The 57,671-nt window shown below is 70.9% G+C and carries 45 protein-coding genes (1 of these 45 running past the window's edge); 21 read left to right on the top strand and 24 right to left on the bottom strand.

Translation table 11 applies throughout. The features are described from left to right. The 3 genes from AB0I98_RS00225 to AB0I98_RS00215 all read right to left on the bottom strand — a co-directional run. Positions 1-304, bottom strand: the 5' portion of a protein-coding gene (locus AB0I98_RS00225) for a CBS domain-containing protein (RefSeq protein WP_362932888.1). 128 nt of this gene lie to the left of the window's left edge; the window shows 304 of its 432 coding nt (coding positions 1-304); the start codon lies at positions 302-304; its stop codon lies off the left edge, out of view. 108 nt (positions 305-412) lie between these two features. Then, positions 413-787, bottom strand: coding sequence for a DUF2795 domain-containing protein (locus AB0I98_RS00220; RefSeq protein ID WP_362932885.1), 375 nt, complete (start codon positions 785-787; stop codon positions 413-415). Positions 788-850: 63 nt separating this feature from the next. Beyond that, positions 851-2,647 carry a thiamine pyrophosphate-requiring protein gene (locus AB0I98_RS00215; RefSeq protein WP_362932882.1) on the bottom strand — a complete coding sequence of 599 codons (1,797 nt, stop codon included), beginning with the start codon at positions 2,645-2,647 and terminating at the stop codon, positions 851-853. Positions 2,648-2,891: 244 nt separating this feature from the next. On the opposite strand from AB0I98_RS00215, the gene AB0I98_RS00210 reads away from it, so the two are divergent. Further along, complete coding sequence (locus tag AB0I98_RS00210) at positions 2,892-3,686, top strand: RNA polymerase sigma factor SigF (RefSeq protein WP_362932879.1); 795 nt, start codon at positions 2,892-2,894, stop codon at positions 3,684-3,686. A 66-nt stretch (positions 3,687-3,752) separates the two neighbouring features. On the opposite strand, the gene AB0I98_RS00205 is transcribed toward AB0I98_RS00210, so the two are convergent. Next, positions 3,753-4,871, bottom strand: a complete 1,119-nt coding sequence (locus AB0I98_RS00205) for a GAF domain-containing protein (RefSeq protein WP_362932876.1) — start codon at positions 4,869-4,871, stop codon at positions 3,753-3,755. 128 nt (positions 4,872-4,999) lie between these two features. Here AB0I98_RS00205 and AB0I98_RS00200 point away from each other — a divergent pair, with 128 nt between their 5' ends. From AB0I98_RS00200 to AB0I98_RS00185, 4 genes are all read left to right on the top strand, one after another. Further along, a complete protein-coding gene (locus AB0I98_RS00200) occupies positions 5,000-5,707 on the top strand; it encodes an ANTAR domain-containing protein (RefSeq protein ID WP_362932873.1) in 708 nt (235 codons plus the stop codon). 272 nt (positions 5,708-5,979) lie between these two features. Then, positions 5,980-6,846, top strand: coding sequence for a hypothetical protein (locus AB0I98_RS00195; RefSeq protein ID WP_362932870.1), 867 nt, complete (start codon positions 5,980-5,982; stop codon positions 6,844-6,846). 149 nt (positions 6,847-6,995) lie between these two features. After that, a complete protein-coding gene (locus AB0I98_RS00190) occupies positions 6,996-8,243 on the top strand; it encodes an aminotransferase class I/II-fold pyridoxal phosphate-dependent enzyme (RefSeq protein ID WP_362932867.1) in 1,248 nt (415 codons plus the stop codon). Next, positions 8,240-9,292, top strand: a complete 1,053-nt coding sequence (locus tag AB0I98_RS00185) for an MBL fold metallo-hydrolase (protein ID WP_362932864.1) — start codon at positions 8,240-8,242, stop codon at positions 9,290-9,292. The genes AB0I98_RS00190 and AB0I98_RS00185 overlap by 4 nt, the downstream gene beginning before the upstream one ends. A gap of 76 nt (positions 9,293-9,368) precedes the next feature. Here AB0I98_RS00185 and AB0I98_RS00180 read toward each other — a convergent pair whose 3' ends face one another. Both AB0I98_RS00180 and AB0I98_RS00175 read right to left on the bottom strand, forming a co-directional pair. Next, positions 9,369-9,986, bottom strand: coding sequence for a VTT domain-containing protein (locus tag AB0I98_RS00180; protein WP_362932861.1), 618 nt, complete (start codon positions 9,984-9,986; stop codon positions 9,369-9,371). Continuing rightward, positions 9,986-10,759: an MBL fold metallo-hydrolase gene (locus tag AB0I98_RS00175; RefSeq protein WP_362932858.1), complete on the bottom strand. Its 774-nt coding sequence runs from the start codon at positions 10,757-10,759 to the stop codon at positions 9,986-9,988. Before AB0I98_RS00175 ends, AB0I98_RS00180 begins: the two co-directional genes overlap by 1 nt. Before the next feature lie 85 nt (positions 10,760-10,844). Here AB0I98_RS00175 and AB0I98_RS00170 point away from each other — a divergent pair, with 85 nt between their 5' ends. The 6 genes from AB0I98_RS00170 to dnaK all read left to right on the top strand — a co-directional run bounded on the left by AB0I98_RS00170 (position 10,845) and on the right by dnaK (position 19,140). Beyond that, a complete protein-coding gene (locus tag AB0I98_RS00170; protein ID WP_328352895.1) occupies positions 10,845-11,246 on the top strand; it encodes a hypothetical protein in 402 nt (133 codons plus the stop codon). 144 nt (positions 11,247-11,390) lie between these two features. After that, the gene (locus AB0I98_RS00165) at positions 11,391-13,466 is read left to right on the top strand and encodes an alkaline phosphatase family protein (protein ID WP_362932855.1); all 2,076 of its coding nucleotides are present in this window, start codon (positions 11,391-11,393) and stop codon (positions 13,464-13,466) included. 81 nt (positions 13,467-13,547) lie between these two features. After that, on the top strand, positions 13,548-14,609 hold the full coding sequence (locus tag AB0I98_RS00160; protein WP_210572185.1) for a MoxR family ATPase: 1,062 nt from the start codon (positions 13,548-13,550) through the stop codon (positions 14,607-14,609). Between the two features lie 148 nt (positions 14,610-14,757). Further along, positions 14,758-16,560, top strand: coding sequence for a hypothetical protein (locus tag AB0I98_RS00155; protein ID WP_362932852.1), 1,803 nt, complete (start codon positions 14,758-14,760; stop codon positions 16,558-16,560). A gap of 64 nt (positions 16,561-16,624) precedes the next feature. After that, positions 16,625-17,053, top strand: a complete 429-nt coding sequence (locus tag AB0I98_RS00150) for an OsmC family protein (protein WP_328352882.1) — start codon at positions 16,625-16,627, stop codon at positions 17,051-17,053. Positions 17,054-17,277: 224 nt separating this feature from the next. Further along, a complete protein-coding gene (gene dnaK, locus AB0I98_RS00145) occupies positions 17,278-19,140 on the top strand; it encodes a molecular chaperone DnaK (RefSeq protein WP_362932850.1) in 1,863 nt (620 codons plus the stop codon). Between the two features lie 11 nt (positions 19,141-19,151). Here the strand turns inward: dnaK and narJ are convergent, their stop codons facing one another. From narJ to AB0I98_RS00120, 5 genes are all read right to left on the bottom strand, one after another. Then, positions 19,152-19,634, bottom strand: a complete 483-nt coding sequence (narJ, locus tag AB0I98_RS00140; RefSeq protein ID WP_362932848.1) for a nitrate reductase molybdenum cofactor assembly chaperone — start codon at positions 19,632-19,634, stop codon at positions 19,152-19,154. Next, on the bottom strand, positions 19,634-21,115 hold the full coding sequence (locus AB0I98_RS00135; RefSeq protein ID WP_362932845.1) for a 4Fe-4S dicluster domain-containing protein: 1,482 nt from the start codon (positions 21,113-21,115) through the stop codon (positions 19,634-19,636). Before AB0I98_RS00135 ends, narJ begins: the two co-directional genes overlap by 1 nt. Further along, positions 21,115-24,594: a nitrate reductase subunit alpha gene (locus tag AB0I98_RS00130; protein WP_362932843.1), complete on the bottom strand. Its 3,480-nt coding sequence runs from the start codon at positions 24,592-24,594 to the stop codon at positions 21,115-21,117. Before AB0I98_RS00130 ends, AB0I98_RS00135 begins: the two co-directional genes overlap by 1 nt. A 76-nt stretch (positions 24,595-24,670) precedes the next feature. Further along, positions 24,671-25,486 (bottom strand): SAM-dependent methyltransferase, encoded by an 816-nt coding sequence (locus AB0I98_RS00125; RefSeq protein ID WP_362932840.1) that lies wholly within the window; start codon positions 25,484-25,486, stop codon positions 24,671-24,673. Positions 25,487-25,522: 36 nt separating this feature from the next. Beyond that, a complete protein-coding gene (locus AB0I98_RS00120; protein WP_362932837.1) occupies positions 25,523-26,386 on the bottom strand; it encodes a helix-turn-helix transcriptional regulator in 864 nt (287 codons plus the stop codon). 255 nt (positions 26,387-26,641) lie between these two features. Between AB0I98_RS00120 and AB0I98_RS00115 the strand changes: the two genes are divergently transcribed. Further along, a complete protein-coding gene (locus AB0I98_RS00115; RefSeq protein ID WP_362932834.1) occupies positions 26,642-27,070 on the top strand; it encodes a hypothetical protein in 429 nt (142 codons plus the stop codon). 42 nt (positions 27,071-27,112) lie between these two features. On the opposite strand, the gene AB0I98_RS00110 is transcribed toward AB0I98_RS00115, so the two are convergent. Both AB0I98_RS00110 and AB0I98_RS00105 read right to left on the bottom strand, forming a co-directional pair. Continuing rightward, entirely contained in the window at positions 27,113-28,987 is a 1,875-nt protein-coding gene (locus tag AB0I98_RS00110; protein ID WP_362932831.1) for a rhamnogalacturonan lyase, read from the bottom strand. Positions 28,988-29,025: 38 nt separating this feature from the next. Further along, positions 29,026-29,994 carry a YafY family protein gene (locus AB0I98_RS00105; protein ID WP_362932828.1) on the bottom strand — a complete coding sequence of 323 codons (969 nt, stop codon included), beginning with the start codon at positions 29,992-29,994 and terminating at the stop codon, positions 29,026-29,028. A gap of 39 nt (positions 29,995-30,033) precedes the next feature. Between AB0I98_RS00105 and AB0I98_RS00100 the strand changes: the two genes are divergently transcribed. Together AB0I98_RS00100 and AB0I98_RS00095 are read left to right on the top strand one after the other, a co-directional pair. Then, a complete protein-coding gene (locus AB0I98_RS00100; RefSeq protein WP_362932825.1) occupies positions 30,034-30,525 on the top strand; it encodes a hypothetical protein in 492 nt (163 codons plus the stop codon). 229 nt (positions 30,526-30,754) lie between these two features. Beyond that, positions 30,755-30,880 carry a hypothetical protein gene (locus tag AB0I98_RS00095; RefSeq protein WP_362932822.1) on the top strand — a complete coding sequence of 42 codons (126 nt, stop codon included), beginning with the start codon at positions 30,755-30,757 and terminating at the stop codon, positions 30,878-30,880. Here AB0I98_RS00095 and AB0I98_RS00090 read toward each other — a convergent pair. Both AB0I98_RS00090 and AB0I98_RS00085 read right to left on the bottom strand, forming a co-directional pair. Continuing rightward, positions 30,858-31,607 carry a class I SAM-dependent methyltransferase gene (locus AB0I98_RS00090; protein WP_362932819.1) on the bottom strand — a complete coding sequence of 250 codons (750 nt, stop codon included), beginning with the start codon at positions 31,605-31,607 and terminating at the stop codon, positions 30,858-30,860. The genes AB0I98_RS00095 and AB0I98_RS00090 overlap by 23 nt on opposite strands. A 4-nt stretch (positions 31,608-31,611) precedes the next feature. After that, a complete protein-coding gene (locus tag AB0I98_RS00085) occupies positions 31,612-31,914 on the bottom strand; it encodes a 4a-hydroxytetrahydrobiopterin dehydratase (protein WP_362932817.1) in 303 nt (100 codons plus the stop codon). A 131-nt stretch (positions 31,915-32,045) separates the two neighbouring features. Between AB0I98_RS00085 and AB0I98_RS00080 the strand changes: the two genes are divergently transcribed. Beyond that, positions 32,046-32,864, top strand: a complete 819-nt coding sequence (locus tag AB0I98_RS00080) for a helix-turn-helix transcriptional regulator (protein ID WP_362932814.1) — start codon at positions 32,046-32,048, stop codon at positions 32,862-32,864. Here AB0I98_RS00080 and AB0I98_RS00075 read toward each other — a convergent pair. After that, positions 32,843-35,494: a cellulose binding domain-containing protein gene (locus tag AB0I98_RS00075; protein ID WP_362932811.1), complete on the bottom strand. Its 2,652-nt coding sequence runs from the start codon at positions 35,492-35,494 to the stop codon at positions 32,843-32,845. The two genes, AB0I98_RS00080 and AB0I98_RS00075, sit on opposite strands and share 22 nt — an antisense overlap. 276 nt (positions 35,495-35,770) lie before the next feature. Beyond that, a complete protein-coding gene (locus tag AB0I98_RS00070) occupies positions 35,771-38,686 on the bottom strand; it encodes a glycoside hydrolase family 48 protein (RefSeq protein ID WP_362932808.1) in 2,916 nt (971 codons plus the stop codon). Between the two features lie 465 nt (positions 38,687-39,151). On the opposite strand from AB0I98_RS00070, the gene AB0I98_RS00065 reads away from it, so the two are divergent. Beyond that, positions 39,152-40,861, top strand: coding sequence for a glycoside hydrolase family 6 protein (locus AB0I98_RS00065; RefSeq protein ID WP_362932805.1), 1,710 nt, complete (start codon positions 39,152-39,154; stop codon positions 40,859-40,861). Positions 40,862-41,266: 405 nt separating this feature from the next. On the opposite strand, the gene AB0I98_RS00060 is transcribed toward AB0I98_RS00065, so the two are convergent. Then, entirely contained in the window at positions 41,267-41,689 is a 423-nt protein-coding gene (locus tag AB0I98_RS00060) for a hypothetical protein (protein ID WP_362932802.1), read from the bottom strand. Between the two features lie 138 nt (positions 41,690-41,827). Here AB0I98_RS00060 and AB0I98_RS00055 point away from each other — a divergent pair, with 138 nt between their 5' ends. Beyond that, positions 41,828-42,721 (top strand): class I SAM-dependent methyltransferase, encoded by an 894-nt coding sequence (locus tag AB0I98_RS00055; protein WP_362932799.1) that lies wholly within the window; start codon positions 41,828-41,830, stop codon positions 42,719-42,721. A 12-nt stretch (positions 42,722-42,733) separates the two neighbouring features. On the opposite strand, the gene AB0I98_RS00050 is transcribed toward AB0I98_RS00055, so the two are convergent. After that, the gene (locus AB0I98_RS00050) at positions 42,734-44,083 is read right to left on the bottom strand and encodes a glycosyltransferase family 39 protein (RefSeq protein WP_362932796.1); all 1,350 of its coding nucleotides are present in this window, start codon (positions 44,081-44,083) and stop codon (positions 42,734-42,736) included. A 249-nt stretch (positions 44,084-44,332) separates the two neighbouring features. On the opposite strand from AB0I98_RS00050, the gene AB0I98_RS00045 reads away from it, so the two are divergent. Beyond that, a complete protein-coding gene (locus AB0I98_RS00045) occupies positions 44,333-47,686 on the top strand; it encodes a hypothetical protein (protein ID WP_362932793.1) in 3,354 nt (1,117 codons plus the stop codon). Between the two features lie 59 nt (positions 47,687-47,745). Then, complete coding sequence (locus tag AB0I98_RS00040; RefSeq protein WP_362933742.1) at positions 47,746-48,447, top strand: SDR family oxidoreductase; 702 nt, start codon at positions 47,746-47,748, stop codon at positions 48,445-48,447. Positions 48,448-48,475: 28 nt separating this feature from the next. Here the strand turns inward: AB0I98_RS00040 and AB0I98_RS00035 are convergent, their stop codons facing one another. The 3 genes from AB0I98_RS00035 to AB0I98_RS00025 form a co-directional block, all read right to left on the bottom strand. After that, a complete protein-coding gene (locus AB0I98_RS00035) occupies positions 48,476-49,312 on the bottom strand; it encodes an aldo/keto reductase (RefSeq protein WP_362932790.1) in 837 nt (278 codons plus the stop codon). A gap of 108 nt (positions 49,313-49,420) precedes the next feature. Next, positions 49,421-51,247 carry an AMP-dependent synthetase/ligase gene (locus tag AB0I98_RS00030; protein WP_362932787.1) on the bottom strand — a complete coding sequence of 609 codons (1,827 nt, stop codon included), beginning with the start codon at positions 51,245-51,247 and terminating at the stop codon, positions 49,421-49,423. Between the two features lie 357 nt (positions 51,248-51,604). Further along, a complete protein-coding gene (locus AB0I98_RS00025; RefSeq protein WP_362932784.1) occupies positions 51,605-52,483 on the bottom strand; it encodes a LysR substrate-binding domain-containing protein in 879 nt (292 codons plus the stop codon). Between the two features lie 169 nt (positions 52,484-52,652). Here AB0I98_RS00025 and AB0I98_RS00020 point away from each other — a divergent pair, with 169 nt between their 5' ends. Next, a complete protein-coding gene (locus AB0I98_RS00020; RefSeq protein WP_362933739.1) occupies positions 52,653-53,657 on the top strand; it encodes a bile acid:sodium symporter family protein in 1,005 nt (334 codons plus the stop codon). Here the strand turns inward: AB0I98_RS00020 and AB0I98_RS00015 are convergent. Next, a complete protein-coding gene (locus AB0I98_RS00015) occupies positions 53,593-54,810 on the bottom strand; it encodes a DUF4185 domain-containing protein (protein WP_362932781.1) in 1,218 nt (405 codons plus the stop codon). The genes AB0I98_RS00020 and AB0I98_RS00015 overlap by 65 nt on opposite strands. 9 nt (positions 54,811-54,819) lie before the next feature. Further along, the gene (locus AB0I98_RS00010; protein WP_362932778.1) at positions 54,820-56,718 is read right to left on the bottom strand and encodes a sialidase family protein; all 1,899 of its coding nucleotides are present in this window, start codon (positions 56,716-56,718) and stop codon (positions 54,820-54,822) included. Between the two features lie 342 nt (positions 56,719-57,060). On the opposite strand from AB0I98_RS00010, the gene AB0I98_RS00005 reads away from it, so the two are divergent. After that, positions 57,061-57,498 carry a MarR family winged helix-turn-helix transcriptional regulator gene (locus AB0I98_RS00005; RefSeq protein WP_362932775.1) on the top strand — a complete coding sequence of 146 codons (438 nt, stop codon included), beginning with the start codon at positions 57,061-57,063 and terminating at the stop codon, positions 57,496-57,498. Positions 57,499-57,671: the final 173 nt, after the last annotated feature.

The following is a 57,671-nucleotide window of genomic DNA, read 5'->3' as shown; positions in this document are numbered from 1 at the left end:
GCCGGCGTACCGCGTGCTCGCGCATCAGGGTGATCGCGTCGGACACCGGGTCGTCGGGCGCGACCATGACCGGATCGGGCGTGCACACGGTCTGGGCGCTCACCGTCAGCGGATCGGCGCCCTCCGCGACGGCGCGCACCGCGATGTCACGGTCGGTGAGCATCCCGACGACCCGTGAACCGTCGGCCACCAGCACGTCGCCGATGTCCTGTGCGCGCATCAGCTGCGCCGCTTCGACGAGCGAGGCGTCCGGGCGGACCGCGACCACGCCCGGCGTCATGACGTCCCTCACGAACTCAGCCATCACTGTGGCCCTTTCCTCCGTTCCCCGGCCGACGGCAGCACCACGACCGGGCCGTATGGCGCCGTCCGCAGTACCCCGGGCCGGGGTGGCTATGCGTACTCCTGCCGCTCAGCTCCGGGTCAGGGCCTCGGCGAGTTCCTGGACGTTGGCGTAGCGCGCCGAACGCGGCAGCCGTTCCACCGCCTCGGCGAGGGTGTCCGGCGCGTACCGCCGGCGCAGCTCGCGGGCGAGTTCGCGCGGGGCCGCCGGGAAGGCGCCACGGCCGAGCACTTTGGCCAGCTCCAGCCGGACCGCGGCCAGGGAGGCCCGGGTGCGCCCCGGCGTCACGGGCCCGCCCGCGACCTCCGGGTCGTCCTCGGCCGTGGGCTCGGGGTCGTGCCACTCCTCCGACCTCGTGGGGTGCCCCGACCTCAGCAGACCCTGCAGTTCATGCTTCATCTCGTCGTCACGATGGACGCTCAGCCGGTCACTGCCTCGCTGCATGACTCCCTCCAGATCTTCGGGGGTGAGGCTCCGCGTACCCGAAGAGCGGCGGGCGACACGCGGCTACTTCTTGTCCCGCCCGGGCAGGAACTCCTGCACCTTCGCCTTGAAGCCTTGCTTGATCATCGAGCCCCGGTCCGCGTCGCCCTTCAGGATCGACGCGGCCGTCGCCTCCATCTGGTCCCAGGTGGCGTGCGGGGGGATCGGCGGCACGGCCGGGTCGGTCAGGAACTCGATCACCGCGGGCCCGTCCGCCTCCAGCCCGGCCCGCCAGCCCGCCTCGACGTCCTCCGGCTTCTCCACCCGGATACCCGTCAGACCCAGAGAACGGGCGAAGGCGGCGTACTGCACGTCCGGGATCTCCTGCGAGGGCAGGAAGGACGGCGCTCCCTCCATGGCCCGCATCTCCCAGGTGACCTGGTTGAGGTCATGGTTGTTCCAGACGCCGACGACCAGCCGCTTGTCCTCCCAGCGGTCGGCGTACTTCGCCGCCGTGATCAGCTCCGACAGCCCGTTCATCTGCATCGCCCCGTCCCCGACCAGCGCGATCGCGGGCCGGTCCGGGTGGGCGAACTTCGCGCCGATCGCATACGGCACCCCGCAGCCCATCGTCGCGAGCGTGCCGGACAGCGAGGCGCGCATGCCGGGCCGCATGGTGATGTGCCGCGCGTACCAGTTGGCCGCCGAGCCCGAGTCGGAGCTGATGATCGCGTTGCCGGGCAGCAGCGGGTCCAGCGCCCGCGCCACGTATTCCGGGTTGATCGGGTCGGCCGACAGCCCGGCCCGCCGCTCCATCACGTCCCGCCAGCGCGCCACATTCGCGCACACCGTGTCGTACCACTCACGCCCGCGCTGCTCCGTCCCCAACAGCGGGATCAGCTGCTGAAGGGTCGCCTTCGCGTCGCCGACGAGATTCACCTCGTACGGATAGCGCATCCCGACCATGTGCGGATCGATGTCGATCTGCACACCCCGCGCCTTGCCGAAGTCCGGCAGGAACTGCGTGTACGGGAAGGACGACCCGATGGTCAGCAGGGTGTCGCAGTCCCGCATCAGCTCGTACGACGGCCGGGTGCCCAGCAGCCCGATCGCGCCGGTGACATACGGGAGTTCATCGCTGAGCGCGTCCTTGCCGAGCAGCGCCTTGGCCACACCGGCACCGAGCAGTTCGGCGATGCGCTCCACCTCGGGCTGGGCGCCGGACGCGCCCTGGCCGACCAGGATCGCCACCTTGTCACCGGAGTTGAGGATCTCGGCCGCCCGCGCGAGGGACTCCTCGGAGGGGATCGCCGTCCAGGAGCTGCGGTCCAGGCTGGAGGGCACCATCTTGAACTCGTGCGTGGGCGGCGAGTAGTCGAGCTCCTGCACATCGCCGGGGATGATGATCGCCGTGGGGGAGCGGCGCGCGTACGCGGTGCGGATCGCCCGGTCCAGTACGTTCGGCAGCTGCTCGGGGACGGTGACCGTCTCCACGAAGTCCGAGGCGACGTCCTTGAACAGGGTGTGCAGGTCCACCTCCTGCTGATAGGAGCCGCCCATCGCCGTGCGGTGCGTCTGCCCGACGATCGCCAGCACCGGAACGTGGTCGAGCTTGGCGTCGTACAGGCCGTTGAGCAGATGGATCGCGCCGGGGCCCGAGGTGGCCGCGCACACGCCGACCCGGCCGCTGAACTTCGCGTAGCCGACCGCCTGGAACGCGGACATCTCCTCGTGCCGGGACTGGATGAAACGGGGCCGGTCCTCTGCGCGGCCCCAGGCGGCGAGCAGCCCGTTGATGCCGTCGCCGGGATAGCCGAAGACGTGCTCCACACCCCATTCGCGCAGGCGTGCGAGGACGTGGTCGGAGACCTTGGTGCTCATACGGACCTCCCGGACTCGGGATCGACAGCAGCAGCACTGCCCGAGTCACCCGCCGGGTCAGCGGAAAACCTGCGCCGTGTTTGCGGCCGGGGCAGAAGGGCAGGCGAAATACCAGTGCTTCGGACAGGAGGCACGTCCGTGGAAGCGGCGCTCTCGCCGCCACGGCCGCGTCTGTCCGACGTGCGGCCGCGCTCCCACGGTGACCGTCCAAGCCAAAGCGCAATCAAGGGAGTTGTGGCGCATCATGCCCACTCAAGTGAGCGCGAAGCACCACCCGCACGACGACGCACCCGACACGGCGGAGGCCTTCCGCAAGCTGGCCACGCTGCCGCCGGGACCGCAGCGCGACACGCTCCGTGACGAGACCGTCGAGGCCTGGCTGCCCATGGCCGACCGGCTCGCCGGACGCTTCCGCAGCCGCGGCGAGAGTTTCGACGATCTACGTCAGGTCGCGGCGCTCGGCCTGGTCAAGGCCGTCGACCGGTACGACCCCGCACGCGGCAACGCCTTCGAGAGCTATGCCGTACCGACCATCACCGGGGAGATCAAGCGGCACTTCCGCGACCACATGTGGACGCTGCATGTGCCGCGCCGGGTCCAGGATCTGCGCAACCGGGTCCGGTTCGCCTGCCAGGACCTGTCGCAGACCGTGTCCGGCCAGCGGCCCACCGTGGCCGAGATCGCCGAGCACGCGAACATGAGCGAAGAGGACGTGCTGGTGGGCCTGGAGGCCCTGGAGAGCTTCACGGCCCTGTCCCTGGACGCGGAGCTGCCCGGCAGCGAGGACGGGTACTCCCTGGGCGACGCCCTCGGCACGTCCGACCCGGCGCTGGACACGGTCGTGGACCGTGAGGCCGTACGGCATCGGCTGGCGGCGCTGCCGGAGCGGGAGCGGGCCATTCTGTACATGCGGTTCTTCGGGGACATGACGCAGAGCCGGATCGCTGAGCGGCTCGGGATCTCGCAGATGCATGTGTCTCGGTTGATCAGCCGGTGTTGCACGCGGGTGCGGGATCAGGTGCTACAGGACGCCGCGTAGCGCTCCGCTGGAGGCCGGTTCGTCACTGCGGGTCCGCTGTGGCTGGTCGCGCAGTTCCCCGCGCCCCTAGGGGGTGTTCGTGAGCCGGAGTGCTATGTGCTGGGACATCATGTCCATCGCTTGCGCCTCGGCCATCGAGAAAGCCAGGCGGGCTCCGCAGCGCAGCAGCGTGAGGACGCCGTGCACCTTGCCGTCGGCTGTCAGGGGCACGCACAGCAGTGAGGTGACGTTCGCCTGTACGAGGACCGGGGCGCCGGACGCGTCCCGGCCCAGGGCTTCCGGATCCTCGGGGCGTACCTGGAGTGCCGGGGCGCCGCCCCGCGCCGCCTCGGCGATCAGGGGAGAATCGGCCGGATCCAATGCCATCAGCGCGTCCGCCTCCTTCTCCGATGGGGCGAACACCGTCGTACGGGACAGGCGGGCGGAGCCCGCGTCGGCTATCACCCAGTCGGCGAACCGGCCATGCAGTACCTGACCCGCCTGGTGCAGGACTTTGCCGGGCGGGGACGTGAGCAAGGCCGTCGTCATGGCGTCCAGCAGGTCCATCAGGGATGCGTGCCGGGTGGCCTCGGCGAGGTCGGGGACTTGGCCCGTGGTGGTGGTGTCCGATTCTGGTGAGGCCGGCACGCCGAGTCCGCCGGGCTGCATGAGGACCAGCACCGTGGGGCGTGGCTCGCCCGTCGGGCGTACGGCGGTCAGGGTCGCGTGTACCGGCTCGGCCGGGCGGCGTTGGAGGTGGACGGTGAGGCTGCGGTCGCCTTCGCCGCGGGCCACGGCCGCGGCCTGGGAGCGGAATGCCGCCCGGTCGGCGTGGACGAGGAAGCCCGTCAGGGGCCGGCCCGTCGCAAAGCCGGCGCGGACGCCGGTGAAGGCGGTCGCCGCGAAGTTCAGCCGGCGCACCACGGTCTCCCGGTCCACCAGCGCGACCGGCAGCGGCAGCCGCTGGAACACCGTCCCCAGCAGCTGCTGTTCCTGGCGGTCGGCAGCGGCCGGGCGGGAGCCGCCGACGGTGGACAGCCGCTGGTACCACGGCCACAACTGGTCGGCCACATGGTCGAGTTCGAAGATCGCCGCATCCAGTACGGTGGGCAGGTCGCCGCCCGAAGCAGACCGCGCCGCCTTCAGCTCCGCGACGCGGCGCACGAAATCCGCGAGTTCTTCACCGAACTCCTCCGTCTGGGTCATGCGACGAACCTAGCGCGCGGTACGGCTTACCGGACCGTCGGAGTCCGACGGGCGCAACGCTCCGGCTTTCTCCCGCTGTTTCCCGGCCAAGTCGACGGGGCAGCCGAGGGGAAGAGGAGGACTGCACAATGCCGGACACCCAGGACACCGGCCGCTGGGGCGCGGAGTCCACGCTACCCGGCCGACGGCTGTCCGAACTGGTCGAGCAGGCCGCCCGCTGCACCGCCTACTGCTGCGGAGCGAGCGGCACCGTCATCGAGGGCAGCCCCGAACGACCGGCGGCGGTCACCCATCCCGACCTGGCCGCGCTCGTCGCGGTGCAGATGCGCTCCGGGGAGGGGCCCATCCCCGCCGCCGTCGAACGCGGGGCACCCGTCGACTCGACGGATCTGCTGCGCGAGGAGCGGTGGCCGCAGTACCGGGCCCTGGCGCTGGACTCGGGGGTGCGATCCAGTGTGACGCTTCCCTTCCGCCGGGCCGGGCTGACGGTGACCCTGAGCCTCTACAGCTTCCGCCCGGGGACTCTCGAGGACGCCTCGCACGGGCCCGCCCGGGCGCTCGGTGACTTCGCCGCGGCGTGTCTGGTGCGCGACCGGTCCTACAGCGCCGCGCTCACCGAACTCGACCAACTCGGCACGGCCCTGCGGTCCCGGCCCGTCGTCGATCAGGCGTGCGGGATCATCATGCATGTCCTGGGGTGCGACGCGGACGCCGCGTTCGGCATCCTGCGGCGTATCTCCCAGGCCACGAACCGGAAGCTCGTCGACGTCGCGTCGGCGGTCGTGGAGCGGCGGGGCCGGGGGTTGGAGGGGGAGCTGGCGGCGCTGCGGAACTAGGTGCTCCGGTCGGGGGGGCTATTGGCCGTCTGTCGTCTGCGGGCCCGTTGTGGCTGGTCGCGCCCACGCGGCGGAGCCGCAAATTGATACAGCCCCGCGCCCCTTCGGGGCGCTGACCCGGCGCTCAACGGCAAACCTCTCATCACCCGGTCGGGCTAGCTCGTCCCGCGAATGGGGTCCTGCCGCGCGCGGTGTGTGGGTGGGCGGGCTGTGATGGCGGTGGGGGCACGATCATCGCGCCCCCGGAGCCGTCGGCCGAAGGAGTGCACCCCATGCGCCGCACCGTCCGTGCCCTGTCCGTTGCCGCTCTGGCCGGGATGCTGCCGGTCATCGCCGCCGCGGCCGTCTTCGCGGATCCGGCCGCTGAGGTCAGTCCGGGACAGGTGGGCCCGGGGGGCAGCATCACCGTGTCGGTCTCCTGTGACCCTCTGGAGGGTCCCGCACCCGCCTCCGTCGAGGCCGTATCGCCGGCCTTCGAAGAGGGCACCGTCCAGTTGCGCAGGGTCGTCGGCAACGAGGACGACGTGTCCGGGCCCGCCTACTCCGGCACCGCCCGTATCGCTCCGGCCGAGGAACTGGAGGACGACGAGGGTGTCGGCACCGACAGCGCGTGGACGGTCGACGGCACCTGCCCGGCCGCTGCCGGTGGGGAGGGCGCGCCGTGGAGCGCCACGTTCACGGTGGCACGCGGTGGCAGCAACGGCCCGTGCGCCGACCCGCTCGACCCGACGTGCGCCACCAGCAAGCCCTGCGTCGATCCGCTGGACACGTCGTGCGCCACGAGCAAGCCCTGCCCGGTGCCGACCGCGACCCCCTGCCCCACGAGCAAGCCCTGCCCGGCGCCGACCGCCACGTCCTGCCACACCAGCAAGCCCTGCCCCGAGCCGACCCCCACCGCCTGCCACACCGGTCAGCCGTGTCCCTCGCCGTCGGAGCCGTGTCACACGAGCAAGCCCTGTCCCGACCCGCACGACACGTCCTGCGGCGGTGCGGTGATCGAGCACGGCGTGCATGCCGGTGACGGCGGCGCCTTCAACGACTCGGTGCCCGCCCTGGTGGCCGGCGGAGTGCTGATCGTGGGCGCGTTCGGCGGTGCCGTGTACCGGCTGTGGCGCAAGGCGCCCGCCGAGGACGGCTGACGCGCCTCACCACCCCCCTGTGACCGGCACAACTCGAGCGATCCCCCATGGCTCACCGGCACCCTGGGTACTGAGAGCCCAGGGACGACAACCGCACCGGCCCACGGACGACAACCGAACCAGGGACATCGAACCGGACGGGAGGGACCATGCCGCGGACGGACCCGGAAGGTCACGGCCCCGTCCGCTACGGGCCGCCGATCCCGGACGACGGGCTGCCCGTGCTGCCCGAGCTCTCCGACGTACTCGCCGAGGCCGCGACCCGCGCGGTCAGCGAGCCGGTCGGCGGCGGCCCCGCGCTGCTGGACGCCGCGTGCGGCTACTGGGAGCGGCGGGGCCTTGCCGCCGGTCCCGAGCGGGCCGTCGCCGCGCCGGGCGCCCCCGCGCTGCTGCTCGCGCTGACCTTCGCCATCGGCGGCGACGTGCTGGTGCCGCGGCCGTGCGCGGCCTGGTGGGCGCCGTACGCACGGCTGTTGGGCAGACCCGTCTTCCATGTGGCGACACCGGCCGAGTCCGGCGGTGTCCCGGATCCGTACGCCCTCCTGGAGACCGTGCGCCGGGTCCGTGCCGAGGGCGGCGACCCGCGGCTGCTCGTGCTGTCCGTCGCCGACGACCCCACCGCCACCGTCGCGCCGCCCGAGGCGCTGCACGAGACCGTCGAGGCCGCCCAGGGCGAGGGGCTGCACCTGGTCAGCGACGAGACTTGGCGCGACACCCTGCACGCCCCGCACGACACCGTGCTGCTCAGCCCCGCCGAGATGCTGCCCGACCGGGTCACCGTCGTCACCGATCTGGCCGGCGCGCTGCTGCCGCCCGGCTGGCCCGCGGCCGTCGCTCGCTTCCCGGCCGGCGAGAGGGGCGACGGCCTCCACGCGCGCGTGCTCGACGTACTCACCGCCCTCGGCGCCCGCGTCGCCGGACCGGTCGCCGCCGCGGCCACGTACGCGCTGACGGAACCCGAGCCGGTGTCCCTACGGCTGTCCGCCGCCGTACGCCTGCACGCGCGCGTGGCCGCCGCCGCGCACGCGGCCGTCGTCGCGGCGGGCACCCTCGCCCGTCCGCCGCAGGCAGGCCGCCATCTCTATGTCGACCTGGGCCCGTTGCGCCCCGCGCTCACCGCACACGGAGTCGGCGACGCCCAGGAACTGGAGGACTTCCTCGCCGCCCGGCTCGGTATGCCCGCACCCGGCGGCCACCGCTTCGGCGACGAACTGGGGGCGCTGCGCGTACGGCTGTCCACCGGGCCGTTGCTCGGCGGAACGGACACCGAGCGCGCGGAATGCCTCAGTTCACCCTCGCCGTTGGAACTGCCACATGTGCACCGTGCGTTGATCCACTTGAAGTCGGTCTTCGACGATCTCCGCGACGACGCTCAGCGAGGGGAGCCTCCGCGATGACGCAGCAGTCCGAGTCACCCACGTCGACCACCACGAGTCCGCCCACCCGGGATGCAAGCGTTCCGGCGCCCCCGTTCCCGCCCCTCGCCGAACCCCGCCCACTGGGCGAACGCCGCGTCTGGCCGCGGACGTTCCACGACCGGCTGACCGCTCCGCTGCCCGGCCTCAAGTCCGTCGCCCGCTTCGCCCGGGAGGGCGCCGTCCGCCCGGACAAGGAAGGCCTCGCCGACATCCCGCGCCTGCCCTTCGAGCCCGCCCCGCTGCCCCGGGCCGACGCGCGCACGGTCGCCGTCTCCTGGGCGGGACACGCCAGTTGGGTCGTCCAGATCGGCGGACTCACCGTCCTCACCGACCCGGTCTGGTCCCGCCGCATCCTCGGCACCCCCGCCCGCATCACCCCGGTAGGCATCGACTGGGACGCGCTGGGCCGGGTGGACGCGGTCGTCATCAGCCACAACCACTACGACCACCTGGACGCCCCCACCCTGACCCGCCTCCCGCGCGACACCCCGGTGTTCGTACCCGCCGGCCTCGGCCGCTGGTTCCACCGCCGCCGCTTCACCTGCGTCACCGAGCTCGACTGGTGGGAGGCCGCCGAACTCCAGGGCACCCGCTTCGACTTCGTGCCCGCCCACCACTGGTCCAAGCGCACCCTCACCGACACCTGCCGCTCCCTGTGGGGCGGCTGGGTCCTCACCGCCCCCGACGGCCACCGCATCCACTTCGCCGGCGACACCGGCTACGGCCACTGGTTTACCCGCATCGGCCACCGCTACCCCGGAATCGACCTCACCCTCATGCCCATCGGCGCCTACAACCCCCGCTGGTGGCTCAGCGACGTCCACTGCGACCCCGAGGAAGCAGTACGGGCAACCCAGGACCTGGGAGCACGACGCATGGCCCCCATGCACTGGGCCACGTTCGTACTCTCAGCGGAGCCGGTACTGGAGCCGCTGACGCGGGTGAGAGCGGCGTGGGAAAGGGCTGGGCTGCCGAGGGAGGACCTGTGGGACCTCCCGGTAGGAGGATCAAGGGTGCTGACCAACTAGGGGCGAGCGGATCTCCCTCAGGGGCGCGGGGAACTGCGCGACCAGCCACAACGCAACCCGCACCCCGCAACGAACATCACCTGGCAGCCCGAACCCGCCTCCACACCCCCGGCGCCGCACTGATGACCAAGGTCAACACAACCGCCGCCACCACACCCTCCCAAGGCTCCTTGAACAGCGACCCACCCAGAATCCCGATCAACTGATACGTCACCGCCCACGCAAGGCACGCCGGAAAGTTGCCCCGCGCGAACCGTCGCATAGGCCACTTCGCCATGAGGCAGGCCAGCATCACCGGGAGGCGCCCCGCCGGCATCAGGCGAGACAACACCAGTACGGCCACCCCATGATCGGCAAGCTTCGCCTGCGCAGACGCAAGCCGTTCCTCCGGCGCCCGCGCCCGAATCGCCTCCAACCACCGCGACCCGTTCTTCGACCCCATCCCCCGCCGCCCCAGCCAGTACAGGGCGATGTCCCCGAGAAACGCGGCCAGAGACGCCGTGACAAACACCAGCGCCAACGCAAACGGCGCCGTCTGATGAAACGCCACCACAGCCGCCGAACTCACCAACGCGCCCGTCGGCACAACCGGCACCAACGCCCCGATCAACACCAGCAGAAACAGCGACGGATACCCGATCGCCTGCTGCGTGGACTCCGCCGGCGGAGGCGTCGCCGCCGCGGCGAGCCACATCACCGCGCCACCTCGAGCCGCACACTCTCCCCGTGCCCGAGCAGATGCACCGCCACCTCGGGCGCGACGCCGGCGGCCAACCGCACGAACTCCGAGCCCGGCGCGTGGAATTCATGCGGGCGCACCGCGTCCATCCCGATCGGCCAGTACGTCCCGTAGTGCACCGGCACCGCACTGCGCGGCGCCAGCCGGACCAGCGCCTCAGCCGCCCGCCCCGCGTCCAGATGCCCCTCACCGAGATACGGCCCCCAGCCACCCACCGGCAGCAATGCCACGTCGACCGGCCCGACATCCTCGGCCATCGAGTCGAACAGCCCCGTGTCCCCGGCGAAGTACGTACGCGCCTCGCCCTCGACGACATAGCCGAGCGCGGGGGAGCGGTGCGGCCCGACCGGCAGCCGCCGCCCGTCGTGCCACGCGGGCACCGCCCGTACGACCAGGCCGCCGATCACCGTCTCGTCGCCGGGCGCCACTTCACGGATCTCCAGGTGCCCGAGCCGGCGCAGTCCCGGCACCGCCCTGGATGCGCCCCGGGGCACGAGCAGGCGGGTGCCCGGGGCGAGCGAGGCGAGCGAGGGAACGTGCAGGTGGTCGGCGTGCAGATGGGAGACGAGCGCCACGTCAGCGTGCCGGGCCCGCGGCGGCGGCACCGCGCCCCGGCGACGGCGCAGATGGGCGAGCCGGCGTGCGAACAGGGGATCGGTGAGGACGCGTACGTCCGAGTCCGCGACCGTGCAGGTGGCGTGACCCCACCAGGTGATCTCCACCGGCACCTCTTTGCCTCCTTCGCGCGACTCCCCCGAAGCCTACGACCAGGAGTAGTCTCGGCGCCTGAAACCCGGAGGTGAGGGGGACGCCATGGGACCGGTACGGGTCACGACCATCGCGAGTCTGACGCCGCTGGAGGAACTGGACGACGACCCCTTCCTGGTGGACTCCCGCAGCCAGCACGCCATGTGCGCCCGCTGGGCCGCCGAGCGGGGCTACACCGTCAGCCGCGAACTGCTCGTCCGTGGACTGCGCCCCGACCACTGCGTGCTCTGGGACGGCGTCCGCCCCGGCGTCGACCTCTTCGTCGCCCCCAGCCGCCGAGTCCTGGAGAGCGCCCTCTCCTCCGTCGACGAGTTCACCGCCGAGTGCGCCCGGCGCGGAGTACGGGTGGAAACGGTAGGGGTGGCGGAGCCCGCATACGACTCCCAGATGAAGGCCCGAGTCCACCGCCGCCTGTCAATGCCAACAGCAGGCTACGACGGCCGTTAAGCGCCCCAAAGGGGCGCGGGGAACTGCGCGACCAGCCACGACGAGTCCGCACACAACCGACAACCGCAGAGGCCCAGGAACCCGGTGTGCCACGCTGGAAGCGGCCCGCATCGACGACGGGCCAGGACGTGAGGTGTGCAGGTCGTGCGTGGCGTGCGTTGGCGGCGGGCCGTCAGTCAGGGTGGCCGAAGCGTCGCCGTATGGGCGGTCTCCACGGTCACCATGCTCGTCCTCGCCGGCCTCCTGCCCGACTTCCAGCTACGGTCCGCGGACGGTGACAGCGCCACCGACATAGCGGTGACCGCCGCGTTCGGCGCGGGCGCCTTCGGCGTGCTGTCGGCCGTGGTGTGGCCGCTGCTCGTCCGGCTCCTGCTGCTGGTGCCCGCGCTGGTCCTGGGGCTGCTGGTGTTCTTCCTCAACGGCGGGCTGCTGCTGGTGGCACTGCGCCTCAACCCCACCGAGCGCGGCGCCGTCGCCTGGGAGACCGGCGTCGTGGTCGCCGCCGTGATGTCCGCCGTCGCCTCCGCCACCGGCGGTGCCCTGGCCGTGCGCGACGACGACGCGTACCGGCGCCGCCTGTACCGTCTCGCCGACCGCCGCCGCGGCTCCGGGCCGCCCTGCCCCGCCACCCACGGCACCGTCTTCCTGCAACTCGACGGCGTCGGCCACGACGTCCTGCTGGACGCGGTCTGCAAGGGCCTCATGCCGACCGTCGCCCGCTGGCTGGGCACCGGCGACCGGGCCAGACCGACCCACCGGCTCACCCCGTGGCGCACCGACTGGTCCAGCCAGACCGGCGCCAGCCAGCTCGGCATCCTGCACGGCAGCAACCACGACATCCCCGCGTTCCGCTGGTACGAGAAGGACCGCCGGGAGGTGATGGTCAGCAACCGCCCGACCAGCGCGGCCGAACTCCAGCGCCGCGCCGTCGAGCGCACCGGCGACGCCGGACTGCTCTCCGCCGACGGCGCCAGCCGCGGCAACCTGTTCAGCGGCGGCGCCGACGAGCAGGCCCTCGTGCTGTCCATCGCCACCAGGCGGCGAGGCCGGGAGAATCGCTCCCGGGCGGGCTACTTCGCGTATTTCTCCGACCCGGCGAACGCCGTGCGCACCGCCCTGTCCTTCGTCGCCGAGGTCGGCCGGGAGATCGGCCAGTCCACCCGGGCCCGCTTCTGCAAGGTCCGCCCGCGCGTCAAACGCGGCGGCCTCTACCCCTTCATCCGCGCCTTCGCGACCGTCGTCGAACGGGACGTGGTGGTCGCCGCGGTGATGGGCGACATGCTCGCCGGGCGCACCGCCGTCTACGCGGACCTGGTGGCGTACGACGAAGTGGCGCACCACTCCGGGCCGATGAGCCGCGACGCCAAGAAGGTCCTCGAACGTCTCGACCGGGCGCTGGCGCTGATCGAGAAGGTCGCCGAGCACGCACCGCGGCCGTACCGGATCGTCGTGCTCTCGGACCACGGGCAGAGCCCCGGCGAAACCTTCCGGGCCCGCTACGGCCTCTCCCTCGGCGACCTGGTGCGGGCCGGCTGCGGGCTGCCCGTGCCGCGCAAGGCGCAGCGCACCCACAGCGGCGCCGAGGCCCGCGCCGCCGTACGTGCCGCGCTGCACAGGCCGGTCGAGGAGGGCGGCGAGCAGTACCGTCCGTCGCGCCGCTCGGAGCCGCTGGTGCTGGCCTCCGGCAATCTCGGCCTCGTCTCCTTCCCGGACGTCCCGCACCGGATGAGCAAGGAGGAGATCGACGCCCGCCACCCTGCCCTGCTGACCACGCTCGCCAACCACCCCGGCATCGGCTTCGTCCTCGTCCGCAGCGAACAGCACGGCGGCGTCGTGCTCGGCCCGTACGGCACCGAGATCCCGCTGGACCGACTCGACGAGGACCCGGGCCCCCTCAAGGACTTCGGCCCGGGCGCCGCCGAAGCGGTCCGCCGCACCCACTCCTTCCCGCACACCGCCGACATCATGGTCAACTCCTGGTACGACCCCGCCGACGGCGAAGTCCTCGCCTTCGAGGAGCAGATCGGCTCGCACGGCGGCCTCGGGGGCGCCCAGGCGAAGGCCTTCCTGCTGTCGCCCGTCGCCCTGTCCGTCCCGGTCGACGACACCCAGGAACTCGCCGGCGCCGAGCACATCCACCACGTCCTGCGCCGCTGGCTGCGTGAGGTGGACGGGCCGCAGGTGCCGCTGGACGCTGAGCCGGAGGAGCGGGCCGCCTGAAAACCGGGTGCGTCAAAACGGTCGTACGCACACACTGTTCACAGTCGAACCTGCTCGAACAGACTTGAGGAGCCACCTGCTTTGCAGGCTGCCGTCACCGTCACTCCCGCCCGTATACCTGAGCTGCTGCTCGGTCTCGCGACCGTCCGCCCCGTCTTCCTCTGGGGCGCCCCCGGCATCGGAAAGTCCTCCCTGGTAAGGGAGTTCGCAGAGTCCCTGGGGCTCGAATGCGTCAGCCTGCTGGGCACCCAGCTCGCCCCTGAGGACCTCATCGGCGTGCCGCAGATCCGGGACGGGCGGTCGGTGTTCTGCCCGCCGGAGGCGATCGCCCGCGACGAGCCGTACTGCCTGTTCCTGGACGAGCTGAACGCGGCGACGCCCGATGTGCAGAAGGCGTTCTACTCGCTGATCCTGGACCGCCGTATCGGCAACTACGAGCTGCCGAAGGGCTCGATCGTCATCGGCGCCGGAAACCGCGCGACAGACAACGCGCTGGCCCGCCCGATCGCCTCCGCCCTGATCAACCGCCTCGCCCATGTCCACCTGGAGGCCTCCGCGAAGGACTGGCTCGCCTGGGCCGCGGGCAACGGCATCCACCCCTGGATCCTGGACCACCTCACCGACCGCCCCGACCACCTGTGGTCCAAGCCGCCCAAGACCGAGGAGCCCTTCTCCACGCCCCGCTCCTGGCACATGCTCTCCGACGCGATGCACTCCTTCGGCGCGGAGCTCGACGAGGAGACCCTGAAGATCGTCGCGCACGGCACGCTCACGCCCGCGCACGCCGTCGCCTTCTGCGGCTACGTCAAGATCGTGCGCAGCCAGTACGGCATCGAGGCGATCATCAAGGGCGACGCACGCTGGCCGCACCGGATGCAGGACCGCGACCTGCTCTACTACCTCGCCGAATCGTTCCGCGGACGGCTGGTCAAGGAACTGCCGGCCAGCAAGGAGCACCTGTCGGCGAGCGGGCAGCAGATGGCGTACCGCGCCAAGTCGCTGCTCGTGCAGCTCGCCGAGATCTCGGTGGAAGTCGCGCAGAGCGTCATCGCCCCGGACACCGACGGCAACCCCCTCCTCCCGGCCTGGTTCCTGGTCGAGGCGGCCCGCGACATGCCCCGCCTGGTGGAGGCGCGGCAGTGAGCGGAACGTGCGGTGCGAGGGGCCGAGAGATGGGTGGCCGCGGGGTTGGCCGGCCCTGTGCGGCGCCGACGCGCAAGCAGCCGACGCGCAAGCAGCCGTCGCGCACGCGGCAGCTGCGCGACGAGTCGCTGCGGAAGGGGCCGCCGCGATGAGCCGCAACCGCGGTGGCAAGCAGCCGAAGAAGGACCTCGCGGCTGAGGCGTTCGCGGAGGGGATGCGGCTGGTGCGGGCCAACCGGGCGCTGGCCGCGGTGGGGTTCAGCACCTGCCGCAAGGAGGACTGCCCGCTGTCGCCTGCCTCCGGGCTCGTCCGCGTCGACTCCGACGGCATCCTGCACGCCCATCCCACCCGCCGCGCCGACCCCGCCGACTGGGCCTGGGCGATCGCCCACGGCATCATCCACCTCGGCTTCGGCCACGTACCGGCGAAGGAGGGCCGCCGCACCCAGCCCGACCGGTACGAACTGGCCGCCCGCTGCGCCGTCGTCAACCGCTTCCTGCTCGGCTTCTCCATCGGCCGCACCCCCGACGCCCTGCCGCCCAGCTACCCCGACGGCGACGAGGAGCAGCTCGCCGCCCGCTGGCGCCGCGACGGCATCCCGGGCCCGTACGAGCACTGCGGCACGGCCGGCGGCGACCCGGACCAGCTCCTGGTGCCGTGGGACACCTGGATGGGCGGCACTCCGAAGAACTGGCAGCTGGACTTCGCGCACGCCCTCACCCGCACCGTGGCCACCGCCATGGACGTGGCCGGTGGCCGCCGCGACTCGATGCGCGGCGCCCCCACCCGGCTCCAGCCCTGGGAGCGGGCCCTGAGCTGGTTCGTCTCCTCCTACCCGCTGCTCGGCGGGATCGCGGCCGGTATCACCCTGGTCGCCGACGCCGAACTCGCCCGCGCCCACGGCATCTCCGTCGCCGCCGTCGACGCGGAGGCGGCCGAGATCTACATCAATTCCCTGCGTGAACTCGACGACGAGGAATGGCGGTTCGTCCTCGCCCACGAGATGCTGCACGCCGCCCTGCGCCACGGCGACCGCTGCGGCCCCCGCGACCCGTATCTGTTCAACGTCGCCTGCGACTACGTCATCAACGGCTGGCTGACCGAGATGCAGATCGGCACCATGCCCGACGGACTGCTCCACGACCCCGGCCTCAAGGGCCTCTCCGCCGAGGAGGTCTACGACCGTATCGCCGGCGACCTGCGCCGGATGCGCCGTCTGTCCACCCTGCGCGGCAAGGGCGTGGGCGACATCCTCGGCGGACCGCTCGGCAGCCCGCGCGACTACGTCGACCTGGACGAGTTCTACCGCCGAGGCCTGTGCCAGGGCCTCGATCTGCACCAGCAGCAGGAGCGCGGCTTCCTGCCCGGCGGTCTGGTCGAGGAAATCCGCGCACTCAGCCATCCGCCGCTGCCGTGGGACGCCCAACTGGCCCGCTGGTTCGACGAGTTCGTGTCCCGTCCGGAGCCGGTACGGTCGTACGCCCGCCCCTCGCGCCGTCAGTCCTCCACCCCCGACATCCCGCGCGCGGGCCGCTACTTCCCGCCCGAGGAGATCGCCCGCTGCACCTTCGGCGTCGTCCTCGACACCTCCGGCTCCATGGACCGCACGCTGCTCGGCAAGGCGCTCGGCGCGATCGCCTCGTACGCCGAGGCCCGCGACGTACCGGCCGCACGCGTCGTCTTCTGCGACGCGGCCCCGCACGACGCCGGATTCCTGCCGGTCACCGAGATCGCCGGGCGCGTGCGGGTGCGCGGCCGCGGCGGTACGGTCCTCCAGCCCGGCATCGACTTGCTGCACCGGGCGGACGACTTCCCGCCGGGCGCCCCCATGCTGGTGATCACGGACGGCGACTGCGACACGCTCCGGGTGCGGCGCGAGCACGCCTATCTGATTCCCCAGGGCGCCCGACTGCCGTTCACCGCGCGTGGGCCGGTGTTTCGCGTGCGGTGAGCCGGAATGTGATCGGATGGGGCCACGGAACCCCGCAACGGGACCCCATGCGAAAGGAAGAACCGTGGCAACCACGCGCTCTGCACACACGGTCTGGGAAGGCAACCTTCTCGAGGGCAACGGCGTCGTCACCTTCGACTCCTCCGGGGCCATCGGCGAGCAGCCGGTCACGTGGGCTTCGCGCGCCCAGGACGCGAACGGCAAGACCAGCCCCGAGGAGCTGATCGCCGCCGCCCACTCCAGCTGCTTCTCCATGGCCTTCTCGAACATGCTCGCCAAGGCCGGTACGCCGCCGACCAAGCTCGTCACCTCGGCCGACGTGTCCTTCCAGCCGGGTGAGGGGATCACCGGGATCCACCTCACGGTCGAGGGCACGGTTCCGGGGATCGACAACGACACGTTCGTCGCCACGGCGGAGGAGGCGAAGGTGGGGTGCCCGGTCAGTCAGGCGCTCACCGGGACGACGATCACGCTGTCGGCGAAGTTGGCGTGACGTTTCGCTGAGGGGTGCGCGGGGTTCGTTGTCGGCTGCGGCGCCGTCGTGGCTTGTCGCGCAGTTCCCCGCGCCCCTGAGCGGCGTTGCTGTCCCGCCCTCTGAAAGTGACCGGACGCTCAGTCGGTGACTCGGATGCCTCTCTGGGTACCCGTCCCATTGACAACAGCGCACTCAAGTTTTGTGCTGGAGTGCGGGAGCGGCCCTGGCGGAAGGGGACAGCGATGGCACGTGCGGTCGGAATCGATCTCGGGACCACGAACTCGGTGGTCGCCGTCCTGGAGGGCGGCGAACCCACCGTCGTCGCGAATGCGGAGGGGGCCAGGACCACACCGTCGGTCGTGGCCTTCGCGAAGAACGGCGAGGTGCTTGTCGGTGAGGTGGCCAAACGGCAGGCCGTGACGAACGTGGAGCGCACCGCTCGCTCCGTGAAGCGGCACATGGGCGACGGGAGCTGGCGGTTCCCGGACCAGGGCGACATCGACGGCACCCGCTACCGGGCCCAGGAGCTGTCCGCCCGTGTCCTGCAGAAGCTGAAGCGGGACGCGGAGTCCTACCTCGGCGAGGACGTCACCGACGCGGTGATCACCGTACCGGCGTACTTCGACGACGCCCAGCGGCAGGCGACCAAGGAGGCCGGGGAGATCGCGGGCCTGAAGGTGCTGCGGATCATCAACGAGCCTACGGCCGCCGCGCTCGCCTACGGCCTCGACCGCGGCGAGGAGCAGACCGTGCTGGTCTTCGACCTCGGCGGCGGCACCTTCGACGTGTCGCTGCTGGAGATCGGCGACGGCGTCATCGAGGTCAAGGCCACCAACGGCGACACGCACCTCGGCGGCGACGACTGGGATCAGCGGGTCGTCGAATACCTGGTCAAGCGGTTCAAGGGGTCGTACGGCATCGACCTCGGCAACGACAAGATGGCGCTGCAGCGGCTCCGTGAGGGCGCCGAGAAGGCCAAGATCGAGCTGTCGTCGTCCACCGAGACCACGATCAACCTCCCCTACATCACCGCCTCCGCCGAGGGGCCGCTCCACCTCGACGAGAAGCTGACCCGCGCCCAGTTCCAGGAGCTGACCGCCGATCTCCTCGACCGCTGCAAGACCCCCTTCCACCAGGCGGTCAAGGACGCCGGCATCAAGCTCTCCGCGGTCGACCACGTGATCCTGGTCGGCGGCTCCACCCGGATGCCCGCAGTCACCGAACTGGTCAAGGAACTCACCGGCAAGGACCCGCACAAGGGCGTCAACCCGGACGAGGTCGTGGCGGTCGGCGCCGCGCTCCAGGCCGGCGTCATCCGCGGCGACGTCAAGGACGTCCTGCTGCTCGACGTCACCCCGCTGTCCCTGGGCATCGAGACCAAGGGCGGCATCATGACCAAGCTCATCGAGCGCAACACCACGATCCCGACCCGGCGTTCGGAGATCTTCACCACCGCCACCGACAACCAGCCCTCGGTCGGCATCCAGGTCTACCAGGGCGAACGCGAGATCGCCGCCTACAACAAGAAGCTCGGCGTCTTCGACCTCACCGGACTTCCGCCCGCCCCGCGCGGGGTCCCGCAGATCGAGGTCGCGTTCGACATCGACGCCAACGGCATCATGCATGTCTCCGCCAAGGACCTCGCCACCGGCCGTGAGCAGAAGATGACCGTCACGGGCGGCTCGGCCCTCCCCAAGGAGGACATCGACCGGATGATGCGGGAGGCCGAGCAGTACGCGGAGGAGGACCGCAACCGCCGCGAGGCCGCGGAGACCCGCAACCAGGCCGAGCAACTCGTCTACCAGACCGAGAAGTTCCTGCGGGAGAACGAGGACAAGGTCCCCGCCGACACCAAGTCGGAGGTCGAGTCCGCGATCACCGAACTCAAGGAACTCCTGGAGCGCAACGCCGAGACCAGCGAACTGCGCACCGGCGTCGAGAAACTCGCCACCGTCAGCCAGAAGATGGGCCAGGCCATGTACGCGCAGGCCCAGCAGACACCGACGGAGGACGCCGGTCAGCAGACCTCGTCGCAGGACGAGGAGGGTGTGGTGGACGCGGAGATCGTCGACGACGAACGGGATCAGAAGGGCGGGGCGGCGTAAGCGTCGGCGCGTCAGTGTTCAGTGGGCGGCAGTGTCGCGCACACGGCGTCCAGGACGCAGGCGTACGGGGTGCCGACGTCGGTGAGGTGGGAACGGAGTTGTTGCAGGGCGGTGCGGTGGTCGGTGAGCAGGTCGGTGTTGCCGGTGCGGGAGGCGAACTCCAGGACCGCGGGCAGGAAGTCGGGCAGTTCCTCGCCGGTGAACTCCAGGCCGTGGGCGCGGTAGACCTCCTTGAAGCGGTCCAGGGACATGCCCCTGCGCCGGGTGTCACCGTCGTGCCACCAGCTCAGGTACAGGCTGTGGCGGTTGTCGAAGTCGAAGACCTGGACGTAGTGCGCGGCCAGCTGCTGCGGGTCGGTCACCGCCGCGTGGTCGGTGAACTCCCGCAGCTGCGGGGCGGCTTCGCGCAGCAGCGGCAGCCGGGCGCGGAACTCGTCGTCGGGGTAGGTGAGACAGAGCGCCGCCGCCTGGTAGAGCACCTCGAACGTGGGCATCAGGTCTCCTCCTCCTTGTCCGCGGTCTGCCGGTGGCTCAGCGCGTGGAAGTTCTCCACGGACACGAGCGGCAGATGGGTACGGCCCCCGGAGCCCTGGCCGAACGGCCCGTCGCCGCCCAAGCCGCCCATGCCGCCCATGCCGGGCCCGCCGTCGTAATCGAGGCTGCACCCGCCCGGGAGCGTCGACTCCTCCAGCCGCCGCGCGTCTGAGACACCCGCCCCCGGGATCACATACCTGTCCTCGTACTTGGCGATCGCCAGCAGCCGGTACATCTCCTCGATCTCGGCGCCCCGCATGCCGACGGCGCGCGCGACCGACGGATCGGGCTCCTCGCCGAGGTTGATGGCGCGCATGTGGGAGCGCATCGCGGCGAGCTTCTCCAGAGACGCCCGGACCGGGGCGACATCGCCCGCGGTGAAGAGCTCCGCCAGATACTCCAGGGGAATGCGCAGGGTGTCGATCGCGCCGAAGAGATTCCGCGCGTCCTCGCCGTCGTGTCCGGTCTCGGTCAGCGCCTCGACGACCGGTGACAGCGGCGGGATGTACCAGACCATCGGCATGGTGCGGTACTCCGGGTGCAGCGGCAGCGCCACCCTGTACTTGCTGATCAGCGCGCGCACGGGCGACCGCCGGGCCGCCTCCACCCAGTCGTACGGGATCCCCGCCGCCGCACAGGCCCGCCGCACCCCTGGATCCTCCGGGTCGAGAAAGACACCCAACTGCGCCGCGTACAGCTTCTGTTCGTCGGCCACGGAAGCCGCGGCCTTCACCTTGTCCGCGTCGTACAGCACCACGCCGAGATAGCGCAGCCTCCCCACGCACGTCTCCGAGCAGACCGTCGGCAGCCCCACCTCGAGGCGCGGAGAGCACAGCGTGCACTTCTCGGCCTTTCCGGTGCGGTCGTTGAAGTAGACCTTCTTGTACGGGCATCCCGTCACGCACATCCGCCGGCCCCGGCAGCGGTCCTGGTCGACGAGGACGATGCCGTCCTCCGCCCGCTTGTGCATCGCACCGGAGGGACAGGCGGCCACGCAGGACGGGTTGAGGCAGTGCTCGCAGATGCGCGGCAGATGGAACATGAAGGTCTGCTCGAACTCGAACCGCACCTTGTCGGCGGCCTGCCTGCGGACCCGCTCGACCATCGGATCGTTCTCGTAGTCGTAGGTCCGAGGCTCGTCGTAGTCCTTGATCTCCGGGAGTCTCGGTGGGGAGACGATGCTCGCGAGCCTCTTGAAACGGCCGCCCGCCTTCAGCTTCAGCGCGCCTCGCCGGTTCAGCTGCCAGCCGCCCTGCCACTCCTCCTGGTCCTCGTAGCGGCGCGGATAGCCCGGGCCGGGCCGGGTCTCGACGTTGTTGAACCAGACGTGCTCCATGCCCTGGCGGTCGGTCCACGCCTGTTTGCAGGTCACCGAGCAGGTGTGGCAGCCGATGCACTTGTCGAGGTTCATCACCATCGCGATCTGGGCCATGGGGCGCATCAGTACTCGACCTCCTGGCTGCGGCGGCGGAGCACCGTCACTTCGTCGCGCTGGCTGCCGGTGGGGTCCAGGTAGGTGAACGCCCAGGAGAGCTGGGCGTAGCCGCCGACCAGGTGGGACGGCTTGAGAAGCAGCCGGGTCGTTTCCGTCTTCGGTACGCCCACCGTGCGTTCCTGCGCGTGATGCAGATAGACGGTGCCGTGCGGGATGCGGTGCGAGACGACGGCACGGGCGACGACCACGCCGTCGCGGTTGAGCGCCTCGATCCAGTCGTCGTCCTTGACGCCGATCGCCTCCGCGTCCTGCGGGGACAGCCAGATGTGCCGGCCGCTGTGGGAGAGCGCCAGCATGAAGAGGTGGTCCTGGTACTCGGAGTGGAGGGACCACTTGTCGTGCGGGGTGAGGTATCGGACCGTCACCTCGCGTTGGCCGTCCGGTCCGAGGCGGGGTTCGCCGAGGAGCCGGTTCATGTCCAAGGGCGGCCGGTACACCGGGAGTGCCTCGCCCAGCTCGTGGATCCAGTCGTGGTCCAGGAAGAAGTGCTGGCGTCCGGTGAGGGTGTGCCAGGGCTTGAGGTGCTCGGTGTTGAGCGTGAACGCCGTGTAGCGGCGCGCGCCGGACTCGCTGCCCGACCACTCCGGTGAGGTGATCACTGGGACGGGCTTGGCCTGCGTATCCGCATACGTGACGCGCTTGCCCTCGTGCTCGGCGGCCAAGTGGGCCATCTCCTGCCCGGTGCGGGCCTCCAGGGTGCGGAAGCCCTGGGTGGCGAGGCGGCCGTTGGTGGTGCCGGACAGGGCGAGGATCGTGTTCGCGGCCTTCACGGCCGTATCGAGGGAGGGGCGGCCTTCGTACGCCGTACCGTTCAACTGTCGCAGATCCTCCACCTCCTCGGTCGGCCACAGTGTGATCCCCTTGGCGGGCAGGCCCAGTTGCTCCACGAGCGGACCGAGGGCGGTGAACTTCTTGCCGATGGCCGTGTAGTCGCGCTCCACCACGGTCAGGTGGGGCATCGTCCTCCCGGGCACGGGGTCGCACTCCCCGCGCTTCCAGTCCCTCACCACCGCGCCCGGCTGGGCGATCTCGCCCGGTGTGTCGTGCTGGAGCGGCGATGCGACCAGGTCCTTGCGCACCCCGAGATGGTCGAAGGCCAGCTCGCTCAGCCTCTCGGCCAGCGCCTTGAACGCGTCGAAGTCGGTGCGCGCCTGCCACAGCGGGTCCACCGCCGGGGTGAAGGAGCGCACGTAGGGGTGCCTGTCCGTGCTGGACAGGTCGTGCTTCTCGTACCAGGTCGCGGCGGGCAGGACGACGTCCGACAGCAGCGTCGACGAGGTCTGCCGGACGTCCAGCGACAGCAGCAGATCGAGTTTGCCCTCGGGCGCCTCGTCCCGCCAGGTCACGTCCCTCGGGCGCTCGCCGGGCTCGGCCTCCCGCGCGCTCAGCGACGACTGCGTGCCCAACAGATGCTTGGTGAAGTACTCGGCGCCCTTTGCCGAAGAGCCCAGTGGATCGGCTCGCCACAGCGTCAGCACGCGCGGCCAGTTCTCCGGCGCGTCCGGGTCCTCGCACGCGAACTTCAGGGTCCCGGCGCGGAGTTCGGCCACCACTCGCGACACCGCATCGCCGAACGCCCCGCCCAGCTCCAGCGGATTGCGGTCGAAGGTCGGATACGACGGCATCCACCCCGAACGCGCCGACAGGGCAAGGCAGTCCGCGCCGGTCATCCCCGCGAACCGGCCCTCACCCAGCGGCGAGGCGAGCGCGTCGGCGGTGAACCGGTCGTAGCGCCACTGGTCGGTGTTGAGGAACCAGTACGCGGTGCCGATCATCTGGCGTGGCGGACGCGACCAGTCGCAGGCGGCGGCCAGCGTCGCCCAGCCGGTCACCGGACGGCACTTCTCCTGGCCCGCGAAGTGCGCCCAGCCGCCGCCGTTGCGGCCCTGGCAGCCGGTGAGCTGGAGCAGGGCGAGGATGGCGCGGTAGATCGTCTCGGAGTGGAACCAGTGGTTCGTGCCCGCGCCCGTCAGGATCATGCAGCGGCCCTTGGACTGCCGGGCCGTCCGCGCGAACTCCCGGGCGATCTTCACGCACTTGGCCGCCGGGACGGATGTATGCGCCTCCTGCCAGGCGGGCGTGCAGGGCGCGTCGGCATCCTCGTAGGAGGCGGGCCAGCGGCCGGGCAGGCCGTGGCGGAAGATGCCGTAGTGGGCGAGGAGCAGGTCGAAGACCGTGGTGACCAGCGGCCCGGCGGCGCCGCCGAGCCGGGTCGCCGGGACTCCCCGCCGCAGGACGTCCCCGCGCCCCTGACCGTGCTCGCCGCCGTCGGTGTCGAAGCGGGGGAGCAGCACCGTCACGCCTCCCGAAGCCTGATGGCCGTACAGGCTCAACTGCGGCTCGATCGGGCCGAGTTCGAGGTTCCAGCGGCCCTTGCCGGAGTCGGTCCAGCGGAAGCCGAGCGAGCCGTTCGGGACGACCGCGCGTCCGCTCACCGCGTCCAGCACGACCGTCTTCCACTGCGCACCCTCGCCCTCGTGCCCCAGATCGGTGGCACGCAGGAACTTCCCGGGGACGTAGGCGCCGTCCCGTTCGGTCAGGGTCACCAGGAAGGGCAGGTCGGTGAACTTCCGTACGTAGTCCGCGAAGAACGGCGTCTCGCGGTCGACGAAGAACTCCCTGAGGATGACGTGGCCCATCGCGAGCGCGAGGGCGCCGTCCGTGCCGGGGTGCGGATGCAGCCACTCGTCGGCGAACCTCGCGCTGTCCGCGTCGTCGGGGGCGACGGCCACGACCTTCTGGCCGCGGTAGCGGGCCTCCGCCATCCAGTGCGCGTCGGGCGTGCGGGTCACCGGGACGTCGGAGCCCCACATCATCAGATACGCGGCGTCCCACCAGTCGCCCGACTCCGGTACGTCCGTCCGGTCGCCGAAGACCTGCGGCGAGGCGACGGGCGGGTCCGCGTACGACAGCATCGGGGCGCCGATCAGCGCGTGGAAGCGGGCGCCCGCCGCGTGCGACACCATCGACGTCGCCGGGTTGGGGGAGAAGCCGGCGATGCGGTCGGGGCCGTACGTCTTGATGGTGTGGACATGTGCGGCGGCGACGATCTCGACGGCCTCGTCCCAGGTGGCGCGGACCAGGCCGCCCTGGCCGCGGGCCCGCTGGTAGCGGCGACGGCGCGACGGGTCCCGCTGGATGTCGGCCCAGGCGAGGACGGGGTCCCGCAGGCGTTGCTTCGCCTCCCGGTACATCCGCAGGAGCACACCGCGGACGTACGGGTAGCGCACACGGGTGGGGGAGTAGGTGGACAAGGAGAAGGCGGCGCCCCGCGGGCAGCCGCAGGGCTCGAAGGCGTCCGCCTCCCGGCCGCCGGTCGGGCCGATGCCGTGCGGGTCGGGGGAGGGCGTGCCGGCGCGGAAGAACCGGCCGGTGCGCAGCAGGAACGCGGCCGGCTCGGCGGGCGGTACCTGAGTGTCGGTCACGTGCGCTCCTCGCTTGCCCTGGCCTCCAACCTAGGGGCGAGCAGGGGAGCGCACCTGTTCACGGCGCCCGTACGGGTCAGGCCTTACGGGCGACTCCCGCGTACACCGGCACGATGCCCTCGGCCTGGACCGCCACGTCCTCCGGGTCCGGCCGCCAGCCCGTCACCGGGATCACACCGGGTCCCAGCAGCTCCAGGCCGTCGAAGAAGCGGGAGAACTGCGCAAGCGAACGGGGGAAGAACGGGGTGCCGCTGCGCCGGAAGTTCTCCGCCGCCTTCCCGATCGCCTCCGGGCTGAGGTCGGGGGTGACCTGGGACAGGACCAGGTAGCTGCCCGGGGCGAGCGCGGCGACGTACTTCCGCAGCAGGCCGTACACGTCGTCGCCGTCGGGGTCGTCGCCCAGGTAGTGGGTCAGCGCGACCAGCGACAGCGCCACCGGCGCACCGAGGTCCAGGGACTCCCCGGCCCGGCTCAGCAGGGTGTCGATGTCGCGGACGTCGGCGTGCACGTACTCGGTCGCGCCCTGGGCCGAGCCGTGCAGCAGGGCCTCCGCGTGCCGCAGGACGATCGGGTCGTTGTCGGCGTACACCACCTTCGACTCCGGCGCGACCTGCTGGGCCACCTGGTGCAGATTGGGCTCGGTGGGGATGCCCGTGCCGATGTCCAGGAACTGGCGGATCCCCGCCTGCGCCACCGTCCGCGTCGCCCGGTGCATGAAGCGGCGGTTGGCGCGCGCCCCGCGCAGGACCGTGCCGTCGACCGCCAGGATCCTGCGGGCCAGCTCCTCGTCCACCGGGTAGTTGTCCTTGCCGCCCAGCCACCAGTCGTAGACCCGGGCGGGATGCGGACGGCTGGTGTCGATACGGGCGAACTCGGCCTCGGATCCGGTCATGCGGTGTCTTCTCCTACGACTTCGGGTCGGGGTGGCTCAGCAGTCCCCGCGGTGGTCCCGCAGGATCTTCTTGGTCTGCTCGGCGGACGCGGCACGCGCCGTCATATGGTCCAGCACCTCCAGGTGCGTGGAGACCTCCGTGCGGGAGTCGAGATACAGCGCACCGGTCAGATACTCGGTGAAGACCATGTCGGGAAGCTCGGGCTCGCCGAACCGGAACAGCGTGAACGGCGCGTACGTCCCCGGGTGCGGGCCCGCCCTGAACTCGGCGACCTGGAGGGTCACGCGGTCGCGCTCGGCGAACTGCAGCAGCTTGTCGATCTGTTCGCGCAGCACGGAGCCGTCGTTGCTCACGGGACGGAGCAGGACCGTTTCATCCATGATCACCCACAGATGGGGGCGGTCGTCGCGCTCCAGGAGCTGCTGCCGGGCCATGCGCAGCGACACATGCCGCTCGATGGTCTCCGGACCGGCCTGTCCGATCGTCCCGGCCTCCAGCACGGCCCGCGCATACGCCTCCGTCTGCAGCAGACCGGGCACGAAGTGCGGCTCGTAGGAGCGGATGATCCCGGCGGCGCCCTCCAGGCTCACATACAGGCTGAACCAGTCCGGCAGCACATCGTGGAACCGCTGCCACCAGCCCGGCTGGTTCGCCTCCTCAGCGAGCGAGACGAACGCCGCAGCCTCCTCCTCGGACACGCCATAGGCACCGAGCAGCAGCTGGACGTACGGGATCTTCAGCGCGACATCGGCCATCTCCATGCGCCGCACGGTCGCGGGGGCCACGCGCAGGACCTTTGCGGCCTCCTCGCGCTTGAGGCCGGCCGCCTCGCGCAGCTCCTGCAGCCGCTTGCCGAGGACCACCTGGCCGACGGTGGGCGCGGGTCGCCGCTCGCTCACGCCACGCCTCCCCTACGTGCCGAAGTTCGGGAGCAGTGTGTCATGTTCGGGTGGGTGTCCGACAGAAACGGTGGTGACTCTCTCACTACGCCTCATTCAGGAGCGGTCGTGGATCTCCCGCCACGCCTCATTACCTCGCGGGTAATCGACCGCGACGGGCGCGCGAAGGATCGTAGAGGCACCGGGTTCCGGGCCGGCGCACTCCGCTCCGGAATCCGGGTCCCGCTGCCGCACCTCGATGGAGGGTGATTCGTCATGTCCGCGACCCAGCTCGCCGCGCTCGCCCGGACCTCCGACCCGCACACCATGCTACGTCGCTTCCTCGCCCTCGACGCGGTGGTCACCGGCGCGAACGGCCTCGCCTACCTCGTCGCCTCCGGGCCGCTCGGCAGCTTCCTCGGGGTCGACTCCATGCTGCTGCTCGAACTCGGCGTGCTGCTCGCGGTGTACGGGGCCGCCGTCGGCTTCCTCGCCACCCGTGCCCACCCGGCCGCGCTGCCCGTCAGGGCCGTGATCGAGGTCAACCTCGCCTGGGCGGCGCTGAGTTTCGCCGCCCTGGGCCTGTGGCTGTCGCCGACCGCGGCGGGCGCGGTGTGGACGGTGCTTCAGGCGATCTCCGTCGCCGGGTTCGGGCTGGTCCAGTACATGGCGCTGAGGGCGCGTCAGGGCATCCGCAGCTCCTGAGTCGGTGGGTGCGGGCCCGGCCGGGCCCGCACCCACCGTCGTTCACGGGGTGTAGACGGTCGGCCTGGGGGCCGTCACCATGCCGCTGCCGATGTGGAAGCTCGGGTGCGGGGGCTGGTTGTAAGCCGTGTTCTGCCAGGCCAGGGCGGTGCGGTACATCGTGTCGTGGAGCAGGGTGGTGATCTTCGTGCCGGTCTCGTGCGGAGTGGAGTAGATCCGCAAGGCCGTGTTGTTCGACGTCGGCCAGACGACCTCCTCGCGCCAGTCACCGAAGATGTCCCCGGACAACGACGGGGTGGCCTTGGTGCCGTTGTTGGAGTGGACCGAGGCGCCGGTCAGCAGCCGCGTGTCGGACGACGTGCCGTACTTGTCGATGCGGGTGCCGTCGAGGAGTTCGCGGGTGGTGTCGCCGTCCCACCAGTTCACGAAGTTGATGCTGGACGGCTCGCGACCCAGCGAGGCTCCGGTCGGGGAGCGCAGGGTGGTGTCGGAGGCGGACCAGGACTCGGCGCCCGCGGACCCCGCGTGGATGTCGGCGGACACCCCGCGCCCGTTGTCGGCACCGGAGACCGTCTGCCACAGGAGCGCACCTGTGCGGGCGTCGGCCATCCAGGAGCCGGGCTTGGAGCTGTCCTCCGATACCTTGAAGTACTCCAGGCCCGAGCGGGCGGGGTTGAGGTCGCCCACATGTCCCGCGTCGCCGTGGCCCAGCTTCGTCGTCCACAGCCCATGGCCGTTGTCGTCCACGGTCATGGCGCCGTACACGATCTCGTCCTTGCCGTCGGCGTCCACGTCCGCGATGGACAGACTGTGGTTGCCCTGACCGTCGTACCCCTTCCCCGTGTTGGTGGAGGAGTTGGTGTCGAAGGTCCAGCGGCGGGTGAAGGCGCCGCCCCGCCAGTCCCAGGCCGCTATCACGGAGCGGGTGTAGTAGCCGCGCGCCATGATGAGCGAGGGACGGGCGCCGTCCAAGTAGGCGGTGCCGGCGAGGAATCGGTCGACCCGGTTGCCGTAGGAGTCGCCCCACGACGCCACCGAGCCCCGGGCCGGGACGTAGTCGACCGTGCCCATCGCCTTGCCGGTCTGCCCGTTGAACATGGTCAGGAACTCCGGGCCGGAGAGCACGTAGCCACTGGAGTTGCGGTGGTCGGCCGACGAACTGCCGATCACCGCGCCCGTGCCGTCCCGCGTGCCGTCGGCCGTCTTCATGGCGACCTCGGCCTTGCCGTCGCCGTCGTAGTCGTACACCTGGAACTGCGTGTAGTGCGCGCCGGAGCGGATGTTGCGGCCCAGGTCGATGCGCCACAGCCGGGTGCCGTCGAGCTTGATGCCGTCGACGATGGTGTTGCCGGTGTAACCGGACTGCGAGTTGTCCTTGGCGTTGGTGGGCTGCCACTTGAGGACGAAGTCGAGGGCGCCGTCACCGTCGAGGTCGCCGACGGAGGCGTCGTTGGCCTCGTAGGTGTACGCGACACCGTCGGGGGTGGTACCGCCCGCGGGCGGGGAGATGGGGACGTCCTTGTAGCCGGTGCGGAACTGGACAGCGTGCACCGAGTCGGCCTGTTCGACGCCACCGACGATCGCGCGGACGGTGTAGTCGGCCTGTTCGGGCGCGCCGGAGTGGAAGTAGTTGGTGGAGCCGGTGATCGGGGTCGCGTTGACCTTCGTACCGGCGCGGTAGACGTTGAAGGAGACGCCGCCGGGGTCGGTGCCCAGCCAGCGCCAGCTGACCAGGTTGCCGGCGGCCGTGTGGACGCTGACCACACCCCGGTCGAGCTTCTCGACCTGGCGTGCGGTGGCGGCCTCGGCTGTGCCGGGGCCGGTGAGGGCGGTGAGTCCGGCGGCGACGAGCGCGGTCGTGGCGCCCAGCGCGGAGAGGACGACGCTTCGTCTGCGGTGCTTGTGCGGGTGCTGCACGAGACGTACCTCCTGGAGGACGGACGGGTTCCGGCCTCTCAGTGGTCGCCGTGCACCTCGAAGTTGCCGTATCTTTCGGCCAGTTCGGCGACCGTCCGGGCGATCTTCGCCCGTAGCCCGGGCGGGCCCAGCACCTCGATGTCCGTGCCCAGACGCAGAAACTCCCCCGCCGCGTGGTCGACGGACTCGATGGGAACGGTGGCCTGGATCCAACCGGTCTCGTCCGTACGGCCGTTGGCGGCGACGGCGCGGGCGAGCGGGCCGGAGAGCGTCGCCGACGGCGCCAGGCGCACCACCGCCTCCGCCCGGTACAGCCGGTCGTGGAAGTCCCTCTGGTACGCCTCCCAGTAGGCCGCGAGATCGAAGTCGCTGGGACGCGTGAACTCCTCGTCCGATGCGGTGAGTTCGAGGATCTGGTCGACCCGGAAGGTGCGCGGCCCGGGACCGGCGACCACATACCAGCGGCCCGCTTTCAGGACCAGTCCGTACGGTTCCAGACGGCGCTCCACGTCGGTGGGCTCGCGCCAGCGCCGGTACACGACGTGCAGCACCCTGCTGTTCCAGACGGCATCGGCGACCGCCGGGAGATACGGGGCCTCCTCGCCGTCCGCGTACCAGCCGGGGGCGTCGAGGTGGAAGCGGCCGCTGATCCGGTCGGCGTGGGCGCGCAGCTCCGCGGGCAGCGCGGCGCGGACCTTGAGCTGGGCGGCGGCGAGTACGGAGCCGAGGCCCAGCTCGGCGGCGGGTCCCGGGATCCCGGCGAGGAACAGCGCCTCGGCCTCGTCGGCGGTCAGGCCGGTGAGGCGGGTGCGGTAGCCGTCCAGCAGCCGATAGCCGCCGTCGTGGCCCGCGTCGCCGTACAGCGGGACACCGGCCGCGCTCAGGGCGTCGACGTCCCGGTAGACCGTGCGGACGGAGACCTCCAGCTCCTCGGCGAGCTGGGCGGCGGTCATCCGGCCGCGGGTCTGGAGCAGCAGCAGGATCGAGACGAGTCGGCCGGCCTTCACTGACACAGGATGTCAGTGAAGCGGTCCTAGCGTCCTGCCATGAGCTTCACCGAGAAACTGCTGACCGTGCCGCCGCCGATCGAGGTAGCCGGGCGGCACATCAAGCGCTACCACGTCACCTCGGACCCGGCGGGCATCGCACCCGACGTCGAGAAGGCGGCGTACGCGATCCTGCCCGAGCTGCTGCCGGAACCGGACGGCACCCCGCCGGCCACCTTCGTCGTGCTGCACCGGGGCGGTGACGACGGCGCCTACCTGAACGCGTACAGCTGGGTCTGGGACAACGTCCTGCACTTCCGCGGCGCCGCGGAAGTGCAGCCGGCACTCGGCTGCCCGGACCGCGACCCGACGCACTTCATCACACCGGACAAGCCATGGATCGGCTGCGTCTGGGAGCTGCCCCCGATCCTGCACGAACGCGACGCCTGGGTACGGCACCTGCTCGCACCTGAACACCCCGACCTGGCCGCCTACTTGGCGGACACCATGCCCGCCGGAACCACTGGAGACCGGGGCGCTGCGCTGGCGTGAGCCGATCACATCGGGCCGGTTCAGGGTGCAGGTCGGTCTGCGTGGCCGTCGCTCTGGGGGCTGCCGCCCTCAGACCCCCGCTTCGGCCTGAACGGCCTCGTCCTCAAACTCCCCCAGAGGGGGCACCCTCAACGGGCTGAGATGTGGTGACCGGCACTGAGAGGGCGGACGACGCGCTCCCCCACTCTCAGCTTCGCCGAGCGGGTGGACCACCTCGGGAAGGGCCCACGTGCGGTTCGTCTGGTCGGGTGTCTCGGCGGGCGCGGCCCGCTGGGAGCAGGCGTTCTCCCTGGACGGCGGGGAGAGCTGGCTGACCAACTGGATCATGGAGTTCACTCGTCGGGCGGCTTCCTGAAGGCTCGGAGGGAGAAGACGGGGTCGGGGCGCGGGCGGTCCTGGTCGGGGAGGGTCGCCAGGAGCTCGGCGAACCGTTCGGTGCGCGGTTCGCCGGGCGGCAGCTGGGTGAACCAGCCGCGCCGCAGGTCGGCGGCGGTCCGCCGGGGGCTGCGGCCCTGACCCACACCCGGGAAGCGGGCCTGCCTGGCGGGGAGCAGTCCCTGCTCGGCGGCGTACGACGCCACGGCCGCCGCCTCGTCCCGGGCGGGGCGGCGTGGGCGCGGGGCGAGCACGGCATCGATGTCACTGCCCACGTCGTGCGCGGCGGCCTTGTCGACGGTGGTGACGTACACACCGCCCGGTCGCAGCACCCGGGCGCACTCGGCGACGGCGGCCCGCACGTCGTCGGGTTCGTCGAGTAGATGCAGCAGCCACACGCTGGTCACGGCGTCGAACGCGCGGTCAGGGAACGGCAGCCGCCGGCTGTCCGCGAGCACGACCGCGCCGGGCAGGCGAGCTGCGGCCATCCGGGCCATCCCGGACGTCAGATCCGCGCCGGTCACCCGCAGGCCGGGCCGGGCCGCCGCGAGCCGCCGGGTCACGATGCCGGTGCCGCAGGCCACGTCGAGGAGGCGGCCGGTCACGCCGGGCAGCAGGCCCAGGACGGCGTCGGCAGCCGCGGCGGCCCGGGGTTCGCCGCCGCGGGTGATGTCGTAGGCGTCGGCTTCCTTGTCGTAGTCCAGCACCGTGTCACTTCGCCCCGTGGGCCGGCGCAAGTTCCTCCACCCGGCGGGCCAGCTTGAAGTCCCGCTCGGTCACCGCGCCCACGGTGTGCGTGTTCACGCTCAGTGACAGGGTGTTGTAGCCGAGGGTGAGGTCGGAGTGGTGGTCGAGCTCCTCCTGGACCTGGGCGATGTGGACGACCATCGCGGTGGCCGCGAGGTGTGAGCGCAGCCGGTAGGAGCGGGCGATACGGTCCCCGTCCAGGGACCAGCCCGGCAGCTCCGCCAGCCGCTCCTCGATCTCCTCCTGCGACAGCGGTTCGAGGGGCATGGCCTCGCTCCTTCCAGGGCGTCCGGGTTCCTCTTCAGCGTGCCACAGCCGCGCACTTGACGCCCTGGTCAGACGGGTGCCCGGAGATCTGTTCCGGACACATCCCGGCGCCCCTGGACTACGGTCGTCGTATGACCACACTCGCGTCCGACAGCGCCGCACTCCCCGCCGACGACGGCGTCGGTCCCCTGCTGCGGGCCTGGCGGGAGCGGCGGCGGGTCAGCCAGCTGGAGCTGGCGCTGCGGGCCGACTCCTCCGCCCGGCACATCAGCTTCATCGAGACGGGCCGCTCCCGGCCGAGCGAGGAGATGGTGCTGCGGCTGGCCGAGCATTTGGACGTGCCCGTCCGCGAGCGCAACGCCCTGCTCCTGGCGGCCGGTTACGCCCCGCGCTACCGGGAGACCCCCCTGGACGACCCGGCGCTGGACACGCTGCGCGAGGGCATCGAGCAGCTCATCCAGGGCTACGAGCCCTACCCGGCCCTCGTGGTGGACGCGACGTACAACGTCGTGGCCGCAAACCGGGGCATCCTGGCCCTGCTCGACGGCCTGCCCGAGTCGCTGCTCGTACCGCCGCTGAACGCGATGCGGCTGACCCTCCACCCGGAGGGCCTCGCGCCCCGGATCCGCAATCTGCGGGAGTGGCGCGGCCATCTGCTCGCCCAGATGGAACGGCAGATCGCGCTGCAACGCTCCGAACCGCTGCGGGAGCTGTACGAGGAGGTCGCCGCGTACCCGGTGCGGGAGACAGGGGAGGAACCGGCCGAACCGGTCCCCTACTTCGCGCTCCCGATGCGCATCGAGCACGACGGCCGGGTGCTGTCCTTCATCTCCTCCATCTCCACCTTCAACACCCCCATGGACGTGACCGTCGCCGAGCTGGCCATCGAGACGCTGCTCCCGGGCGACCCGGCGACGGTCAAATACCTTCAGGCGATCGCGCAGGACTGATCACCGAGCTTGAACGAAGCGGGTTTCGCGTTCGCTCCCGACCAGCTCCCCGTGAACCCGAAGCTCACGGACGAGCCCGCCGCCACGGTGCCGTTCCAGCCCACGTTCTTCGCCGTCACCGCTGAACCCGACTGTGTGTGATCGGCGTTCCAGAGCTGGGAGATGGTCTGGCCGTTCGGGAAGGTCCAGTTGAGCGACCAGCCCGACCAGGCACTCGTCCCGGTGTTGCTCAGCCGGACGTCGGCCTGGAAGCCGCCCGACCACTCGTTGGTCACCTTGTACGTGACGGCGCAGGCGCCCGTCGGTGTGGGTGTCGGGTCGGTGCCGCCGCTGTCGGCGGTGTCGCCGAAGATGACGCCGCGGCCGTTCGTCGCCACGTACACCCGGCCGTACACCCGAGGGTCGCCGGTGATCGCCGCACCCGTCCAACCCCACTGGTGGGCGTCGTCGTTGACGCGCGTCCAGGTCGCGCCGCGGTCCGTGGAGCGGAAGATGCCGCGTACGCCGCCGATCTTCGCGCTGGTGTAAAGGGTCTGGTACGTCGCTCCGGGCGCCGCCTTGCCGAAGCCGATCGTGTCGGCCTGATCGACGTTCGGCAGCTTGGTGAAGGTGGCGCCGGAGTCGGTGGAGTGCCACAGGCCGTACGCGCCGTCGCTCGCGCCGCCCGCCAGCCATACGTCACCCTTCGTGCCGGGCAGCGCCTTGAAGCGGACGGTGTCGCCGGAGGGGAGCCCGGCCGCGGCCGACGCGGAGAAGGTCGCGCCGCCGTCCGTACTGACGTAGAACTTCCCGGACTTGAAGCCGTAGAAGGTCATCGGGTCGACCCGGTCGGACTCGACGATCGCGCCCGCCGGGATGCCGCTCGACGCCGACCAGGACGTGCCGAAGCCGGTCGCGTAGTGGACCCCCGCGCCCTGCGGACTCCACACGAACCGGCTGCCGTCGGCCGCCGCAGCGACCGTGCCGCCACCGCTGACGCCCGAAGGGTCCGTCCCCGCGAACCAGTTGGCGCCGTTGTCCGTCGAGAACGCGATGTGCGGTCCCGAGTCCAGATTGCCGGCGCGGACCACGGTGTTCGGGTTGCTCTCCGCGAAGTCCAGGCTGGTCGTCGAGGTGAAGTTCGGTGAGGTGTACATCATCGGCGGGACCTGGGTGAGATCCGTGTGCCGGAAGCCGCCGATGTCGCCGAGCGCGCTGAGCAGGGGAGCGCCCGAGGGCGGTGACGCGAGGTCCAGGACGGCCGTCTCCTCCAGGCCCCGCACCATCGGCTTGATGGTGAACTGGCCTCCGCTGTCCCACTTCGACAGATCCTCGGTGCCGTAGATCGTCGCACCCGTCCCGTACATCATCCGGTTCGAGTCGAACGGGTCGATCTCCAGCGACTCCGTCATCCAGCCCAGTTTCGGGGTCTGTTCGGGCGGCGCCGGGTTGGCGCCCCAGGTCAGCCAGGGGGATGAGGAGACGTCCATCGTGTAGCGGTTCGCGCGGTTGGGGTACGACGTGTAGTCCCACGCCTTCGTCCACGCCCCGCCGCTGTCCGTCGAGCGGAAGATCTGGGTGTCCGGCCACCAGGAGCTGTACGCCGTGGCCATCACCGTGCCGGGCCGTTGCCGGTCGACGGTGAGACCGCTGAAGCCGTAGTACGTGTCGGCCTCCGCCACCGGGCTGATGTCCGTCCAGGTACCGGTCGCGGTCGCATACCGCCACAGCCGGCCCTTGCCACCGTCGTACGGCCCGCCCGTGTCGCTGTAGGCGAGGTACAGATAGCCGTTCGTCGCGTCCAGCACGCCCTTGTGGGCCAGATAGCCGGTCGGTTGCCCGGCGACACGGGACCAGGTCGCTCCCGCGTCCGTCGAGCGGTACACCGCGTTGTCCTTGTCGGCGACCCCGACGTAGATCGTCCGTGTGGCGCTGCCCGCCGTACCGGTCGACTCGTCGAAGGTGACCCAGACGATGCCCTGATTGTCGGAGGCGTAGCCGCTCGTGTCGCTCGGATCCTGCGCGTAGTTGCCGACGTTGGGGAAGTCGGTGACCTGCGACCAGGTGACACCGGAGTCCGTCGACCGCCACAGCCCCTTGCCGCTGGGCGCCCCCAGATACAGCACGCTGTTCCTGTTCGGGTCGACGGCCAACCGCTCACCCATGCCCCGGCCCGGCATGTTCCCACCCAGCTTGAACGGCAGGTCCGCCTTCTGCCAGCTCGCGCCCCGGTCGGCGGAGCGCACGACGGCGCCGTTCCCGGGGTCCCAGCTGTTGGTGTACGTCCCGACCGCCGCGTACACCTTGTCCGGGTCGACGGAGTCGGAGGCCAGGCTCACGACACCCGTGTGCCCCCAGTCGTCCCAGCCGACCGAGTCCAGCAGCGGCGTCCAGGTCTTCGTCGACTCCTGCCAGCGGTAGGCACCGCCGATGTCGGTACGGGCGTAGGCGAGGTTCTTCTCCTTGCGGTTGAAGACGATGCCGGGCACGAAGCCGCCACCGTCGATGCGCGCGTTCTTCCAGGTGTAGCTGTCGGCGGCGATCGACATCTTCTTCGCGGCGATGGCGTCGGAGGCGAGTGCGGGCGGGGTGCCGGCGAGGAGGCCGGCTGCTAGGGCCAGGACGGCCGTGAGGATGCGGGTTCTTCGCACGGGGGGTCCTTTCCTGGATGGGGGGATTGCGGAGGCGGGAGGGTAAGCGCTTTCTCTCTGGCGCGAGAGTTGCCGGGCGACCCCCAGTGCGGGAGGGGGCCGCCCGGCGGGGTGGTCTCGTCGTCCGGTGACGAGACCGCGCACGCGAAGCTTTGAGGCGGTTCCGCGGAAACGCCGTGCACGGGAGCGCCCCTTCAGGGGCGCGGGGAACTGCGCGACCAGCCACAACGGACCCGCAGCCGAACACGGCCCAACCCGCGGAGCGCCCGGCGGGGACTATTCGAGAAGCTCCGCGTACGAACCCATGGCCAGGGCGATGTCCGCCTGGGCCCAGAACCGGTGGTACGTGAAGGAGGGCGCGGCTCCGCCCGCCAGGTAGGCCTCGATCTTCGACCAGGCCGGGTCGTCCTCATAGAACGACCGGATCGAGTCGAACGTCGACGACGAGTTGATCGCGTCACCGTTCGGCATCGTGCCGCTCCAGCCGGACGGGACGTAGATCGCGTCGTCGAACCGGCTGTAGTCCGCCCGGGTCTCCGGGACGGCGACACCCAGCGCGTCCTGATGGTTGCTCCACATGCCGTCGAGCAGCGCCTTCGCCGTCGCCGCGGCCTCCGTGTCACCGGACCGATCTGCGTAGTACGTCAGGGTCTTGGCGTACGCGGCGGCCACACCGACATCGTTGGTGTAGTCGGCGACAGCGACGTGAAGTCCGTTGTTGGCGCCCGGGCTTGACGGGTTCCAGGTGTCGGGCTGGCCCGACCACTGAAGCGTCGACGGAATCTGGTACGTGCCGTCGGGATTGACGGTCGTCTCGGACAGCGCCCAGTCGACCCACTTGTCGAGGACCGCCTTGGCGTCCGCGTTCCCCGTCTGCTGGTAGTACTCGGCGACCCGCTCCATCGACCACGCCTGGAAGCCGAACCACTGGTTGGACGGCGGGTCGTGGTAGACGGGCTGCTGGTCGTAGTACATGCCGTAGAACGTCGACTTCCCAGTCGGCGGAGTCGCGTACCGGCCCGCCCAGCTGTTGGTCGCACCGCCCGCGATGCCGCCCTCGGACGACTGCAGCCAGCGGTAGAACTCCAGCTGCCGGTCGAGCGACTTGGCCCAGTCCGCTTGGCCCGTCGCCGACTTGGGCTTCAGGTCGGCGTAGGAGCTGAGCGCGTACGCGGCCAACGGGTTCTGGTAGCCGCCGTGCGTGTGGCTGGAGCCGATGCGCCAGGCCCAGCCCGCCGAGGTGTCGGTCGCGCCGCCCCAGGCGTAGTACCAGGACATGAGGTACATCGAGGCGTCCTTGCCGGTGCCGGCCGCGCAGGTCGACGGCCCGACACAGTTGCCGACCTTCTTGAAGTACTTGTCGTACATCGAGTAGCGCAGGTAGTCGCCCATCTTCGCGGCCTTGCCGACGGTCGCGGAGACAGCACTGCCCTTGCCCTGCTCCTCGGCCCACTTGTCGGCCCAGTACGCGGCCTGCACCGCACGCGCGTCGGCGTCCGGGGCGTTGGTGAACTTCCACTGCTTGGCGTAAGACGCGTCGCCGGTGAACAGGTCCAAGTACCCGTTCGGGCCGCCGTACTTGAAGGCGTCACAGGTCGGCTGCGGCACCGTTTCCCACACCGACTCCTGCGCACCGCGCTGGAAGGTGTTGATGTACGACGGACCGGTGTCCGACGGCCCCGCCTCGCACTTGCCGGGCGAGTTGCCGTAGCCGTAGACGTTGTCGACGTCCTGCAGCCAGTGCATGCCGTACACGTCGTCCGTGCCGTACGCGCTCTTCAGCTCGGCCGCGATCGGGTCCGAGCCGACGGAGACCGACGAGTCGAGCCGGGCCGGGTACTCGTTCGGAGTGTCCAGCTCGGGTGCGTACGTCGCCGGCTTCGACGCGTTGTAGAAGGAGCCGGTCGGCTGGTCGGCGTGGGTGGGGATCATGTACTTCTCCATGATCTCCCAGGCGCCGTTGAACTTCGACCAGTCGCCGGTCACCTTGCCGTACATGGCCTGGAGCCACAGCAGATAGCTGTACGCCTCCGACGTGGTCTCATGGCCGTGGTCCGGCGCCTCGACGATCAGCGTCTCGACCGAGTGGTACGGGATGCCCTCGGGGGAGAAGTAGCCGTTCGCCGGGTTGGTGATCTTGCCGTAGAGCTCCAGGAAGCGGGCGTCGTACTGCTTCGTCGCCGCGATCTGCGTGACCGTGACCGCGGCCTTCGCATGCCCGGTGGCGGACGACTCGAACGTGGCCGAGCCCGTGCCCGACGAGGCCGCTGTGACGGTCACCGACTGCGCGGTGTTCCAGTTCGACGGGGTGAAGGTGAGGGACGCCCCACCGGTCACCGACAGACCCGAGTTGCCGCCCGTCCGGGCCGTCGTGACGGTCACATTGGCGGACGGCTGCGTCGACAGCTTCACCTGGTACGTGCCCGTCTTGCCCTGCTGCACGGCCAGTTGGTTGGTCGAGGCCACCACGGCGGGACCCGAGGCGACCGTGATGCCGACCGGCGTGGAGCTCGCGGACGCGCCCAGGCTGTCGTACGCCTTCGCCACCAGCGAATGACTGCCCACGGTCAAACTTGAGACCGAGAGCGAGTACGGCGCGCTGGTGTCGGTGCCGAGCAGCGTGGTGTCGTCGTAGAACTCGACCTTGCTGATCGTCGCGTCGTCGGCCGCCGCGGCGGTGGCTGCCAGCGGGACCGCGTCACCCTGCGAGTAGACGGCGCCCGGGGTCGGGCTGGTCAGCACGGTGATCGGCGGCTGATGTGCGCCCGTGCAGGGCGTGCCGTTGATCGCGAAGCTCGTCGGCGCCGCGTTGGTGCCGCTGTACGTGAACTGCGCGCCGGTCGAGGCGGCGGCTCCCGCCGCGATCGTCGCGTTGTACGAGGCGCTCTGCACGGTGACCGTCTGGCCGGACTGGGACCAGCTGCCGTTCCAGCCGTTGGTCAGCTTCTGGTTGCCCGAGTACGCGTACGTCAGGGTCCAGCCGCTGATCGGATCCGTGCCGCGGTTGGTGATCGTCAGGTCCGCGGTGAAGCCGGAGCCCCAGTCGTTGGTCTTGTAGTCGACGCTGCACTGAACTGCCGCAGCCTGGGCGGGTGTTGAGCCTGTCGACAGCATCGTGAACGGGAGTGCGAGGGCCGCCACGACGGCGGTCCATAACCGCCGCGCGGTGCGGCGTCTCCTTCTGGGGGGCATGTGCTGGTTCCTCCTTGCGGCTCGGGAGAAGTCAAGGCTTGAACCAGTGGGAGCGCTCCCATAGTGGAGATGGGCATCAAGGGGGTCAAGGTGCTTGAAGAGTCGAAAAGATTCGATGGATCCAGTTGAGGAAAAGTCAAGCGCATCCCCTGTCCTTTACCGACACTTGGCGCTACCTTCCTTCGCACCAGTGGGAGCGACTCCATCAGTCGACGCGTCCGTCACGACGCGCCCGAGCTGCAAGGACTCGCTCATGCGACACCCCCCGCGTTCAGGACTTTTACTCGGCTCATCGGCCCCGTGCGCCAACAGCACGGCAGCGGTGAGCAGTTGGCGTGTCGGCTACGAGGTCGCCGGTGCGCGAAACCTGGACCTCGAACAGGTGGAACCACAGCTCACGTGAGCCCTTGCGCGCCCTCAACGGATAACACCCCCTATCTCCGACCGAGAGGGAAACCCGCACTCATGAGTCGCACCAGAACAGCGATGCTCGCCGCCCTGGCGCTGGTCGCCGGGGCATCAGGCACGGCGTTAGCCGTCGACACCGGCGGGATGGAGACGGCCGCCGTCCCCTGCACCGTGGACTACAAGGTGCAGAACCAGTGGGACACCGGCTTCACCACCGCCGTGACGGTCACCAACAACGGTGCCGCCAAGTCCACTTGGGCGGTCAAGTGGTCGTACGCCGGAAACCAGAAGATCACCAACGGCTGGAACGCGAAGTTCAGTCAGAGCGGGGCCGCCGTCACCGCCGCCAACGAGTCCTACAACGGGACGCTGGCGGCCGGCGGTTCGATCAGCTTCGGCTTCAACGCCTCGTACAGCGGCAGCAACGCGCTGCCGACGACCTTCACCCTCGACGGCGTGACCTGCAACGTCGATGGCGGTGGCGGCCCCACGGATCCGCCGGACCCGACCGGACCGAAGGTCGACAACCCGTACGCGGGTGCCAAGGTGTATGTGAACCCGGAGTGGTCCGCGAACGCCGCCGCCGAGCCGGGTGGCAGCCGGATCTCCAACCAGCCGACGGGTATGTGGCTCGACCGGATCGCCGCCATCAACGGGGCGGGCGGCAAGATGGGGCTGCGCGACCACCTCGACGAGGCCCTGACGCAGAAGGGCAGCGGCGAGCTCGTCGTCCAGCTGGTGATCTACAACCTGCCCGGACGGGACTGCGCGGCCCTCGCCTCCAACGGTGAGCTCGGCCCGACGGAGATCGACCGGTACAAGACCGAGTACATCGACCCGATCGCCGCGATCCTCGCCGACCCGAAGTACGCCGCGCTGCGGATCGTCACCACCGTCGAGATCGACTCGCTGCCCAACCTCGTCACCAACACCGGAAGCCGCCCGACGGCCACCCCGGAGTGCGATGTGATGAAGGCCAACGGCAACTACGTCAAGGGCGTCGGCTACGCGCTCAGCGAGCTCGGTGACGTGCCCAACGTCTACAACTACGTGGACGCCGGGCACCACGGCTGGATCGGCTGGGACGACAACTTCGCGCCGTCCGCCCAGCTCTTCAAGGAGGCGGCCTCCGCCGAGGGCGCCACGGTCAACGACGTCCACGGCTTCATCACCAACACGGCCAACTACAGCGCCCTGAAGGAGAACAACTTCACCATCAACGACAACGTGGCCGGCAAGTCCGTCCGCGAGTCCAAGTGGGTCGACTGGAACCGGTACGTCGACGAGCTGTCCTTCGCCCAGGCCTTCCGCACGCAGCTGGTCTCGGTCGGCTTCAACTCGGGTATCGGCATGCTGATCGACACGTCGCGTAATGGCTGGGGCGGTACGGCACGGCCCGCCGGTCCCGGTCCGCAGACCAGCGTGGACGCGTATGTCGACGGCGGCCGTTACGACCGTCGCTTGAACCCGGGCAACTGGTGCAACCAGTCGGGCGCCGGCCTCGGCGAGCGTCCGCAGGCCGCGCCGGCCTCCGGCATCGACGCGTACGTGTGGATGAAGCCGCCGGGGGAGTCGGACGGGTCGAGCAAGTTCATCGAAAACCCCGAGGGCAAGGGCTTCGACCGGATGTGCGACCCGACGTATGAGGGCAATCCTCGGAACAACTACAACATGTCGGGTGCGTTGCCGGATGCGCCGATTTCGGGGCACTGGTTCTCGGCGCAGTTCCAGCAATTGATGCAGAACGCGTACCCGCCGTTGTCGTAGTGCGATGACTGCGGCTGCGGGTTGATTGTGGCTGGTCGCGCAGTTCCCCGCGCCCCTTTAGGGCGTTGCAGGCCGCCGGGGTTGGTCAGTTCTCTTGGGCCAGGCCCCGGCGGATCGCGAACTCCACCGCCGCGTAGTCGCCGTCGGCCCCCGCTCCAGCTTCAGCGGCACCGACAGGTGCAGCGGCGGCTGCGCCATGAACCGGGGCGAGTGCCCCGGTTCGGCTGGGCGGCATGCACCAGGACCACCAGGAAGGGGTGGCAGAGTTGGAGTTCTCTCCCGAGGGAGCCCGGGAGACTCTCCCCTGGATCGCTCCGGGGAGTTTGACAGGTCATGCCTGTCCGGCGACGACCCTCCCGGCCGCCGGAGCAAGTACGGGACTCGCTCTAGTTGTTGGGGCCTTGGCTAGACTCCAAACGATGCACTGAGCGTATCAGATCCATTACGGAGCGATGATGCTGTGGTGCTCGGCGCCCTCGGGGGCGTAGCTGGGGACCCTCCGTGCCCTGGGCCGTCGTCCGGTTCCTCCTCGTGCGGGAACCGCAGCGGGAAGGTGCCCAGCGAGTAGCGCGACTGCCAGCGGTCCTCACCCACCAGCAGGTCGAACGCCTCGTGCAGGGCGGGGGAGTTGGCGGCGGCCGCGAAGGGGCCCTGCGCCATGTCGTAGACCCAGTGCACCGGGTCCTTCCAGGTGCCCGGATCCTCCGGGTCGTACCCGGTCTCCCGCCACAGCAGCCGCGCGCAGTGCTCGGCGACGCGCGGCGGGAAGGCGCCCTCGATCTTCACGAACCCGTCTTCGAGGAACCGCTCCACCATCACGTCGTCCATGGGGCCATCCTGGGCGACCGGCGGCAGGCGGCGCATCCGATTTTCGGAGCCGTGGTTTTTGCTGTGGCGGCAACTCCGATTGCCTGTTAGCGGTGCGTCGGCGCACGCTGGCGGTACGCGGACGAGAGGCTGACCACCATGGCGCACGACCACCAGCATCAGCATGAGCACCCTCACCATCACGATCACACCGACATCGACTGGGCAGAGATGGCCCCGCTGCTGGAGGCACAGGCGGAGCTGTACACGCCCCTGCACGAGCGTGCGCTCGCCTGGCTCGGCAAGAAACAGACCGAGCCGGGGCTGATCGTCGACGCGGGCAGCGGACCCGGCGTCGTCTCCTGTCTGCTCGCCGACGCCTTCCCCGGCGCCCGGGTCGTCGCCGTCGACGGCTCCGAGCCGCTGCTGGAGCGGGCCCGCGCGCGGGCGGAGCGGCTCGGCGTCGCGGACCGCTTCGGCACGCTCGCCGGTGAACTGCCGGACATCATGGCCGACTTGGACTACCCGGCCGATCTGATCTGGGCCAGCCACAGCCTGCACCACCTCGGCGACCAGCGCGCGGCGATCGCGGCCTACGGCGAGCGGCTGACGTTCGGCGGCACGCTCGCGCTCGTGGAGGGCGGCCTGCCCACGCGCTACCTGCCGCGCGACATCGGGATCGGGCGCCCGGGCCTGCAGGCACGTCTCGACGCCGTGCAGGAGGAGTGGTTCACGGAGATGCGGGCGGCGCTGCCGGGCAGTGTGGCCGTGGCCGAGGACTGGCCGGCCCTGATGACCGCCGCCGGCCTGAAGCCCACCGGCACCCGCAGCTTCCTGCTCGACCTGCCCGCCCCGGCCCCCGACCGGGCACGCACCGTCGCCGCCGCCACCCTCTCCCGCTACCGCGAGACCATCGGCGACAGCCTCGACGCCACCGACCGCGCCACCCTCGACCGCCTCATCGACCCCGACGACAAGGCGAGCGTGCACCACCGCCCGGACCTCTTCGTCCTGTCGGCCCGTACCGTCCACACGGCCGTCCGCACTGGCTGACGGGGGCACGGCTCAGCAGCCGCCGGGCCGGGCGTAGACGGTGATCCGCGCCCCGTGGACACGCCGCGTGCCGCACTCGGCGAAGTACGTTGCCAGCACCTGCCGCTTGACCTCCTCCTGTGCGGTCCGGTCCAGGGGCTGGCCCGCAGGATCTCGCAGGGCGACGACACGCGTGGCGTGGAGCAGACGGGCGCGGATCACGGACGCGGGCGCCTCCGTGCCGTACAGCGTGCGCGAGGCGGCCGGGTCACGGTCCAGGGCGAGGTCGGGCAGTGGGCTGAGTGCCGTCTGCGACCAGACGCGGCGCCGTGACGGCATGTAGACCACACCGTCGGCTTCGGTTTCACGCAGTGCCCGGGCGATGGCGGCGACGTCGTCGGTGCGGCTCTGCGGCGTGCGCAGGTCCAGGGTGAGGGGGAGCAGGGCGAGTACGGCCGACCCGGCGGCGACCAGGCAGAGGGCCCGGCCACGCGTGTGCAGGAGGCGATCGAGCGCGGCGCCGAGCAGCAGGGCGGTGCCGGTGTGGCCGTAGAGGACGTAACGGTCGACGTAGAGGGGCTTGAGGGGGGTGGCCAGCAGGAGGAGGAGCGCGGGCAGGGCGAGCAGCGACAGGGCCAGGGCGGGGAGTCCGACCTGGCTGCCGCGGGGAACGCGACCGAGCAGCGCCGCACAGGCCACCCCCAGCACTGTCACCCCGGCGAAGCCGACGAGCGCACCCGTCTCGACGCCGCCGATCCACGCCACCTGCTCCGACTGCCGGGCGCTCAGCACGGCCAGCGGGGCCAGACCGCAGCACACGGCGAGCGCCACCCGCACCCCGGTGCCCCGGGCCGCTCGCGGCAGCGCCACCACATGTGCGACCAGGGCGAGAACGGCGAACTCGTGGAGCAGGCAGGCACTCAGCGCGACGGCGCCGTAACCGGCCCAGAATCCCCGCGAGCGGGTCTGCACCGCCCGCACCAGCAGATACGACGCCCAGACGACCAGTGCGCACACGAGCGCGTACGAACGCCCCTCCTGCGCGTAGCGCTGCACCGGAGGCAGCACCGCGAACACGACCCCGGCGAGCAGCCCCACACGCGGTCCCGCCAGTCGGCTGCCCAGCAGCGCCAGCGTCCCGCTCGCCGCGGCGGTCGCCAGCACCGAGGGCAGCCGCAGCACGAGCAGCGGATCCGCGTCGGCGAACACCCGGAACAGGCCGTGCAGCAGCAGGTAGTACAGCCCGTGCACGGCGTCCACCTGGGCCAGCGTCGGCCACAGATCGGACAGCGAGCGCCGAGCCATGGCGTACGACACGGTCTCGTCGCGCCACATCGTGCCGCCGCGCCGGACGCCCCACAGACCGAGGGCGAAGGAGAGCACGACGGGGACGGCGCAGACGAGGAGGGCGGTGTGGGAGCGGCGGAGCGGGGGAGCGGGCAGCGGCAGGACGAGGTCGGGGGCGTGTGTGGTGGCGATGGCTGACTCCGGTGCGTGCGGGAGGGGCGACGGCGTGCACCGACGAGTTCAGGCGCCGAGGAATTGATGGGCAGCCCTGCTTCCGAGTGCCAATCAATTGGCGCGGCAGGGTTGTTAGCGTGGTCAGCCGCGGTGACCGAGGGGGAGATGCGTATGGGGCGCCGGGAGAAACCGCTGGATCCCGCGCAGGGGGCCCTGCAGCGGTTCGCCTACGAGCTGCGCAAGCTGCGGGACGAGGCGGGCATGCCGACCTACCGTGCGATGGCGCTCCGGACCGGCTACTCGGGGCCGACGCTGTCCGCCGCGGCAGCCGGCGAACGGCTGCCGACGCTGCCGGTGCTCAAGGCGTACGTCATCGCGTGCGGCGGCGATCCCGGCGAGTGGGAGCGGCGCTGGCAGACCGCCCTCGCCGAAACGGCCGACACACGCCCCGCCGACGACACGGAAGACAGCCCCTACCCAGGACTGGCCCGCTTCGACACCGGCGACGGCGAGCACTTCCACGGCCGCGACGATCTGATCGCCGAACTGGTCACGCTCACCGGCCGGGCGAGGATCACGGCCGTCGTGGGCGCCTCGGGGAGCGGCAAGTCGTCATTGCTGCGGGCAGGCCTGACGCCGGTGTTGCGGGAACCGGATGGCACCGGGACCCGCCCCGGTGCCATCCGCCTCCTCACCCCCGGCCCCCACCCCGCCCGCGCCCACGACGCGCTCTTCACCCCGCACCCCGCGCCCGGCGACACCCTCCTCGTGGTCGATCAGTTCGAGGAGGTGTTCACCCTCTGCACCGATTCCGCCGAACGCGACCGGTTCCTGGACCGGTTGCTCACCGCGGCGGTCACGGCGTCCCGGCTGCGGGTCGTGCTCGCCGTGCGGGCCGACTTCTACGGCCGCTGCGCCGACCACGGACCGCTCGCCGAGGCCTTGCGCGACTCCACGCTGCTGGTCGGACCGATGCCGCCCGCTCAGCTGCGGGAGGCGATCGTCCGACCGGCCGCCGTGCGCCGGCTCGTCGTCGAACGCGCGCTGACCGCCCGTGTCGTCGCCGACGTGAGCGGTGAACCGGGCGCCCTGCCGCTGATGGCCCACGCCCTGCGCGAGATCTGGCGACGGCGCACCGGGAACACCCTCACCCTCGCCGCGTACGAGGCCGTCGGCGGTGTCCACGGCGCCGTCGCCCACACCGCGGAGGCCCTCCACGCCCGCTGCACGCCCACCGAGGCCGCCGCTGTCCGGGCCCTGCTGCTGAGGCTGGTGAATCCGGGCGACGGCACCGAGGACACCCGGCGCCCGGTGGACCGTACGGAACTCGACGCCGACGAGACGACCGCCCGCGTCCTCGAACAGCTGGTTCGGGCCCGTTTGTTGACGGTCGACGGAGATACGGTCGACCTCGCCCACGAAGCCCTGATCGGCGCCTGGCCCCGGCTGCGCGCCTGGGTCGACGAGGACCGCGAGCGGCTGCGCGTGCACCGGCGGCTGACCGAAGCGGCCCGCACCTGGGCCGAGTTGGGCCGAGACGCGGGAGCGCTGTACCGGGGCGTGCGGCTGACCCAGGCACGCGACGCGTTCGCCGAACGGGGCGTCCACCGCGACGAGTTGAGCACACTCGAACGTGACTTCCTCACCGCGAGCGTCGACCGCCACGAAGAGGGCCGCCGTGCCGCGACCAGGGCCGCACGCCGGCTGAAAGCGCTGGCCGCCGCACTCGCAGTCCTGCTGTGCCTGGCCGTCGTCGCCGGGGTGGCCGCCTGGCGGCAGAGCGGTGTCAACGCACGGCAGCGCGACGCTGCCGAAGCCCGCAGGGCGGCCGCGCAGGCCGAAGCGCTCAGATCGTCGCAGCCGCGCACCGCCATGCGGCTCGCCCTCGCCGCCTGGCACACCGCCGATCTGCCGGAGACCCGTGAGGCCCTGCGGACGGCGGCCGCGCAGAGCGAACTGGACGTGTTCACCCAACCTGAGGACGGCGGCCGCGCGCTCGACGCGCCCGCCTGGCTCAGCGCCGACGGCCGCATCCTGACCTCGGTGTCACGCAACAGGGCGGCCCAGTGGGACGTACGCGCACATCGCCGCATCGGCTCCGTCGCCCTGCCCGGCCTGTCCGACGGGGTGACCGACGTCAGCCCGGACGGCAGGCTCGTCGCGTACAGCGCGCCCGACGGCGACGGCGCGTTGATCGCCGGTGTCGCCGATGGCGGCACCCGCCGTATCGCACCCGGGTCCTGGACCGACACCGACGGCGCGTTCGGGCCCAGCGGCAGGACCTTTCTCGTACGACGCCTGGTGCGCGGGTCGGACAGTGGGCGGGCGACCCTCGAAGTGTGGGACGTCCGTCGGCAGCGGATGCTGTTCCGCTACGACCACGCGGACGAGGGCGGAGCCATGCCCGTGCTGAGCCCTGACGACCGCTACCTCGCCTGGTGTACCGACGAGACCGACCGGCTGCGCGTCTTTGACGTCGTCGAACAGCGCGCCGTCGCCACCCGGCCGCCCCGCGCCACCGAACGCCTGCTGTGCGGGGGCGAGCAGCTCACCTTCACGCCCGACGGCCGGGCGGTGGCAGGGAGCACTTCCGAAGGGGTGGTGACCTGGGACTTCCGGGCCGACCGGGAGCGCCCTCGCCTGCCGCTGCCGGAAGGTGCGTACACGGTGGAGTTCCACGGCGCCTACGCCCTGACCTGGGGCCCGGGCTCCCTGGCCCTGTGGCGGACGGACGCCCCGGCTCCGACGGACGATGGCCCCCGCGAGCCGCTGCTCACCTTCCCCGTCGCGAACACCGCGGGTGACATCCGCCTGGACGTCGACGACGGTGTGCTGCGCTACCGGGAGAACGGCCGGACCAGCGTCGTCCGCACCTTGGCGCTGCACGGACTGATGAGCCCGGCCTGGCGCGACAAGCCGACGGCGCCGGACAGGCCGTCGCCGGTGACCGTGCACGGCACCGAATCCGTGGCGGTCGACGCCACCGGGCGCACCGCGCTGACCTGGGAGGGCGCACTGATCGAGGTGCCAACGGGCAAGCGGCGCAAGGGAGTCGAAGGCGAGGACTACCTCAGGGACGCCGCATTCAGTCCGGACGGAAGATATCTGGCCGCCGCCGACGTCAGCGGGCGCCTCACCCTGTGGGATGCGCACACCTGGCGCAGAATCGCCGTACTGCGGGCCGTGGCCACCACGACGCACGACCTTGCCCTCGCGTTCTCCGCCGACGGCTCGCTGTTCGCGGCGAGCGCCCCCGACGGATCCGTGCAGGTGTGGGAGACGGCGTCGCCCGACCGGCCCGCGGCGACCCTGCCGGCCGGAGATGCCCCGGTCACCGTCCTCCGATTCACCTCGGGCGGCGGAGAGTTGCGCATCACCACCGCCCATCTGCCCGCCCGGGTCCGCCCGTTGGAGCCGATCCAGGCGGCGGCGGAGCTGTGCGCACGGGCGAAGGGCGGGCTCAGTGAGGGGGAATGGGGGCGCTACTTCCCCTCGGCGGCCTACCGCGGAACCTGCGGCACTTGACTTCAAGAGCACTCCAAGTGATGGACTCCCCGCTGTTCACCTACGAACAGGGGGAAACCATGAACGGCTCTCCGGTCGCGCTCATCACCGGCGGTGGCAGTGGTATCGGCGCCGCGGTGGCCCGGCAGTTGCTCGGTGCCGGGCAGCGGGTGGCCGTCACCGGTCGCGGTGAGGAACGTCTGCGGGGATTCGCCGAGGAACTCGGTGATCCCGAGGGGCTGTTGACGATCAGTGGCAACGCGGGCGACTACGAACAGGTCCGTGCCGCTGTCGAGGCCACGATCAAGGAGTTCGGTCGGCTTGACACCGTCGTCGCCAACGCCGGTTTCGCCACGCACGATTCGGTCGCCGCGGGTGATCCCGCCGGGTGGACGGAGATGGTGCTGACCAATGTGCTCGGCCCCGCGCTGCTCATCCGCGCGTCGATCGACGCGCTGAAGGAGACACGGGGCCGGATCGTCCTGGTCGGGAGTGTCGCCGGGTTCGTGCCCACGCCGGGCAATATCTACGGGGCGACGAAGTGGGCGGTGACCGGGCTTGCCGAGAACACCCGGCGGCAGGTCACCGAGTGGGGGGTCGGCGTGACGCTGATCGCGCCCGGTCGTGTGGAGACGCCGTTCTGGGACAGCTACGGCAGTCTGCCGCCCGGCCATCTCCTCACCGCCGACCAGATCGCCGACTCGGTGGTGTGGGCGATCCGCCAGCCGGAGGGCGTCGACATCAACACGGTGGTCGTACGACCGATCGGGCAGCCCAACTGACGTATGCGGGCCGCCCGATCGGTGCCGCTCAGAATGACTCGAGCGTGGCCGGGTCCGGACCGATCCGCCGGTCCTCGTTGAGCGCGCTGATCGCCGCCAGGTCCTCGGTGTCCAGGGTGAAGTCGAAGACCTCGATGTTCTCCTTGATCCGGGACGGGGTCACGGACTTGGGGATCACCACGTTGCCCAGCTGGAGGTGCCAGCGCAGCACGATCTGGGCGGGCGTGCGGCCGTGCTTCTGGGCGATGGCCACGATCGCCGGGACCTCCAGCAGGCCCTTGCCCTGGCCGAGCGGCGACCAGGCCTCGGTGGCGATGCCCTGCTCCGCGTGGTATTCGCGGGCCGCGTGCTGCTGGAGGTGCGGGTGCAGCTCGATCTGGTTGACCGCCGGGATGACCGACGTCTCGCCGATCAGGCGCTCAAGGTGCTCCGGCAGGAAGTTGGAGACGCCGATGGCACGGACCCGGCCGTCGGCGAGGAGCTTCTCGAACGCCTTGTACGTGTCGACGAAGTTGCCGGTGGCCGGGCGCGGCCAGTGGATCAGGTACAGATCCAGGTGGTCCAGGCCGAGCTTGGCCAGGGACTCGTCGAAGGCGCGGAGGGTGGAGTCGTACCCGTGGTCGTTGTTCCAGAGCTTGGTGGTGACGAAGAGGTCCTCGCGGGGAATGCCGGAGGCGGCGATCGCCCTGCCGGTGCCCTCTTCATTGCCGTAGGCCGCCGCTGTGTCGATGCTGCGGTACCCGGCCTCCAGCGCGGTGGCGACCGCCCGGTCCGCCTCGTCGTCCGGCACCTGCCAGACACCGAAGCCCAGCTGGGGCATCTCGACGCCGTTGTTGAGGATGATCGGGGGGACCTTGCTGCTCACGAGCTCTCGATCCTTCGGTTGTCGTCAGGTGGTACTCATATCGTCAACGATCACGAGCCGTGATGCATTCCTGACCGGAGAATCCCTCGAAACTCCTTCGCACCGGCGTCACGCGCGGTACAGCGCCTCGACCTCATTGGCGTACGCGTTCTCGATCGCCTTGCGCTTCAGCTTCAGCGACGGGGTCAGCAGCCCGTGCTCTTCGGTGAACGGCTGGGCGAGTATCCGGAATGTGCGGATCGATTCCGCCTGGGAGACAAGCGTGTTGGCGGCGACCACCGCGCGCCGCACCTCCGTCTCCAGGTCCGCGTCGCGCACCAGCTCGGCCGGGGACATCTGGGGCTTGCCGCGCATCGACAGCCAGTGCTCGACGGCCTCCTGGTCGAGGGTGACCAGGGCGGCGATGTACGGGCGGTCGTTGCCGACGACGATGCACTGGGAGACCAGCGGATGGTCCCGTACGCGTTCCTCCAGCTGGCCGGGCGAGACGCTCTTGCCGCCGGAGGTGACCAGGATCTCCTTCTTGCGGCCGGTGATGGTGAGATAGCCGTCCTCGTCGAGGGAGCCCAGGTCGCCGGTGGCGAGCCAGCCGTCGTGCAGGGTCTCGTCGGTGGCCTTCTTGTTGTTGAGGTAGCCCTGGAAGAGGTTGGCGCCGTGCAGCCAGATCTCGCCGTCGTCCGCGATGTGCACGGTCATGCCGGGGATGGGCTGGCCGACGGTGCCGTAGCGGGTGCGCTCGGGCGGGTTGGCGGTCGCGGCGGCCGTCGACTCGGTGAGGCCGTAGCCCTCGTAGATGTGCACGCCCGCGCCCGCGAAGAACAGGCCGAGCCGCCGGTCCATCGCCGAGCCGCCGGTCATCGCGTGCCGGATGCGGCCGCCCATCGCCGCGCGGATCTTGGCGTAGACGAGCTTGTCGAAGAGCTGGTGCTGCACGCGCAGACCGGCCGAGGGGCCGGGCCCGATGCCCCAGGCCTTGGCCTCCATGGCGTCCGCGTACTTCACGGCGATCTCGACGGCCTTCTCGAAGGGCCCCGCCTTGCCCTCCCGCTGGGCCTTGCGGCGGGAGGCGTTGAAGACCTTCTCGAAGATGTACGGCACGCCGAGGAAGAACGTCGGCTTGAAGGCGGCCAGGTCGGGCAGGAGGGCGGCCGCGTTCATCTGCGGCTGGTGGCCGAACTTGACCTGGCCGCGGATCGCGGCGACCTGCACCATCCGTCCGAAGACATGCGCGAGCGGCAGGAACAGCAGAGTGGCCGCCTCGTCGCCCTTCTTGGAGTGGAACACCGGCTCCCAGCGCTCGATGACCGTGTCCGCCTCGTACATGAAGTTGCCGTGCGTGAGGACACAGCCCTTGGGGCGGCCCGTCGTCCCCGAGGTGTAGATGATCGTGGCGACCGAGTCCGGGGTGACGGCCTGGCGGTGCCGGTGCACGATCTCGTCGTCGATGGGGGCGCCCGCGTCGTACAGCTCCTGCACGGCGCCGGAGTCCAGCTGCCACAGCTGGCGCAGCTGCGGCAGCCGGTCGATGACGGTGGCGATCGTCATCGCGTGGTCCTCGTGCTCCACGATCGCGGCCGTGCACTCGGCGTCGTACAGCATCCAGAAGCACTGCTCGGCCGAGGACGTGGGATAGACCGGCACCACCTGGGCGCCGATCGTCCACAGCGCGAAGTCGAAGAGCGTCCACTCGTAACGGGTGCGGGACATGATCGCGACCCGGTCGCCGAACCGGATGCCTCGGGCAAGCAAACCCTTGGCGAGAGCCAGCACTTCGTCACGGAACTCCGCGGCGGTGACGTCCCGCCACTGGTCCAGCTCGTCCTTGCGGCCGAGCGCGATGTGCAGCGGGTCTTCCTGGGCGTGCTGAAAGACGACATCGGCCAGACCGCCCACCGGCGGTGCCAACGCCAACGGAGGGTTGGTGAACTCGCGCAAACCCCGCTCCCCGCTCCTGGTGACGCTCCGCACAGGCCGTGAAAGCTACCCCAAGCGTAAGCAGGGCGGGAGAGGGGTCGAAACGGAGTGACTCTCAGGTACGCCCTGGTCAGCGTCGGAAAATGCGCTCACATGGGGAAGGGTCGGACAGTTTCCTGACGGTTGAGTAAGTTTCGGTGCCGTAATCTCCACCGAATCTGTACGACGCGATTACGGCACCGGACGAGGTCACGTCCGGTGCGCGGCCCTCTCCTCCGTCAGCGTCCGCGCGGACGCTTTCGTCACTCCGCGCCGAGCGCATACCCGAGCTGCCGGAAGGTATTCAGCGCGGCGCTCGCCGTGCAGAACTGGGACGTATCAGAAGCCCTTGCGCTGACGGCGGTGCAGTCGGTCGCCGCCGGCCAGGATCGCCGTGGCGAGGGCGTCCGCAGCGCCTTGGGAGGAGGTGCGGCGGCGGCCGTGGACCAGGACGAAGTCGACCTGGCCGAGTTCCGGCAGGCCCGCCCGGTCCGGGACGCGGACCAGGCCGGGCGGGATCAGGCCGCGGGAGTGGGCCATCACGCCCAGGCCCGCGCGGGCCGCCGCGACGAGGCCGTTGAGGCTGCCGCTGGTGCAGGCGATGCGCCATGCGCGGCCCTGTCGCTCCAGGGCCTCCAGGGCCAGGGCGCGGGTGATGCCGGGCGGTGGGTACACGATCAGCGGGACCGGTCGGTCGGGGTCCAGCCGCAGGCGTTCCGCGCCGATCCAGACCAGGTCGTCGTGCCAGACCAGCTCACCGCGCGGGTCCTCGGGGCGCCGTTTCGCCAGGACCAGGTCCAGCTTCCCGGCGGTCAGCTGCTCGTGGAGGGTGCCCGACAGCTCGACCGTCAGCTCCAGGTCGACCTCGGGGTGGTCGTGCCGGAAGCCCTCGAGGATCTCCGGCAGCCGGGTCAGCACGAAGTCCTCCGAGGCACCGAAGCGCAGCCGGCCGCGCACCCGGGTACCCGTGAAGAACGCCGTCGCCTGCTCGTGCACCTCCAGGATCCGGCGCGCGAACCCGAGCATCGCTTCGCCGTCTTCGGTCAGCTCGACGGAGTGGGTGTCCCGGGTGAACAGCTGCCGTCCGGCGGCGTCCTCCAGCCGCCGCACATGCTGGCTGACCGTCGACTGGCGCAGCCCGAGACGCCGGGCGGCCTGTGTGAAGCTCAGGGTCTGCGCCACCGCCAGGAAGGTGCGCAGGTGGGAGGGCTCGTACATACGGAACACGGTAGCGCTTTATCGCGTAGCGCGATGACAGTCAGAGCGGTATGACGGATTCCCGATCACGATGCCGTGGAGGACGATGGAGAGGGGCCCTCTTGGCCCCGCACCGCCCGAGAACCAGAGCTAGTGGAGCACCGTGAAACGCCTGCGTTGGCCCCGTTGGATGCCGATCGACCCGTACATCCTGCTCCTGCTCGGGACGGTCGGCGTCGCCGCTCTCCTCCCGGCGCGCGGGACGGGCGCGGACGTCGCCTCCGGTGCCTCCACGGCCGCGATCGCCTTTCTGTTCTTCCTGTACGGGGCCCGGCTGTCGACCCGCGAGGCGCTGGACGGGCTCAAGCACTGGCGGCTCCATGTCACGGTCCTGGCCTGTACGTTCGTGATCTTCCCGCTGCTCGGTCTGGCGTCCCGCGGCCTCGTCCCGGTGCTGCTGTCGGAGCCGCTCTTCCAGGGCCTGCTCTTCCTCACACTCGTCCCGTCGACCATCCAGTCGTCGATCGCGTTCACCTCGATCGCCCGCGGCAATGTGCCCGCGGCGATCTGCGCCGGCTCCTTCTCCTCCCTGGTGGGCATCGTCGCCACTCCGCTCCTGGCGGCCTCCCTGCTGGGCAGCACCGGCGGTTTCTCCGCCGACTCGCTGATCGAGATCGTGCTCCAGCTGCTGGTGCCGTTCGTCGCCGGGCAGCTGCTGCGCCGCTGGATCGGCGGATTCGTCGCCCGGCACAAGAAGGCGCTCGGGCTGGTCGACCGCGGATCGATCCTCCTCGTCGTCTACACCGCGTTCAGCGAGGGCATGGTGCAGGGCATCTGGCACCAGGTCAGCCCCGCCCGGCTGGCCGGTCTGCTCGCCGTGGAAGCGGTCCTGCTCGCCGTGATGCTCGCGCTGACCTGGTACGGCGCCAAGGCGCTGCGCTTCGACCGGGAGGACCGGATCGCGATCCAGTTCGCCGGGTCGAAGAAGTCCCTGGCCGCCGGACTGCCCATGGCGAGCGTCCTGTTCGGCGCGCACGCCGCGCTGGCCGTGCTGCCGCTGATGCTCTTCCACCAGATGCAGCTGATGGTGTGCGCGGTGATCGCCAAGCGCCGGTCGCACGACAAGGTGCTCAGCGAGGCGGCTCCAGGCGAAGCGTCACGAATCGCGGTCGGTACAGGGACACGTTCCGGCTGAGCTGCGCCGCCGCGCCGCCGTTGGTGTCCAGCCAGTTGACGTCGTAGCTGAGCACCAGCCGCCCGTCGTCGCTCAGTTCGGGGTGGGCCTGGGGGTTGTACGCGGCGACCTGGCCGTCGGGCAGCGCGGGGCTGAAGTCCCGCGTCGGCCCGTGCCAGGGCCCGGTGGGGGAGCAGGCCCAGTACGAGGTGATCGTCGTCAGCCCCTCGGCACCCGCCGCCATGGTGAACAGGACATACGTGTCGTCCTCACGCACCACCGAGAACGCGCTGCCCACCCCGTCGCCCAGCACCGTGCGCGGCGCGCCACCGGCCGCCCACTCGGACCCGTTCCAGTACTGCCACGCCCCCGGCTCGGCGAGCCTGCCCTCGGGCACCCGCGCCACGTACGCCGACGAGGCCGGGCGGGACGCGGCCTGGGCGTCGTCGCCACCGAAGACGTAGGTCCAGCCGTCCCGTTCGACCAGCGTCGTGCCGAACAGGATCCGCCGGGAAGGATCGGGGACGAGTCGCTGGTCCAGCACCGGGACGACCGACTCGACCCGCAGATCGGGCAGGGACAGGGTGGCGACCTCGGTGGCGGTGGGCACGCCGTAGATCCACGGTGACTGGCCCGCCGTCCGCACCCACAGCACCACCCGTACGACGTGCTCCGACGAACCGGGCGAGCGCGGCTCGACCCGCGCGGCGACCGGCCACCGCCACTGGTTCGGGGCCGGGTCGGGGAACAGGGGCGCGGGCAGGGTGCTCTGGAGCCGCCCGTCCCGCATCACCACCGCCGAGTTGCGGACCAGCGGCGCCGCGGTGTCCCGCCAGGCGTGCGACTCGCCGGCCGGATTGGGCGGCGCGTACACCTGCCCGAGATAGGTGTCCGAGAACAACCACAGCAACCGCCCGTCCGGCAGCCGCACCGAGTGGGTGCCGTCGCCGCCGGTCCAGTCGTCCGCGCGGGACGCGTCGTCGCCGTAGCGGGCGAACTCGCCGGTCAGCCCGCGGTCCGCCGACCAGGACCCCACCGTACGGGCCGGGCACGCTTCGTCGCCCTCCCGGTCGCCGTCCGGGAGGGCGGTGAGCAGCACGGCCCCGAGCACCAGGGTCAGCAACAGGCCGAGCCCGGTCCCCGTCCGCTGTCGTGCTCGTACGTCGTCGGGCACGCCGCGACGTTAGCCGCTGCCGTTCACCTGGTCCATGGGCAGCCACACCACGGTGTCGAGGACCGGCCCCGTGCCGTCCGTACGAACCTCGCCGACCTCCGCATCGGTCAGCGCCCGGTCCCAGACCCGGACGTCGTCGATCGCGCCGGTGAAGAAGGCCCGACTGTCCATGCGCTCGCCGATGTGCACACCGAAGGGCGAGTTGCGGCTCACCGAGCCGGGCACATCGGCGGAGCTGATCGCCTCGCCGTCGAGAAACAGGGTCAGTGCCCCGTCGCCGCGGCGCAGCGCCAGATGGTGCCAGCGGCCGTCGTTGTACGCCCCCTCGGTGCTCAGGGACGCCTTGCGCACGATCGTGGGACCCTCCCGCGCGGTCATCAGGGCCTGTACGCGGTTGCTGGCGGGTTCGCCGCGCAGCGTGATGTGCGGCTGGCCGGTCGCGACGCCGCCCATCGACAGCAGCGGCTGCTCGCCGGACGTGGCGGTGTGCCGGAACCAGAGGGAGGCGGTGAAGTCCTTGGTGCCGAGCGGGAGCCGGTCGTGGTACGGCAGCCGTACGGCGTCGTCGGTGCCGTCGAAGGCCAGCGCACCGTCGAACGCGCCCTCCGTCACCGTGGCACCACCGAGGACGGAGGCCGCCGGGGCGAGCAGGGCCTGGTCGGCGGTGGTGGGGTCCGGGCCGCGCCGCGGGCCGAGCCAGTCCTCGTTGAACCGGGCGAAGCGGATCTCGTCGCGGGCGTCGACGGTCCCCGCCTCGTACATCAGGCCCACGCTGGTGCCGGTGATGTGCACCAGATCGGAGTAGCCGGACCAGTCCCGGGTGACGACCCTGCCGCGGTCGACGCTGTCCCAGGTGGCGCCACCGTCGTACGAGGAGCGGATCATCATGGTCCGGCGGCGGTCGGGGTCGCCGGGGCAGGCCAGCAGCATGCGGCTGCTCACCCGCAGCATCGAGCACTGCACCTGCGGGGCGTACAGGTCGGGAAGGTTCTGGAAGGGCGTCTCGAAGCTTTCGCCGCCGTCCTCGCTGACGGCCTGGGTGCGATGGCCGACGGCGGTGCCGTCCTGCTCGCGGCCACTGACCAGGATCGTGCCGTCGGTGCGCTCGGCCAGCGTCAGCTCGCCGTTCTTCTGCTCGAAGGTGCCGTCCGCGGCGACTTCCGAGGAGTCGGTGGCGCCGAGCCGCCAGTGGTCGCCGCCGTCGTCGCTGATGATGAGCGCCGCATGGTTCGCGGTGACCCGACTGCCGTTCCACGTCTCGCCGTTGACGCTGATGACGATCCGCCCGGCGTTCAGTCCCCGGGTGAGCTGGATGCCGTGCACGGGCCCGGTGGCGTACCAGGAGTTCCAGTGCTCGGGCAGAATCTCGGCGCTCAGGTCGCGCGGCTCGGACCAGGAGCGCCCGTCGTCGTCGCTGTACTGCAGATACGGGCTGCGCTTGCAGGGCACGTCGCAGTTCCCGCTGTCCGTACGGCCCTTGTTGTATGTCTCCGCCAGCAGGATCCGCCCCGTGGCCTGGTCCACGACGGGCGTCGGATTGCCGTGGGTGTCCCCAGCTCCCTCGTTCACCACCTGGAGCGGGCCCCAGGTACGCCCACCGTCGGTGGAGCGCTTGACGACGATGTCGATATCGGTGGCATCACCGCAGTTGAGGACGCGACCTTCGGCGAACGCCAGCAGTGTCCCCTGGTTGGTGCGCACGATCGCCGGGATCCGGTAGCAGGCGTAGCCGGGGTCCTGCGAGGCCTTGAACAGGACCTGCTGCTCGAACTGGGGCGTCTTGGTGGCCGGATGGGCGTGGGCGGGGCTCGGCAGCGCGGCGGCCGCCGTACTGACGGCGGCCGCGGTGAGAGTGTGTCTCAGAGCTCGGAGGGGGGATCTAAGACGTGCACGAAGACTTGGCGGCATGGCATGACCTGCCCTTCAGGCATCTGGACATCTGACCGTCTGGACGTCCCACGTCCAACCTGCATGGACCAGACGGTAGTTGTGGCATCGGCAGTTCACGAGAAGCGAATGGGGGCCCATGGGAGTACTGAGGGGAGTGCTGCCGGTGGTGCGCGCCGCGTCAGTGCCGCGGCACCACCTTCCCGAGGGCTATTCGGCCTACCCGAGCCCGCGCCAGGGGGGCACCGGGGGCGTCGTACCGCATGCGACGCATCGACCGCACCTCCAGGGGCTCGTTGGGAATCCCAACGATAAGCAGATGATCGTAGGGAAGTCCAACGACACTTCACCTAGTGTGTTGCCATGGCCGAAGCTCCCCTTCTCGCGATACGCACCCTGCCCAGCTGGCTCCTGGGTCGCGCCGCCGCCCGTGGCCGCGCCCTGGTCGCCGCCGCCCTGGCCGAGGAGGGCCTGAAGGTGTGGCACCACACCGTCCTCTCGGCCATCCACGACCTCGCCCCCATAGCCCAGGCCGACCTGGGCAGAACCGTCGGCCTCGACCCCAAGGACGTCGTAGGCATCCTCAACGACCTCCAGTCCGCCAACCTGGTCACCCGCACCCCCGACCCAACGGACCGCCGCAAGAACGCCGTGTCCCTGACACCCGACGGCACCCGATTCCTGACGCGCTGCGAGAAGCTGGCCCGCGCCGCCAACGACGACCTCCTCGCGCCCCTCTCCAAGGCCGAACGCGACCAGTTCATGGACCTGTTGACCCGAATCACCGGTACGGACAGCTGACACGGCCTGACGCCGCCGATTGGTGCCTCCCTGCCCAGCCCGACGTCCGGCAAGGGCCCACCAACGCGCACCGTCCCCACGCGCCGGCCGCGAGGGAGCCGCAGGGGGCGCGCCGGTGTCGAGAGACCGAGCGCGCGGAGGCGCGCAGCGCCGAGCACGGTCGGTCTCTCGAC

It is taken from the genome of Streptomyces sp. NPDC050211, assembly GCF_040656035.1.
Lineage (GTDB): Bacteria > Actinomycetota > Actinomycetes > Streptomycetales > Streptomycetaceae > Streptomyces.
This window is presented reverse-complemented; position numbering and strand designations above follow the sequence as displayed.

Excerpts from the sequence above, each read along its gene's own strand:
- AB0I98_RS00220 (WP_362932885.1), bottom strand. The coding sequence starts at position 787 with ATGCAGCGAGGCAGTGACCGGCTGAGCGTCCATCGTGACGACGAGATG.
- AB0I98_RS00215 (WP_362932882.1), bottom strand. The coding sequence starts at position 2,647 with ATGAGCACCAAGGTCTCCGACCACGTCCTCGCACGCCTGCGCGAATGG.
- AB0I98_RS00210 (WP_362932879.1), top strand. The coding sequence starts at position 2,892 with ATGCCCACTCAAGTGAGCGCGAAGCACCACCCGCACGACGACGCACCC.
- AB0I98_RS00205 (WP_362932876.1), bottom strand. The coding sequence starts at position 4,871 with ATGACCCAGACGGAGGAGTTCGGTGAAGAACTCGCGGATTTCGTGCGC.
- AB0I98_RS00200 (WP_362932873.1), top strand. The coding sequence starts at position 5,000 with ATGCCGGACACCCAGGACACCGGCCGCTGGGGCGCGGAGTCCACGCTA.
- AB0I98_RS00195 (WP_362932870.1), top strand. The coding sequence starts at position 5,980 with ATGCGCCGCACCGTCCGTGCCCTGTCCGTTGCCGCTCTGGCCGGGATG.
- AB0I98_RS00190 (WP_362932867.1), top strand. The coding sequence starts at position 6,996 with ATGCCGCGGACGGACCCGGAAGGTCACGGCCCCGTCCGCTACGGGCCG.
- AB0I98_RS00185 (WP_362932864.1), top strand. The coding sequence starts at position 8,240 with ATGACGCAGCAGTCCGAGTCACCCACGTCGACCACCACGAGTCCGCCC.
- AB0I98_RS00180 (WP_362932861.1), bottom strand. The coding sequence starts at position 9,986 with ATGTGGCTCGCCGCGGCGGCGACGCCTCCGCCGGCGGAGTCCACGCAG.
- AB0I98_RS00170 (WP_328352895.1), top strand. The coding sequence starts at position 10,845 with ATGGGACCGGTACGGGTCACGACCATCGCGAGTCTGACGCCGCTGGAG.
- AB0I98_RS00155 (WP_362932852.1), top strand. The coding sequence starts at position 14,758 with ATGAGCCGCAACCGCGGTGGCAAGCAGCCGAAGAAGGACCTCGCGGCT.
- dnaK (WP_362932850.1), top strand. The coding sequence starts at position 17,278 with ATGGCACGTGCGGTCGGAATCGATCTCGGGACCACGAACTCGGTGGTC.
- narJ (WP_362932848.1), bottom strand. The coding sequence starts at position 19,634 with ATGCCCACGTTCGAGGTGCTCTACCAGGCGGCGGCGCTCTGTCTCACC.
- AB0I98_RS00135 (WP_362932845.1), bottom strand. The coding sequence starts at position 21,115 with ATGCGCCCCATGGCCCAGATCGCGATGGTGATGAACCTCGACAAGTGC.
- AB0I98_RS00125 (WP_362932840.1), bottom strand. The coding sequence starts at position 25,486 with ATGACCGGATCCGAGGCCGAGTTCGCCCGTATCGACACCAGCCGTCCG.
- AB0I98_RS00115 (WP_362932834.1), top strand. The coding sequence starts at position 26,642 with ATGTCCGCGACCCAGCTCGCCGCGCTCGCCCGGACCTCCGACCCGCAC.
- AB0I98_RS00100 (WP_362932825.1), top strand. The coding sequence starts at position 30,034 with ATGAGCTTCACCGAGAAACTGCTGACCGTGCCGCCGCCGATCGAGGTA.
- AB0I98_RS00085 (WP_362932817.1), bottom strand. The coding sequence starts at position 31,914 with ATGCCCCTCGAACCGCTGTCGCAGGAGGAGATCGAGGAGCGGCTGGCG.
- AB0I98_RS00080 (WP_362932814.1), top strand. The coding sequence starts at position 32,046 with ATGACCACACTCGCGTCCGACAGCGCCGCACTCCCCGCCGACGACGGC.
- AB0I98_RS00070 (WP_362932808.1), bottom strand. The coding sequence starts at position 38,686 with ATGCCCCCCAGAAGGAGACGCCGCACCGCGCGGCGGTTATGGACCGCC.
- AB0I98_RS00065 (WP_362932805.1), top strand. The coding sequence starts at position 39,152 with ATGAGTCGCACCAGAACAGCGATGCTCGCCGCCCTGGCGCTGGTCGCC.
- AB0I98_RS00060 (WP_362932802.1), bottom strand. The coding sequence starts at position 41,689 with ATGGACGACGTGATGGTGGAGCGGTTCCTCGAAGACGGGTTCGTGAAG.
- AB0I98_RS00055 (WP_362932799.1), top strand. The coding sequence starts at position 41,828 with ATGGCGCACGACCACCAGCATCAGCATGAGCACCCTCACCATCACGAT.
- AB0I98_RS00045 (WP_362932793.1), top strand. The coding sequence starts at position 44,333 with ATGGGGCGCCGGGAGAAACCGCTGGATCCCGCGCAGGGGGCCCTGCAG.
- AB0I98_RS00040 (WP_362933742.1), top strand. The coding sequence starts at position 47,746 with ATGAACGGCTCTCCGGTCGCGCTCATCACCGGCGGTGGCAGTGGTATC.
- AB0I98_RS00025 (WP_362932784.1), bottom strand. The coding sequence starts at position 52,483 with ATGTACGAGCCCTCCCACCTGCGCACCTTCCTGGCGGTGGCGCAGACC.
- AB0I98_RS00020 (WP_362933739.1), top strand. The coding sequence starts at position 52,653 with ATGCCGATCGACCCGTACATCCTGCTCCTGCTCGGGACGGTCGGCGTC.
- AB0I98_RS00010 (WP_362932778.1), bottom strand. The coding sequence starts at position 56,718 with ATGCCGCCAAGTCTTCGTGCACGTCTTAGATCCCCCCTCCGAGCTCTG.
- AB0I98_RS00005 (WP_362932775.1), top strand. The coding sequence starts at position 57,061 with ATGGCCGAAGCTCCCCTTCTCGCGATACGCACCCTGCCCAGCTGGCTC.